Raw genomic sequence first — 55,810 nt, 5'->3', positions numbered from 1 at the left:
GAGGCGCAGTTCACGGTGGCCGGCACGGTTCCGGAGAACGGCTCCAAGATCGCGGTGACGACCCTGGAGGGCAAGAAGTCCGGTTTCACGGGCAAGGTCTGGGTCTGGGTCCCGCCGGAGTACAAGGACCCGAAGTACGCCAAGAGCGGCTTCCCGGTGATGGTCGCGCTGCCCGGCGGCGCCGGCTATCCGACGAACTACTGGATGGGCACCGACCTCAAACTGGAGGCGAGCATCTCCCAGTGGTCCAAGGAGGGCAAGAGCCTCCCGTTCATCCTCGCGATGCCGGTCCTCAACCCCCACCCGGACACCGGCGGCCTGTACTGGGACGCCAGCGACATCCCCGGCCAGCCGAAGATGGGCACCTGGCTGACGGAGGACGTCCCCGACCTCATCAAGGCCAACTTCCGTACGGTCAAGTCGCGTGACGGCTGGGCCTTCATGGGCTCGTCGACCGGCGGCTTCGCGGGCCTCAAGAGCGTGCTGCAGAAGCCCGGCCAGTTCAAGGCCGTCATCGCCTCCGGCCCCGACATCGTCCCCGACTCCCGGCTGTGGAACGGGCACGACAAGGAGAAGGCGGAGAACAACCCCAACCTGCTGGCCCAGAAGCTGATCGCGGCGAAGAGCCCGGACGTCTATCTCGCCTTCCAGGTGGGCACCGTGGGCTCCGACGCCCAGGCCAGACCGAAGATCGAGGAGTTCATCTCCAAGTACGGCAAGGGCCCGGTCAAAACGAAGCTCAGCGTCATCCAGGGCGGCGGCCACAACGCCAAGACGTATGTGCCGAACATGGCCAACGGCGGGCTCATCCAGTGGATCAGCGAGCACATGCAGGGCCCCGAACCCTCCTCCTGACCCGCCCCCGCGTCCTTCGGACGCAGGAACGCGACGGGACACCGCCCGGCGGCCCCGCGATCGGGCCCGCCGGGAACTACCGTTCATCGGGCAGGTCGTGGATCCACGCCGTCGGCGCGTGGGCGCAGTACGAACGAAGGAGCGGGCGTGGGGAATTCAGCGGTCGGCGCGGACGGGAGCCCAGGGACCGACAGTGAGGAGCCCGAAGGACCGCGCCGCTCCGGCCCCGGCAAGCACCGCTCCTTCTGGCGCGAGCTGCCGATCCTCATCGTGGTCGCGCTGGTGCTCGCGCTGCTCATCAAGACGTTCCTGGTGCAGGCGTTCTCCATCCCGTCCGAGTCCATGCAGAACGCGCTCCAGCCCGGGGACCGCGTCCTGGTCGACAAGCTGACCCCGTGGTTCGGCGCCAAGCCCGCGCGCGGTGAGGTCGTCGTCTTCCACGACCCGGACAACTGGCTTGCCGGGCAGCCGACTTCGAACCCGAACGTCGTCCAGAAGGTCCTGTCGTTCGTCGGGGTCATGCCCTCGGCCAACGAGCAGGATCTGATCAAGCGGGTCATCGGGGTCGCCGGGGACACCGTGGAGTGCAAGGGCACCGGCCCCCTGACGGTCAACGGCAAGCCGCTGACCGAGCCGTACGTCTTTCCCGGGAACACGCCGTGCAGCGTCGACCCGAGGGGCGGCCAGTTCAAGGTGACCGTCCCCCAGGGCAAGATGTGGGTGATGGGCGACCACCGGCAGGACTCGGAGGACTCCCGCTACCACCAGGCGGACAAGAACCACGGGTTCGTGCCGGTCGACGAGGCCGTGGGCCGCGCCTTCGTGGTGGCCTGGCCCCTCTCGCGCTGGTCGACCCTGCCCGTCCCGGACACCTTCGACCAGCACGGCATCAACACCAGGGCGGCCGCCGCCCCGGGCGCGCTCTCCCTGGCGGGCGCGGTGCCCGTGGTGCTGTGGCGGCGCGGGCGCAGGTCCTCGCCCACCGGCTGAAGGCCGGGGCGCGCGGCCGCGCCACCGGCTGACGGTCAGCGGCCCGGCAGGGTGGACGGCGCGGCGGATCCCCGGGGTGTCCCGGCACGCTCCGGCGTTTGTGTGACGGGTCCCGCGGGCCGCCGCGACGGGGTCGGTGACGGCCCCCCGCCCGGCACCTTCGAGCGGTCGGCCGAGGGCGTACGGCCGGGCGCCGGCGGAGGCGACGGCATCGGGGCGGGCGACTCGGAGGACGCGGGCGTCGGCGGGGGCTGCACGGGTCCCGGCGTCGCGGCCGGGAGCGGAGGCGGTGCCTCGGGGGCGGGGGCCAGCGTGAACCAGCCGATCGCCACGGCGGCGGCGGTGGCGAGCCCGGCCAGCGGAAGGACGAACCGGCGCCGGCGCAGCCCCGCCAGCGGGGCGCGGCGCAGATGGGGTCCCGGCGGGTCGGCGGGGCGCAGATCCACGACGGCGATGGTGTCCGCGCGGGCGGCGAGCGCATCGCGCAGCCGTCGCTCGACCGGACGCTCGGGGCCGTCGGGCCCGCTCCAGTGGCCGCTCATGCCCGTGCCTCCAGGATCTTCTCCAGCGAGTCGAGGGCCCGGCTCGCGATGGACTTCACCGAACCCCGGCTGATGCCGAGGGTGGTCGCGATCTCGGCCTCCGTGAGGTCGCTCCAGTACCGCAGGACCAGCACCTCGCGCCGACGCACCGTCAACTGGCCCAGTGCGGCGAGGACTTCGCGGTGTTCCTCGTCGAGGACGACGCGCTCCTCGGCGGAGGGCGCGTCGGGTTCGTGCGGCGGGGTGTAGCCACGGGCGGTACGGCGGCGGCGCAGCACCGAGCGCGAGGCGTTGACGACGGCGGTGCGCAGATAGGCGAGCGCGTTGTCGATCTCGTCGATGCGGTCGCCGTGGCGCCGGTAGAGGGCAGTGAACGCGTCCTGCACCACGTCCTCGGCCGTGGCCCGGTCGTCGACGAGCATCACGGCCAGACGCACCATCTTGAGGCGGTGTGCGTGGTAGAGCTCGCTGACGGTCGGCGGCGCGGCCCCGGGATCGCGGGCGTCCGTGAACGTGCCCGCCCGCCCGGGCGCCGCCCCCTGCGCGCGGGGAGCGCGCGGTGCGGCGCGGCCCCGCCGCAGCAGTCCGCGCCACCAGGGCGCGAGCGCGTGCGGGGCGAAGGGGGCCGGGTGGAGAGCGGCGGTGTGCTCCATCAGATCCTCGGTTGCGCGGGCGTGCCCCGCCCCCCTTGCGCGGGGGCGGGGCCGTGGGTGCCTCGGTGCTCAGTTCTGGTGGCGTCGCCGGACGGCGACGACGGTGCCGGCGCCCGCGAGGATCAGCGCGCCCGCTCCGACGCCCATCACCGTGTTGGTGGTGGTGGACGCACCAGTATGCGCGAGCTCCTTCTGGTCCGAGGGCGCGGGGGCGGCGGCGGGCCCGCCGGGAACCGCGCTCGGCCCGGCCTGCCCGGCGGACGGGGGCACGGGCGCGGGCTGCTCGGCCACGGGTCCGGCCGGCGCCGCGCTCGCCTCGGGCCGCGCGGTCGGCGGCTCGGTCGGCCGCTTGCTCTCCCCCGCCCGCTTGACCGGCGAGGAGGGCGCGGCGCTCGGCTCGGCCGCCGAGGCGGGGGCCGCGCGCTTGGGCTGGGGGGCCGGGGTGTCGGCGTACGCGGTACCCGCGAACACGGGGGCGGCGAGGGCGAGGAGCAGGCCGGTCGCCGCCGCGGTCCCGGCGAGCGGGCGGCGGACGGGACGGGCGGGACGGTGCTGGGGGACGGTCACGTTGTGCTTCTCCACGGTCGGCGGGGCGGCGCGGAAATCGCGCCTTCACCCCTGACGACGTGCGGCGGCACCCCGGGTTGCCGCCGCTCCGGAAAAACTTCCGGGGCGGCGGCTCGGTGTGCCGCGGGATTCAGCAGGTCCCCTCGTCCTGCCAGACTCCCCACTCCCCCGTGGTCCCGGGCTCCTCGTTCTGGGTCCACCACTTGGCCTTCCACTTGTGCCCGTTGTGGGAGACCTCGTTGCCCTGGGTGTACACGGCGCCCGAACTCCAGGCCGTCACCGCGCAGGTGCCGCCGCCGGGCGAGGAGGGCGGCGGGGACGACGGCGGCGGCGAGTTGGGCGGGGTCGCTCCGGCGAACCTCACCGAGTACTTGGCGAAGTCCCAGGCCGCCTGCGGGACGCTGCTGCACACGCCCGACGTGGTGCCGTTGTTGTCGGGCGGGGTGCACTGGCGGTCGCGGTTGAGGGACCAGAAGGTGAAGCGCGCCATGCCGTGGCTCGTCGCGTAGTCGAGCACGGTCTGGAAGTCGGCCTGCGAGAAGTACTCGCCGGAGTCGCTGCGCCCGTTCATGCCGGAGAAGCCCTCGTGGGCGTAGGCGGTCGCGGCGGACCAGCCGAAGGTCGACTGGAGTACGGAGTTGAAGTTGGTCAGGGCGCTGGTCTGGGCGGCGGCCCCGCTGAACCCGCCGTCGAACGGCATGATCGAGAAGTTGTCCGGCACGAAGCCCTGCGCCTTGGCCTCGTTCAGCATCTGCTTGCCGAACCAGCCGGTGCCGTCGGCGGTCCCGGCGGTGGTCACCGACACGTACAGGCCGGGGTTGTTCTGCTGGAGGATCTTGGCGGCACCTATCTCGTGCGAGATGGCGGCGGTGTTCTCGTACTCCGGCTCCTCCAGGTCGAAGTCGATCGCCTTGAGCTGGTACTTGGTGATGACCTGCTGGTACGCGGCGGCGGTGGAGGCGGCGTCCGGACAGTTCTGGCCGAGCTTGGTGCCGCCGTATCCGCCGACGGAGGCCGAGACGTCTCCGCCCTTGGCGCGGATCGAGCTGATGATCCCGGCGACCGCGGTGTCGGAGGACACCGGGGCGGTGCCGCCCCAGGTCGGGCTGCAGCCACCGCCGTTGGGGGCGAGGACGAAGGCGAGCTGGAAGGCCTTGAGCCCGGTCGCGTCCATGATGGCGGAGGTGTCGGGCGGGTTGTTGTCGAGGGGCATCAGATAGGGCGCGGCGGCGTACCAGCGGCTGCCGAGCCCGGCCGCGTCGGCGGTCGCGCCCGAGGCCTGGCCGGCGACGGCGGCGGTGAGTCCGGCCGCGGCGAGTGCGGCGCTGGCGGCGCCGCACAGGAGAGCACGCAATGGCTTCATGTCGGGGTCTCCTGGGGGTGGGAGGGGCTCCCAGAATTGGGCGGTGGCCGGAACACGTCAACGACTTGGACTAGACCATTGCTCTTCCTTGAACAAAGGGCGCGCGCCCGGTGAACAGAACCGCCCCGCCGGGTGCCTTCGACCGGTGAACGGAACCGCCCGCCCGGGTGCCTCCCGTGTAGGCCGGACGGCACAAGCCGACCTGCGTGATGTCCGTTCTGTTCCTACGGTGACTGAATGGTCATCAGATCCGGTTTCCGTTCCATGGCAGCACTCACCGCCACTGCCGCCATCGGTCTGTGCTGCCTCGCCCCGACCCCGGACAGCTCCGCCTCCGCGCCCGCGCAGGGCCCGGGAGCGGGCCAGCAGGTCAGTCTCCGGCCGGGCGCCCCCGCTCTTCCGGGTGATGTGTCCGCCCTGTCGTACGTGGTCGCGGACGCCCGTACCGGCAAGGTCCTCGCCGCCCGGGACGCCCACCGCAAGCTGCCCCCGGCCAGCACCCTCAAGACGCTGTTCGCGGTCACCGCGCTGCCGCATCTGCACGCCGAGGACCGGCACACGGTCTCCGAGCAGGACCTGGCCGGAATCGGCCCGGGCAGCAGTCTGGTGGGGGTCGAGCCCGGGCACACCTACCAGGTGTCCGACCTGTGGCGCGGCGTCTTCCTCAGCTCGGGCAACGACGCGGTGCACGTGCTCGCCTCCCTGAACGGCGGCTGGGAGGAGACCGCGGTCCAGATGCAGGCCCAGGCCCGGCGGCTCGGCGCCCTGGACACCGAGGTCGTCTCGCCCGACGGCTACGACAGCCCGGGCCAGGTCTCCTCGGCGTTCGACCTGGCGGTGTTCGGCCGGGCGGGCCTGGCCCGCCCGGACTTCGCCGAGTACTGCTCGACCGCCTCCGCACAGTTCCCCGGCGGGGGCGGCTCGTACGGGATCATGAACACCAACCGGCTGCTTTCGGGCACCGACGGGGTGTCCCGCTACCCGGGGATCGTCGGGGTCAAGAACGGCTATACGACCCACGCCGGCAACACCCTGATCGCGGCCGCGAAGCAGGGCGACCGCACCTTGCTGGTGACCGTCATGAACCCCCAGGCCGGCGGCGGCTTCGCGGTCTACGACGAGGCCCGCACCCTGCTCGACTGGGGGTTCGCAGCCTGGGACCACGTCGACGCGGTGGGCTCCCTCGAACCCGTACGGGCCAAGTCGCCCCAGCGCCAGGCGCAGATCGCCCATGTCGCGGCCGTCAAGCCCGACGCCGCCGAGGAGGACGACGAGCCGGGCTGGACGCTGACGAGTTCGGCGGCCGCGGGCCTCGCGGTCGCCGGAACCCTGTTCCTGGTGGTCCGGCGCCGCCGCGTGGTCCGCGAGCGCGCCGAGCGGAGGCACCCCACGGAGTGAGCCCTCGCCGCGTTCCGGCCGACGGAGCGCGGCGGGGCCGTCGGTGCGGCGCGCCCCGGCCGGTGCGGCGCGCGGCCGGGCGGGCGGGGTGCGCCCGGTGGGCACGCGCACGCCCGGACGTCGGGAATCGGAATCTGACCAGTCCTCAATCCGGCCTAAGATTCCCAGAATTCAGACTCCGGTTGCCTGGAAATCGACCTGCCGTGCGCCATCATGCCTTTCTTTTGGCCGACCTTGGCCGACTCGGCGACCTGGGCACCCGCGCTACCGCCTGCACCGATGCGGCTTCGCTGAGTCACTTCGTGTGACCGGATGTGCCCGCCGTGGTGCGCGGGACCCTCCTCCGCAGGACAGACTCCTGTTCGTTCTTCGGAAACCAACCCCAGGAGTGTTCGAAATGCGGAAGATCGCAGCAGTCAGCGCCGTCGCCGTCGCCTTACTGGCCAACGGGTTCCTCGGCACCGGACTCGGCAGCGCGGCAGCCGCCCCGGCCCCGGCCGAGGCCATGAAGCCGATGAGCCTGTACCCGCCGTCCGCGCTCGTGATCAGCATCGAGCCCGGCACCGGCGACGAGGGGGCCTCCGTCCAGCGCGCCGTCACCCTCAGCTGCGCCCCGACGCCCACCGGAACCCACCCCGCGCCGGCCGCCGCGTGCGCCGAACTCAAGGGTGTGCGGGGCGACTTCACCGCCCTCGTCGCGAGCGGCGCCCCACGTCTGTGTACGCAGCTGTGGCAGCCGGTCACCGTGCGGGCGGACGGCGTCTGGAACGGCAAGCGCGTCAGCCACGTGCAGACCTACGCCAACTCCTGCCTGAAGGCGGCCGGTTCCGAGGCCGTGTTCAACTTCTAGCCGACCGACACCGGGGTGTTCCCAACTCCCCGTCTCCGATGCCAGGTTGACCCCGTCGACACCTACACGGGCATCATCTGCGGCCGGTTCGGCCGCAGGGGGTGACAGCAGGAATCCAACTCGTGTTACTTGACATGTCTTCGTCGATTCACCCGACGATGGCACCGTCCTGACGGAGAGTCACCCCCCACTAGGAGGACCCGTGTCGGATCCCCGGCCCAGCCGGTTCACGCCCCGGCCGCGCACCACTCTGCTCGGCGCGCTCGCCGCCTGCCTCGCCCTCGCCACGGCGGGTGCTGGCGGCAGCGCATCCGCGGCGGGGCCCGAAACCCTCCCGCTGTCGGGAGCCACCGTCTCCGGGCTGCACAACACCTACGACCCGGCGGCCTTCCCCTATCTGGCTCAGGCCCTGGACTCCGGCACCTCGATGATCGAGCTCGACGTCTGGGACGACTTCATCACCAAGGAGTGGAAGGTCAGCCACTCCAATCCCCTGGGCAACGGCAACAACTGCGTCAACGCCAGCACCCCCGCCCAGCTCTACACGGGCGGCGCGAACAAGAACTTGGAGAGCTGCCTGGACGACGTCCGGGTCTGGCTCGGCGCGCACCCCGGCCATCCGCCGCTCGTCATCAAGCTGGAGATGAAGGCGGGCTTCCAGGCCACCTACGGCATGAGCCCCGCCAAGCTGGACCAGGCGATCAGCGATCACCTGGGCTCGGCGGTCTTCCGCCCCGCGGACCTGCTCGCCAAGCCCGGCGGCGGACAGTACGCCACCCTCGACGAGGCCGCGGGCGCCGGCAACTGGCCGACCCGCCAGGCGCTCGCGGGCAAGGTGATGCTCGAAGTGATTCCGGGCACGGTCGAGGAGGGCAACCCCACCGACAGCCTGTGGACGGACGTCGAGTACGCGCGCCATCTGCGCGACCTGGCGGCGGCGGGACGCGCCGGGCAGGCCCAGGTCTTCCCCGCCGTCCACAACGCCCAGGCGGGCGACCCCCGTTCACGCTATGGCGATGCCTCGATCCGTCCGTGGTTCGTCGTCTTCGACGGGGACGCGGCGACGTATCTGGGCGGCACGATCGACACCGCCTGGTACGACACCCACCACTATTTCCTCGTCATGACCGACGCGCAGAACGTCTCGCCGGCCCTTGACGACAAGAACCCCTCACCGGCGGACGCGCAGGCGCGCGTGGCCCGGCTCGCCGCGGCTCACGCGAGCGTCGCCTCGAACGACTGGACCTCGCTTCCCCAGGTGCAGTCGCTGGCGCTGCCGCGCGGCGTGGGGTAGTCCGGCTCCGCCGGACGGAGCGGCGGCCACCCGGCTCGCACGGCAGGAGAGCCGGGGCAGGGCCGCCGTTCCACTCCACGGGCCCGGCTCCGCGCGACCGGCCCTCGGCCGGGGAAGCCCGGCCGATGAACACCCGCCCCGCCGGGGCCGGTTCAGGCCACTGGCCGAAGCGCGGTGTGCGATTCCGGACAGGTTCCACACGTGAGCGCAGACACATCCCCCGCAGCACGGCAACAAGATTTTCACAAACTTGGCATATGCCAGGGAGAATCTTCACGCTGGGCGCCCAAGTAACGGGTGTTCAGCAAGATCCTCCTTGTTGAACACTGCACTTCGAATCGCGACATGTCCGCATAGCGGCCAACCCTCCACTCCCCACTTCTTGCCACGCCACCGCGACCGGTAGGGATGGATGTGCACCGGTTCGCCGGGCATCCCGGCCGTGACCAGGCCGGTCGAATGCCTCCCGGCCGACCCGCGCGTCAACTCGCCGCGAAACACTGGGGATTTCCATGTCGCAACCGTCACGACTGTCCCGGCCCACCCGCCGCCAGGCCATCGGCGTCACCGCCGGCACCCTCGCCGGGCTCGCCCTGGCAGGCAGCGCCCACGCCGCCGCACCGAGCGGCCACAGCAGCGCCCACGACGGGCACGAGGCGCCCGAGGCCTTCGACGAGGCGTTCCAGGGGCGCCGGATACAGGGGGCGCCCGCCGCCGGGCACACGCACCACGGCGGTGGCTACGCCGTACGCATAGACGGCCAGGAACTGCATGTGATGCGGAACGCCGACGGCACCTGGATCAGCGTCGTGAACCACTACGAGCCGTTCGCCACGCCCCGCGCGGTCGCCCGCGCCGCCGTGGTCGAACTCCAGGGCGCGTCCCTGGTCCCGCTCGCCTGATCCGGACACGACCCGCCGTCCCGTCCCCACCTCACGCCCAACCAGGAGCACAGCCATGGCCGTTCGCAAGAACCAGGCGGACCTCACCGCCACCGAGAAGCGCCGCCTCGTCGACGCGCTGCTTCAGCTCAAGCGCGGCGGAAGGTACGACACCTTCGTCAGCACGCACAACGCGTTCATCATGAGCGACACCGACACGGGCGACCGGGTCGGCCACCGTTCGCCGTCCTTCCTGCCCTGGCACCGCAGATTCCTCATCGAGTTCGAGCAGGCCCTGCAGTCGGTCGACCCGTCGGTCACCCTGCCGTACTGGGACTGGACCGTCGACCGCACCCCGACGTCCTCGCTGTGGGCGGCCGACTTCCTCGGCGGCACCGGGCGCAGCCGGGACGGCCAGGTGATGGACGGTCCCTTCGCGCAGAGCGCGGGCGGCTGGCCCCTCAACGTCCGGGTGGACGGCCGCACTTATCTGCGCCGGGCCCTCGGCGCCTCGGTCGCCCAGCTGCCGACCCGCGCCGAGGTCGACAGCGTCCTCGCCATGACGACGTACGACATGGCGCCGTGGAACAGCGCGTCCGACGGCTTCCGCAACCATCTGGAGGGCTGGCGCGGGGTCAATCTGCACAACCGCGTCCACGTGTGGGTGGGCGGCCAGATGGCGACGGGGGCCTCGCCCAACGACCCGGTGTTCTGGATGCACCACGCGTTCGTGGACAAGCTCTGGTCGCAGTGGCAGGCCAAGCACCCGGGCTCGGCCTACCTGCCGACGGCCGGCACGCGGGACGTGGTGGATCTGCACGACACGATGCGGCCGTGGAACAACGTGACCCCGGCGGACATGCTGGACCACAGGGGTTACTACACGTACGACACCGCGGCCTAGCCGACCCGGCCGCCGGTCGCGCGCTCAGGCCGGCCGGCGGCCCCAGGCGGAGATCATGGGCGAGGTCGCCAGGTCGAGGCGCCCCGCGGCGACGCTCGCCAGATGGCGTTCGATCTCCTCGTCGTCGGCCAGCCCCCTGTCGACGAGCCGGTCCCTGACCTGGCGCACGGTGGCCGCTTCGAGGACCGCGCCGGCCGGCGAGGTGACCGGGAAGTACGCGTCGGCCTCGACGCGTTCCAGGCCCGACTCCCGCAGCAGGCGCGGGAGTTTGCGGCCGTAGGAGAGGTCGGCCCCGCGTTCGGCGAGGAGTTGTCTGAAGGCGCGGCGCAGACGGTTGGCGCGTTCCTGTTCGGGGCCGTACTCGTCCGGGCAGAGCAGCGGCTGGAGCGCGGGGTCGGCGTCCTCGACGAGCAGGACGCCGCCGGGGCGCAGCGCCCCCGCCATCGTGCGCAGGGCCCGGGCCCGGTCGGTGACGTGGACCAGGACCAGGCGCGCGTGGACGAAGTCGAAGGTCTGCGCCGGCGCCTCGTCCTGGCCGACGTCGTGCCGCCGCACCTCGACGTTCGGCGACGGTGTGACGCCGGTCAGCCATCCGGTGTCGAGGTCCGTGGCGAGCACGTACCCCTGGGGGCCGACCCGTTCGGCGAGGCCGGCGGGCACGGAGAGGCCGCCCGCGCCGACCTCCCAGACGCGGTGCCCGGAGGTCAGGCCGAGGGCGTCGAAGTGGCGGAACGTGGAGTCGTCGAAGAGCTCGGCGAGCGCGTCGAAGCGCTCCCCCGCCTCGCTCTGCCGGTTGTCCAGGAGGTATCCGTTGTCCTCGGTCATGGGGATCATGATGGCAGCCTCAGCGGGCCAGCCTGCCGAGCAGCGAGGAGGCCGCGAGGATGCCGAGGGCCGCCGCGAGCAGCAGCACCCCGTAGTCGAGGGCGAGATGGGACGGGGTGCCGAGCAGCAGTCCGCGCAGCGCGTCGACCTGGTAGCTGAGCGGGTTGGCCTTGCTGACGGCCTGGAGCCAGCCCGGCATGATCGACACCGGGTAGAGGGCGCTGGAGCCGAAGAACAGCGGCATCGTGATGGCCTGCCCGATGCCCATCAGGCGGTCCCGGGTCAGCACGATCCCGGCGATCGTCATCGACAGGCAGGAGAAGAAGGCCGAGCCGAGGACGACGGCCGCGGCGACGCCGAGCAGCCGCAGCGGGTTCCAGGTGAGGGCGACGCCGAGCAGGGCGGCGATGACGATCACGACGACCGCCTGGATGAGCGCCTTGACCCCGGCCGCGAAGGCCTTGCCGGTGATGAGGGCGGAGCGCGGTGTCGGGGTGACGAGGAGCTTGGTGAGGATGCCCGAGTCCCGCTCCCAGATGATCATGATGCCGTAGAAGATGGCGATGAACATGGCGGACTGGGCGATGATGCCGGGCGCCAGGTAGTCGATGTACGGGATGCCGCCGGTGGGGATCGCCTTGATGCGGGTGAAGGTCTCGCCGAAGATGAGCAGCCACAGCGCGGGCTGCACGGCCCGGGTGTAGAGCTCGGCGCGGTCGTGCCGGAGCTTTTGCAGTTCGACCATGCACAGGGCGCCGGTCCTGGCCGGCAGCAGCCGCCAGCCGGTGCGGGCCCGTGGCGGGACGAGCAGCAGGTCGAGGGCGCCGGTCCTGTCGCCCCCGTCGGTGCCGAGGGCGTCAGCCGAGGCGGGCTGCGGTGCGGCGGGTGCTGCGGACATCGCGGAAGTCACCTCCCTGGCTGTCGAGCCCACGTCCGGCGACATCGCGGAAGACGTCCTCCAGGGTGGGCTGTGCGTCGTCGGGTCCGGCCGCGCCGCGGCGCTCGCGCAGTTCGGCCTTGAGGCCCTCGGGCGTGCCCAGGGCTCGAATCCTGCCGCGGTGCATGAGCGCGAGGCGGTCGCAGTACTGGTCGGCCTCGTCCATGTGGTGGGTCGTCACGAGCACCGTCATGCCGGTGGCCCGGCGTACCGCGGTGATGTGTTCCCACACGCTGGTGCGGGCTATCGGGTCCAGGCCGATCGTCGGCTCGTCGAGCATCAGCAGCCGGGGCGCGCTCACCAGCGCCTGCGCGAGTTCGAGGCGGCGGATCATGCCGCCCGAGTAGGTCTTGGCCATGCGGTCGGCGGACTCGGTGAGGCCGACGGCGTACAGGGCCTGCTCGACGCGGCGGGCGCGCTCCTTGCGGGGCACGTCGAAGACCCGGGCGAACAGCGCCACGTTCTCGCGTCCGGTCAGCCCGGAGTCGGCCGACAGCTGCTGCGGTACGTAGCCGAGCAGCCGGCGTACCGCCATCCGCTCCTTGGCCGCGTCGTGCCCGAACACCCGGACGCGGCCCGCCGGTACGGGCAGCAGGGTGGTGATGCAGCGGATCGCGGTGGTCTTGCCCGCGCCGTTCGGGCCGAGCAGCCCGAAGACCTCGCCGGGGGCGACGGACAGGTCGAGGCCGTCGACGGCTCTGGTCTGCCCGAAGGCGTACTCCAGGCCGTCGCACCGCACCGCCTCGCCGCCGGTCGTCGCGTCGTCGTCACTCATGACCCCTCCGCTTCCTCGTGCAGGTTCTCGGCGAGCCGGCGCAGTGCGGGCACCGCCGCCGCCAGCGCCGCCCGGTCGGCCGGGTCGAGGCGCGCCACCTGCTCCCGCACGAGGGCCGCGCGGCGGCGCTGCCAGTCGTGCAGCCGGTCGAGGGCGGCGGGGGTCGCGTAGAGCCGGGCCGAGCGGCGGTCGCCCGGGTCGGTCTCGCGCCTCATGTACCCGCTCTTCACCAGCTGGTTGACCAGCGTGGAGACCGAATTGCCCGCCAGATAGAGCTCCTTGGCGGCGGCCGAGACCCCGATGCCGGGCCGGCCGGCGACCAGCCTGAGCAGCTCGATGTGGGCGCCGCGCAGCCGGGGCACGCTCAGCCCGCGGCGCAGTCTTCGTCGCACGAGCCGCTGGACGGCGGCGAGCACGTCGGCGAAGGAGTCGTCGAACGGCGCGGACTCTTCGGCAGCCATGACCCCATTTTATCTCTCACTGAGAGGTAATGACCAGAGGGCGTCGGCACCGGGGCGATCCCGCGCCGAAGGGGCTCGAAGTGTGACGAAACGCGGTGCGGAGTGTGTCGAGCGGCACATGTGGCCCCGCTGTGAGAACGAACGGGCGCCGCATGACATCTTTCCCCGGGGCCCCGCGTGCTCCACGGAACGCCATCGGTATCGGGCAGGGAAACAGGAGCTGAACTCACGTGCCGGCCATCAGTCAGAGGATGCATCTGATCCTGCTCTCCGCGTGGACCGCGCTGTGGTTCGCGGTGGTGGAGCCCAACGGCGGCTTCTCCTGGCACTATCTGCGGGCCGGGGGCGAGCTCATCTACCAGGGCCCCTCCGGGGACGGCACCGGCGGCCTCAACCTCTACGCCCACCACCCCGAACTCCAGATGGGCCCGGTCAGCTTCCTGACCGCGGGCCTGTTCAATCCGTTCCCCGAGCGGACCGGCCAGTTCCTGGCCGCGCTCCTGATGTCGGTGCTCGGCCTGGTCATCGTGGTCATCGCCGGGCGCAGCGCCGCCTGGCACTTCCTGGGAACCGGCACCAACCACCAGCGGCTGCGCCAGCGGGTGCTGATCGCGGGGCTCGCCTTCATCCCCATGTGGATCGAGGTGTCGGTGCGCTTCGGTCACCTCGACGACGTGCTCGCCCTGTTCTTCACCGCGCTCGCGGTGCGTTCGGTGACCCGTGGCAGCCCGGTGGGCACCGGGATCTGGCTGGCGCTCGCGATGGACTCGAAGCCGACCGCGCTGACGTTCGCGGCGCTCCTCTTCGCCCTGCCGCGCCGCCACTGGCTGCGGGCCGGGCTGTGGTGCGCGGCGGTGCTCGCGGTCGCCTGGGCGCCGTTCTTCCTCAGCAATCCCCACTCGATGTCGGCGGCCGGCTTCGCGATACCCAACCAGCCCGCGTCCGCGCTGCGCTGGCTCGGTGTCGCCGATGCCGAGACACCCGGCTGGGACCGGCCGGCGCAGGCCGCGCTCGGCCTGCTGCTCGGCGCGATCGCGGTGTGGCGGGGGCGGTGGGCGGCGGTGGTGCTGCTCGGCGCCAACGCACGGATCGTGCTCGACCCCAGCGTCTACACGTACTACACGGCTTCCGTCCTGCTCGGCACCCTGCTGTGGGACGTCATCGGACAGCGCAGGCTCGTGCCCTGGTGGAGCTGGCTCGCGCTGCTCACCCTGTACGGGAGCGTGTTCGTGGTGCCGGACGACGCGGCGCGGGGGCTGATCCGGCTCGCGTTCGTCCTCGTGTCGACCGTGTACGTACTGCTGTGGCCGCAGCGCGACCGGACCCGCGACCGGCGGCGAAAACAGCGGCCCGCGGCCGTCGGGGCCTGACGCCCGGCACAGGCCGTGCGGTGACGCGCCCCGGGCGCCGGACCGCGTGAGAGGCTGGGCGCGACCGCATCGGCAGACCCCCGAAGAAGGTCCCCCATGACTCGTCAGACGCGTCCGGCCAAGGAGATCATCGCGGCCACGTCCGCGATGCTCGCGCCCGTGGCGGACGACAACCGCCTCCTGCCGCTCGTCGAGGCCGGCACGGCGCCGCTGTCGGCGCTGGCCCGGCTCGCCCTGGAGCAGCGCCACATCATCGCCTCCGACCGGCGCGCCTTCGCGTTCCTCGCCGAACGCTCGGGTCCCGGCACCGCGTGCGCGCGGTTCTTCGGCACGCTCGCCGAGGGCGAGACGCTGGCGCTCGACCGGCTCGGGGCGTACGAGCGCGCCTGCGGGCTCACCCCGGAGGCGATCGGCCAGTACCTTCCGCAGGCGGGCTGCCAGGCCTATCCGGCCTACGTGTCATGGCTGGCCCTGAACGGGGAGCCCCCGAGCGTGGCCCTCGCCCTCACCGCCAACTTCGCGGCCTGGGGCGGCTATTGCGCCCGCACGGCCGCGGCACTGCGCACCCGGTACGGCTTCACCGACGAGGCGTGCGGCTTCTTCGACTTCTTCGCGGGACCGGCCCCCGAGCTGGAACAGCAGGCGGTGGCGGCCGTCGCCACCGGCTCCGACGACGCACACGGCGAGGGCGTCGGCAGCGGAGCGCACTACGGACGACTGCTCCAGACGTACGAGTCGATGTTCTGGAACACGCTCGCGGCCACCGGCGCCCCCTAGGAAGCGTCGGCGGCGGCCGCCCGGCCGACGGCCTCCTCGATGCCGGCCCGGACCGTGTTCAGGACGGCTCGGTTCGCCGTGATCGCCTTGGTCTGCGCCGCCGACACGGGTGCGGCCACTCTCACGATCCTTCGCGATGAGCTCATCGGAGCATTCTCCTTGAAGGCGGCGGGAGTTGACGAGATCGGCCGGACTCGGTCGCGGCCGCGTCGTCACGCCTGTGCCACCTCGGTGGTGGCATCCGTGCCACCACCGATCGGGGGGCTGGCGGGATCGAGTCCGAGGGGCGGGGCGCGGGACGATCCACGTGACCGATTCACCGCAAGGGGAGCGATCCCAACGGGGAGCGAAACACATGCAGTTGATCAGGAAGACGGGCCGCTGGGCCGCCGCCGTAGCGTGCGCGGCGCTCGCCGCCACGGCCCTGCCGGGCGCGGTGGCGAGCGCCGCCGACGGCGCCCCGCCCGTACCCGACCGCTACCGGCACCAGAAGCTCGACTGGCAGCCGTGCGTGGACGGCCGGCTGGAGTGCGCGACGATGGCCGTGCCCCGCGACTGGTACCACCCCGGCGCCGGGCCGAGCCTCGACATCAAGGTGTCCCGGCACCGGGCGGCCGACCCGGCGAAGCGGCGGGGTGTGCTGATGATGGCGGCGGGCGGACCCGGCTCCTCGGGCCTGAAGCGTCCGGCCACCCTGACCGGGCTCAGCCCGAAGCTCGCGGCGGCGTACGACGTCGTCAGCTTCGACCAGCGCGGGGTCGGAGCGAGCACCCAGGTGGTCTGCTCGGGCCAGGACAAGGTCGACGCCTTCTTCACCAGCGGCGACCTGCGGGACCGCTCACCGCGAGCGATCGCCGCCACCTTCGACCGCGCCCGTGACTTCGTGGCGGACTGCGAGCGCGCCTCGGGCGGGCTCCTGCCCTACATCACCAGCGACCAGGCCGTGCACGACATGGACCTGTACCGCTCGCTGCTCGGCGTGGACAAGATCTCCTACTACGGGCCGTCCTACGCCACCGTCCTCGGGTACTACTACGCGACCGAGTTCCCGCGCCGGGTGGAGCGGGTCGTCCTGGACAGCACGGTGGACCTCACCCACGGCTGGGAGGCCTACATGACGGGCCAGCCGCTGAGTTTCCAGCGCAGGTTCGAGCAGGACTTCCTGCCGTGGCTTGCGAAGAACGACGCCACGTACCACCAGGGCCGTACGCCCGCCGACGCCAAGGCGTCCTACGAGCGGCTGCGGGCCGCGCTGCGCGACCGCCCGCTCGATCTCGAAGGGACCCTCGTCACGCCCAACCACCTGGACGCCGCCGCTACGGGTGCGGTGTACAACGCACATCAGGGCTTCGCCCGCTTCGCCGCCCTCATGGGCCTCCTCGAACATCCCGAGGGCGCATCGGAGCAGGCGAAGAAGGACGCCGTCGACCTGGTGCAGCCCATCATGAGCGCCGGTTACTTCGCCGACTTCTTCTCGGTCACCTGCGGCGACACCGCGTGGAGGCGCGACAGCCGCTACTGGGTGGACCGGAGCGCGGAGGCGACCCGCGCCAACCCCCTTGCCGGAGCACGGGAGTTGACGTTCGCCGCGATCTGCGCGAACTGGCCGCAGGTGAAGGCCCCCGTGATCAAGCCGACCGGCAAGGGGCTGCCGCCCGTCCTGATGCTCAACTCGACGCTCGACCCGGCCACTTACTACGAGGGGGCCCTGCGGGTGCACCGCGCGCTCGCGGGCTCGCGCCTGATCACCGTGGCCGACGGCGACCACGGCCAGTTCCAGTCCGGCAACGCGTGCGCGGACGCCTACGTGGAGGACTACCTCCTGGACGGCACGCTCCCGGCGCAGGACAGCGGCTGCCCGGGCGTGCCGCTGCCCGAGCCGGCCGCACGCGGCTGAGTGACCCGGAAGCCCCGGACAGCAACCCGGTCCGGGGCGGGGAACGAGGGGTGCACAAGCGTTTACCCTGGGGGTGAACACCTGTGCACCCCTGTCCGCGTTCCAGCCGTACGGAGAGTCATGCCCCCAGCGATACCCGTGCCCGCCGATCCGCCGCGCCCCCGTTTCTTCGTCGGGGTCCTGGCGTTCTGCGGTGTCGTCGTGGCCGTCATGCAGACGCTGGTGGTGCCGCTGCTCCCGCACGTGCCCGCCCTCACCGGCAGCACGCCGGCCGCGGCGAGCTGGCTGGTCACGGTCACGCTGCTGACCGGGGCGGTCTTCACGCCGGTGCTCGGCCGGGCCGGTGACATGTACGGCAAGCGCCGGCTGCTGCTCGTCTCGCTCGGGGTGCTCACGGCGGGTTCCGTGATGTGCGCGGTGAGCTCCCACATCGGGATCCTGATCGCGGGCCGCGCTCTCCAAGGGGCGGCGCTCGCGGTGATTCCGCTGGGCATCAGCATCATGCGCGACGAGCTGCCGCCCGCGAAGGTCCTGTCGTCGGTGGCCCTGATGAGTTCGACGCTCGGCATCGGCGCGGCCGTGGGGCTGCCGGTCGCGGCGCTCGTCGTCGAGCACTTCGACTGGCACACCATGTTCTGGGCCTCGGCCGCGCTCGGCCTGCTCGACATCGCCCTGGTGCTCTGGGTCGTGCCGGAGTCGCCGCTGCGCTCGCGCGGCCGGTTCGACGCGGTGGGCGCGCTCGGCCTCGCGGCGGCCCTCGTCGCGGTGCTGCTCGCCATCACACAGGGCGCCGACTGGGGCTGGACCTCGCCGCGCACCCTCGCCCTGCTCGGCGCGGCCGTGGTGATCTGGCCGCTGTGGGGCGCGTACGAACTGCGCACCCACGCGCCCCTGGTGGACCTGCGCGTCTCGTCGCGGCCCGCCGTACTGCTCACCAATGTGGCGGCCCTCCTGATCGGCTTCGCCTTCTACGCCAACTCCCTCGTCACCGCGCAGATGGTGCAGGAGCCCAAGGCCACCGGGTACGGGCTCGGCGCGTCCATCGTGGTCAGCGGCCTCTGCCTGCTTCCGGGCGGGCTCGCGATGGTGGCGCTCTCCCCGGTGTCGGCCAAGATCTCGGCGAAGTACGGGCCGAAGGCGGCGCTCGCGCTCGCCGCCGCCGTCATGGCGGTGGGCTACGGGGTGCGCTTCTTCACCAGCCACAGCCTGCCCATGATCATCGCGGGGGCGACGGTGGTGGCCTGCGGTACCGCGATCGCGTACTCGGCGCTGCCCGCCCTGGTGATGCGCGCGGTTCCGGTGAGCGAGACGGGCGCCGCCAACGGGCTCAACACGCTGATGCGCTCGGTCGGCCAGGCCTGCTGCAGCGCGGTGGTCGCCGCGATCCTGGCGAACGTGACCTTCCAGGCCGGCGGCCGCACGGCGCCGACCCTGCACGCCTACCTCCTGGTGTTCCTGATCGCCGCGGGGGCCGCACTCGCCGCGCTCGTCGCCACGCTGTTCCTGCCGGGCCGCACCACGCCGGCCACCGCTACCGTCAAGGCGGACCGCGCCGAGGGCGCGTCGGGACGTACGACGGCCGAGGAGAGCGCATGACGGAGCACCGGCCCACCGCCGACACCGGGACGGGCAGGGACGCGATCCTGCGGGCGGCGCGGCGGGCGTTCACGCTGCGCCCGTACGCGGAGGTCACGATGCGCTCGATCGCCGCCGACGCGGGAGTGAGCGCCTCGCTCATCGTCAAACGGTTCGGCAGCAAGGAGCGGCTGTTCCACACGGTCGCCGACTTCGAGCCGGCCGCCGACGCGCTGTTCGCGGCGCCGCTGGACAGCCTGGGACGGCACCTGGTCCTGACCATGGTGCGGATGCGGCGCGAGGACCAGGGGGATCCGCTGCTTCGAGCGGTGTTCTCGCTGGGCAACATGGACGAACGCACCCTGCTGCGGGAGCGGTTCCGCGAGCAGGTCACGTCCCGGCTGGCTCGTCAACTGCGCGGCGGGGAAAGCGAGTTGAGGGCCGAGTTGATCGCCGGTCTGCTGCTCGGCCTGGGCGCAACCCTCAGCCTGCACCGGCCGGGCGCCGGGGAACGCGCCACGCCCGAGCAGCTGGCGGATCTCTACGCGCCGGCTGTGCAGCGTCTGATCACCGGCTCCGGAGACTGACCGGAACCGGACGTTTCGCTAGTCGTGAAGGGTGACGGCCCCCACCGGGCAGGCCCGGGCGGCCTCGCGGACCAGCGGGTCGCCGGCGCCGTCCTCGCGGCCGGGCAGCAGTTCGCTGAACCCGTCGTCGTCCTGGGTGAAGACGCCGGGGGCGGTCAGCGCGCACTGCCCCGCGCCGATACAGACGTCCTTGTCGATACCGATCCGCATGTGCGGCTCCTTTCCTTCCGTTCCCGTCCCGCTACCAGGCGACGGGGAGTTCGAGCATTCCCTGGATGGTGTCGCCCGGCTTGAACGGGATCTCCTCGGCGGGCACCGCGAGGCGCAGGTCCGGCAACCGCTCGAAGAGGGAGCGCAGCGCGATCTCCATCTCCGCCCGCGCCAGGTTCTGGCCGAGGCACTGGTGGATGCCGAAGCCGAAGGCGACGTGGTGCCGGCTTGAGCGGTGCCAGTCGATCCGGTCGGGCTCCTCGTAGCTGGCGCTGTCCCGGTTGATGACCGACGTCGAGAAGACGACGCCCTCGTCCGCCCGGATGGTCTGCCCGCCGATCTCGATGTCCTCGAGGGCCACCCTGAGCATCCCGTCGGCGATCGACAGGAAGCGCAGCAGTTCCTCGACGGCGGCCGGCATCAGTGCCGCGTCGGAGCGCAGTTCGGTCAGCTGCTCCGGGTGCTGGAGGAGCGTGAAGGTGCCGAGCGAGATCATGTTGGCGGTGGTCTCGTGGCCCGCGACCAGGAGGATGATCGCGAAGTCCACCAGTTCCCGCCGGTCCAGCGTTCCTTCGTTCAGGCGCTGGGCGATCAGCTCGTCGAGGAGCCCGTCACCGGGCTGCTCCTGTTTGCGGTCGATGAGCCGGCCGAAGTAGTCCTCAAGGGCGTCACGGGCCGCCTCGATGTCGGCGGGCTCCGGCCCGCGCAGCAGCTTGCGGGACTGGCCCTCGAAGAACTCGTGGTCCTCGTAGGGCACGCCGAGCAGGGCGCAGATCACCATGGAGGGCACCGGAAGCGCGAAGGCGCTGACCAGGTCGACCGGTGAGCCCTGCGCGACCATCCGGTCGAGGAGGCGGTCCACGGTCTCCTGGATCTGCGGCCGCAGCGAGGCGGTGCGCTTGAGCGTGAAGCTGGGGATCAGCATCCGGCGCTGGGTGGCGTGCTCGGGATCGTCGACGCCCAGCAGCGCGATGCGGCGCCGGGTGACCCCGGCGAACCGGGCCGTCGGCAACGGGAAGGCCTCGTTCTCCCGGTCCGTGGAAAGCCGGGAGTCGGCCAGCAGGGCGCGCGCCTCGGCGAGCCCGGTGACCATCCACACGGTCCGGCCGTCGTAGAGACGGACGCGGGCGAGCGGGCGCTCGTCGCGGAGCGGCTGATAGGCGGTGGGCGGGTGGTAGGGGCAGCTGCGGTCCTGCGGGAATTCGATGCTGCCGGTGTCGGTGGCGGTGTGGTCCGTGGTGACGCTGGTGTTGCTGCCTGACATGTAGACCTCGCAAGCGAAGGGATCCGTCTTGCCGATCCCCACTACATGCCTCAGGCACCTATGACGTCTACACGTTCTTCGGCCGATTCCATGCGTTCGGCCGAGCGCACGCGGGGGCCCGGTGCGGGGGTGACCGGGAGGCGGGGCTAGCGTGTGGGCGGCCCGCCGTACGTCGCGGGCCGGTGAGGAGATGGGCCCGGATGTCCGGTATGACGCTGAGCGAGGCGGCGGGGAGCCTGCCCGAGCTGACGACGGGGCGGCTGCTCTCGGTATGGCGGCCCGACGTGGCGGCGCTGCTCCTGATCGTCGTCCTGGGCGGCCTCTACGCCTGGGGCGTGGTCCGGCTGCGCCGCAGGGGCGAGCACTGGCCGCTGCCGCGCGCCTTGGCCTTCGCGCTCCTCGGCCTCGGCACGCTGGCCGTCGCCACGATGTCGGCGCTCGCGGTGTACGACACCGAGCTGTTCTGGCCGGCCGCCGTACAGAACGTCCTGCTCGACCTGATCGCGCCGCTCGGCCTCGCGCTCGGCGACCCCCTGCGGCTCGGCGTCCTCGCGCTGCCCGAGCGCGGCGCGGGGCGCCTCAGGGCCGCGATGAGCGGGCGCCTGGTGCGCTTCCTCACCTTTCCGCTCGTCAGTACCGTCCTGGTGCTCGCGTCCGAGCTCTGCATCTACTTCACCCCGTACTTCGAGAGCGCCCTGCGCCACGGCCCGCTGCACGAGCTGATGTATCTCCAACTGCTGCTCGCCGGGAGCCTGTTCGTGCTGCCGGTGCTCACCCGCGAGGAGGCGCTGCCCGCCTGGTGCAGCCACCCGGTGCGGGCCGCGCTCGTCTTCCTTGACGGGCTCATCGACGCGGTGCCCGGCATCGTCGTGATGACCCACGGCACCCTCATCGCGGGCGCCTGGTACCTGCACCACGCGCCCGCCTGGGCACCCGACGTCCAGCGCGACCAGCAGCTGGGCGGCGGCGCGATGGTCTCCATCGCCGAGCTGGTGTCGCTGCCGTTCCTGCTCGCGATCCTGGTGCAGTGGTCACGCGCCGACCGCGCCCAGCGCGTGGTGCTCGACCGCCGTCTGGACGCGGAACTGACTCCGGCCGCCCCCGTGCGGGGGCGGCCGGAGGACACGGAACTCGTGCGGCCCTGGTGGGAGACCGACGGCGGGACGGTCGGGCAGCGGATGCGCCCGCAGCGGCCCGGCGACTGAGTGATCAGTGCCGGTCGCGGCGCCTGCGCAGCCGGCTCACGATGAACCAGATCACGAACACGATCAGCGCGATGAAGAGGATCACGATGATCAGCAGGAAGATCCCGAGCTTCTTGAAGAAGCCGCCCTTCTTCTTGGTCTTCTTGGCCTTCTTCGACGCGGTGACCACGGGCTTGTCCGCGACGGTGCGCACCGACGTCTGGGCCTGCTGACCCAACTCGCTCGCGGCGGCGGCCTGTTGGGCGGAGCCGGCCGTCGAGGACACCACCATGGTGCGCGGTGCGGCCTCGGCCGTCACCGGGCCCGCGACGAGCGCGGTGCCGAGCACCAGGGTGAGCAGCACGGCCACCCGGCGCAGCCGTCCGGTCCCGCGCACGGTCGTGGAGTGCGGTTCGTTCATGCTTGTCATCCCCCAAGGACGCTCGGTGCGGCGGGCCGCCGCACACTGTCTGTATCTGTACCCGTCAGGCAACCCGTACCCCGGGACCGGGAGTTACACCTCACCGGTGCGCCGCGACGCCCGCCGTGGTCTCCACCTCGATGAGCGAGGCGCTGTGCCGCTCGGCCTCGAAGGCCGCGTGCCCGCCCCGCAGGCCGAACAGGCGCTTGGCGAGCAGGATGTAGAGGACCGCGAGGATGTTGATCGTCAGCGTCACGATCTTCACCCAGCTGATCTTCTCCGTGAGTTCGTAGATCTCCAGCGGCAGGAACATCGCCGTGGCGACGACCGTGAGGTACTCGGCCCAGCGCTTCGCCCGCCACAGGCCGACGCCCTCGACGATCTCGATCAGCGCGTACACGAGCAGCGCCACCGCGACGACGAGCAGGGTGGAGTGCTTGTAGTCGAAGGTCTTCTGGATGGTGCCGACGACCGGCGAGTGGTCCAGGTCGTAGTGGAAGTGGCGGAAGACCGGCCGGAGCACGTCGAGGTACTCGTCGAAGAACCGGCGCACCGCGTCCTGGCTGTTGCTGAACTTCCACACCGCGATCGCCACGAGCACGATGAACAGACCGCGCACGGCCCGCTCGACGGCCAGGAAGCGCAGGATGAACAGATCGCGCAGCACCTTGCCGCGCGGCACGAGCGGCGCCTCGTCGGCGGGCCCGGAGGCGCCCGGCTCGCCCAGGGCGAAGTCGCCGCAGCGCAGGCAGCGCCAGGCCTCGCCCAGACCGGTCTCGGCGCGCAGCCGCTCGCGCAGCACGGCCTCCTGCGGCGCGTACGTCACATGGCCGCGGCGCGCGCAGGTGCGCCGGTCCCAGTCGATCTTCATGCTCTTCCTCCCGTGAGGCCCGCGCGGCGGACCGGTGTGCTCACAGGGACCGTAGTGGACTCTTGTCGTGGACGTGCCACGGGGTCGGGTCCGGTGCGGGGCGCGCCCGCGCCGCTCGTGCCGGATCCGGATCTTCTTTCCGGGTCCGTGCCGTCGCGGCAGGTCCGTACGTACTGAGAGGGCGAGAATGCGCTGATGAGTTCCGCGATCACGACACCAATCGCCGACCGGTCCGACCAGCGCTTCCTGCTGGTGCTCTCGGCGGCGTCCGGGGCCACCGACGCCTTCGCCTTCCTCTGTCTGGGGAAGGTGTTCGCCGGGGTGATGACCGGCAATCTCGTCCTGGTGGGCGCGTCGGTGGGCGCCGGGGACCGCGACGCGGTGCCGCGCGCCGTGATCGCCCTGGCCGGCTACGCGCTGGGAGCGGCCGGCGCGTCCCTGGCCGCCGCGCGCCTCGCGCCGCGCCTGCTGCTCACCATCCAGACCGCGCTGCTCGCCCTCGCCGGGGCCGGCTGGGGCCTCGGGTCCGGACGCTCGACCGGCACGCAGCTGGCGCTGCTGTTCGCGGCGGCCCTCGCGATGGGGGTGCAGGCGCGGGCCTGGGGCACCCCCACCACCTATTTCACGGGTACGTTCACGAACCTCGCGGGCCGGCTCGCCAGGCGCGAGGCGGAGCACGCCGACCGCTGGGTGGCGGGGCGGCTCGCGGCCGTCGTGGCGGGCGCGGCCCTCACCTCTCTGCTGGTGTGGTGCTGCTCCCCCGCGGCCGGCGCGGCCGGGGTCGCGCTGTGTGCGGCCGCTTTCGCGCTGCCGGTCCGCGGCTGAGTCCGCAGCGCATATGCCCCGCGCCCGGCACCGCTCGCGCGGGGCGAAAACGGTCGCCTTTGGCATATGTCAGAAGCACCACCGTATCGAGTGTTGCCAAATCCCTTACGGGGCATCGCTCCCTGTGCAACCCTCGTAACCGGTCCACTCCACCAGACCTGGCACTGCCGCGGCCGCATCGGAGAACGTCATGCCGTCCCATCTGTTCGCGGACCGTCCCGCTCCCCAACCGCCCGAGCGGGGCACGGTCGACGCACTGATCACGCAGACCCGTAGGCTGCGCGGCGGCGTGGACGCGGTGCGCCGCGACGCGCTCGTGGACGAGGACGACGCGCAGGTCCGCTGGCAGCGCGCGCTGTGTGATCTGGCGGTCCATCAACTCGACGACCTGGGCTCGCACTTGGACCAGTTGCGCGACGGGCTGACCGCCGAGGAGGAGGACGCGGCGGCGCTCGCCGTGGAGGACGCGTTCGCCGAGGGCCAGGAGCCCGCCACCCTGCTCAGCCGGGTCGGCAGCGCCGAGTGGAACCTCTTGACCGACGCCGTGAGCTGGTCCGAGGAGCTGTTCCAGATCTTCGGCCGCTCCGCCGCGAGCGGCGGCATGTCGCTCGACGAACTGCCCACCATCGTGGTCGACGACGACCAGGCCCTGCTCACCACGATGGTGACCGGCGCTCTGGTGGACGGCAGGCCGATCGACGGGGAGTTCAGGATCGTCCGGCCCGACGGCGGGATCCGCACGCTCCACATGATGGGCGAGCCGGTGCTCGACGCCGACGGCTGCACCGCCTCGATGTGGGCCGTCCTGCGCGATGTGAGCGAGCTGCGGCGCAGTCAGCGCGCGGTTCGGGAGAGCCACGACCGCCTCCAGCGCCGACGCCACATCGCCCAGACCGAACACCGGCTCGCGGTGGAGCTCCAGGAGGCGGTGCTGCCACCGTGGCGCGGCTCCCTGCGGCTCCCCCAGGGCGGGCCGGCCGCGCTCGACATCGCCGCGCACTACCTGCCGTCCTCCTCCAGCGCCCTCATCGGCGGCGACTGGTACGACGCGCTCGAACTCCCCGACGGGGCCTCGTTATTGACCGTCGGCGACCTCACCGGCCATGGCGTGACGGCGACCGGCGCCATGGCGATGCTGCTCGGCGCGCTGCGCGGGATGGCCGTCGCGGGCATCGGCCCCGGCCCCCTGATGGGCCACCTCAACCAGCTCCTGGAGACGACCGTGCAGCCCGCCCTGGGCAGCGCGGTCTGCTGTCGGTACGAGCCCGCCGAGCGCAGGCTCATCTGGTCCCAGGCCGGCCACCCCGCCCCGCTGCTCTTCCGCGACGGGACGGGACGCGCCCTCGGCGCACCGGACGGGGTGCTGCTCGGCGCCACACACGGAGCCGCCTACGGCCAGGCCGAGGTCACCCTCGACCCGGGCGACCTGCTCGTCCTCGGCACCGCCGGACTGACCCGGCGGAACGCGTCCGACGACAGCGAGCAGCGCCGGCTGCTCGCGCTCGCGCCCCTCTTCGACGGTGGCCGTACAGCCCAGGACTGCGTACGGATGATCGTCGAGGAGTTCGGCGAGCACGAGCGCGAGGACGACGCCTGCGTGCTCGTGGCCCGCATCGGGTCCTGACACACAGGCCTTCCGACCCACAGGCGGCCGTGAACGGCCCTGGATACCGGGGGGTTGTACGTCTCCGGCGTACAACCCCCTTCTAGATGTCCGCGACCCGGCTCCGCTTCAACGGGGCCTGGGGCAGCGCCAGTTGGATCTCCTCCCGAAGATCCTGGATCTTGCCGTGGCTCGCGTACTGGTTGGTGAGCCGGTACATCTCGCGCAGCCGGTCCCAGGTGCGGTGCGAGGAGGTCTCCCCCATCGACACCAGCGCCAGGCGGGCGTAGCGGTCGGCCTGTTCGGGGTCGTCCGCGATGAAACAGGCCGAGGCGAGCGAGATGTAGTCGAAGATCTTAGAGCGCTGACGGCCGCCCACGCGCAGCTCCAGGGCCTGCTTGGCATGGTGCTGGGCGATGGTGGCCGCGGCCGGGTCGTGCTCGGCGAGCGTCCGGAAGGCCAGCGCCTCCATGCCGTGCAGATCCGCCTCGTCGAACATCTGCATCCAACTGGGCGGCGGCACATCGCCCTTGTCGGAGACGAAGAGCTCCTCCGCCTCGCCGAGGGTGCGGCGCATCGCCTGGCCGCGCCCCATGGACGCCTGGGCCCATGCCTCGATGGTGTGCAGCATCGCCCGGGTGCGCGGCAGAGTCTCCTCGCCCGAGCCGGACTTGGCGAGCTTCATGAGGTCGAGGGCTTCGCCGGGGCGGCCCAGGTGGACCATCTGGCGGGCGGCCCGCGAGAGGGCTTCGCCGGCGCGCGGGCGGTCGCCGCCCTCGCGGGCCGCGTGGGCGGCGATGACGAAGTACTTCTGCGCGGTCGGTTCCAGACCGATGTCGTGCGACATCCAGCCCGCCAGGACGGCGAGGTTGGCGGCGACGCCCCACAGGCGGCGCTGGAGATGGTCGGGGTGGCGGTAGGCGAGCATGCCGCCCACCTCGTTGAGCTGGCCCACCACCGCCTTGCGCTGGAGCCCGCCGCCCCGGGAGGCGTCCCAGGCACGGAACACTTCGACCGAGCGCTCCAGGGCGTCGATCTCCTGCGACCCGATGGGAGCGGCCTCATAGCGGTCGAACCCGGCGGGATCGGCGTACAGGGGGTCGTTGAGGCGGGGGGCGTCGGCCGAGAGTACGGGGTCGGTGTGCAGCCAGTCGTGCATGGCGCTGCTGAGTACTGAGCCGGTGGCGAGCGCGGCGCCCGCGCCCACCAGACCGCGTCGGTTGAGCATGAGGTCCATTCCCGTGAATTCGGTGAGGACCGCTGCCGTCCGTTCGGGCGCCCACGGAAGGCCGTCCGGATTCTTGATGTTCCTGACGTCGTTCCGCTTTCCAGCGCGCCCGTGCCGGTCGAACCCGAGGTCCTCGATGGTCACGACACGGCCGAGCCGCTCGGTGAACAGCGCCGCCAGCACCCTGGGCACCGGATCGCGCGGGGTCTCCCCCATGTCGATCCAACGCCGCACCCGTGAGGTGTCGGTGGCCAGTTGGGGGTGGCCCATGGCCGCCGCCTGCCGGTTCACCATTCTCGCGAGTTCGCCCTTGGACCATCCGGCGAGGCCGAACAGGTCGTTCAGGCGGGTGTTGGGTTGTCCGCTCACGTCAAGCCCCCAGGTTCTCGGCTGAGTTGACAGTAATCCCCTGTCAGATGCGGCGCGACTATTCGCCAGGGTTCGCCAGGGCACGCCAGATGGTGTGCCACCCGCGGCCGGGTGTCAGGTAAGAGAGCGCCACCCCGACCCGGGGGCCGGACCTCATTCCCCAGGGTGCGGCTCGGCCACCGGGACGGGTAGCGCACGCAACTTGTCGGCACACGAAGGGATCTGTCACCCCCATGTACACAGCATCGTCCTCCGTGTCCACGCCGCCCCGGCCGCACCGTCCGCTGGGAGCGGGAGGCGGACCGTACCTCGACCCGACCCACGCCGGCCCGGCGTACGGTGCGGGCCGGATGCCGCGCCGGCCGGGGGCGGCCTCACAGCCGCTCAGCGGAAGAATCGACCTCTCCGGCCCCCAGGGCGCGCAGCTGCGCATCGCGATCGCCTCGGTGCAGCGGATCTGCCCGGAGTTCAACCCGGTGCAGGTGCTGCGGCACAGCGGACGCTCCGTGCTGATCGTCGGCACGACAGGACGCACCACGGCCGTCGCCAAGTGTTTACTGGACCATTCGCCCGCCTGGGCCGAGCGGTTCCGGCACGAAATAGCTGCCTACCGCGCGTTCGTCCGGCACCGCCCACCGGTGCGGGTGCCGCGGCTGATCGCCGCCGATCCCGACAACTGCACCCTGGTGATCGAGCGGATGCCCGGCCGGGCGGCGGCCCTGACCCGACACCCGGTCGAGGCTCCCCCGCGCGCCGACGTGCGGGCCGCCCTCGGGGCGATCAAGGCGGTCAACGACTGGCGGCCGCCCGCCGAGATGTTCGGCAGGCCCCTGGACTACGCGCCCCGGATCGCGCGGTACCACGAGCTCGGCCTGTTCACCGACCGGGATCTGAGCGACCTTCAGAAACTGGTGCACGGTCTGGCCCTCTCGGGCCGGGTGGACTGGCAGTTCTCGCACGGTGACGCGCTCCTGTCCAACATCCTCCTCTCACCGGCAGGTCCGGTCCTGGTCGACTGGGAGCACGCGGGCTGGTACCTGCCCGGGTACGACCTGGCGACGCTGTGGGCGGTCCTGGGCAACGCCCCGATGGAGCGCCGGCAGATCAGCTCGGCCGCCCAGGCGGCGGGCCCCGCGGCCCGGGACGCGTTCCTGGTGAACCTGATGCTCGTACTGACCCGGGAGATCCGGACGTACGAGACGGCGGTGCAACGCACCATGCGGGATGCGGCACCGTCGAGCCCGGCACCGAGCGCCCCGGGGGTGCTGTCCGCCGGGGAGCAGCAGCGGCTGCTGCTGCGCAGGCTGCACGACGACTGCGCCCTGGCGCGGCGGGCGGTGCGGGCGGCGGTCGGCACGCGCTGACGGCCGGGCAGGGGGGAAGCGGGCCGCGCGTCCAGTGCCGACACACTGGGCGCGCGGCCCGCTGCCATACCCTCGGCCGGGTCCCCGGCAGGGCCCTAGCGAACGCGCACGACGTCGACGTCGGAGGCCTTGACGAAGGCGATCCGGTGGCCGGTCTGGACCGTCACATAGCGGGTGCTGCCCGGGAAGTACGTGTGGTCGTAGGGGTACGACGAGTCGATGGTGGGGGCGTAGTAGTAGCCCGTCGGCGTCGGTTCGCCGCCGGGGTAGGACTGGCCGGCCTTGATGGTGTAGGCGAGGGGGCTGCTCACGCGCGGCGCCGTGAAGTCCCCGGGGTAGTCACCGGCCGAGGGGTAGGCGGTCCCGTAGACGGGGATGTCGGTCCGGCCCGGCTTGGGGCGTACGACGTATCCGGCGGTCGCGGTGGTGGTGCGGGTGTGGGCGGGGCTCTGGAACCAGGCCTCCTGTCCGTACCACCAGATCGCGGTCCAGCCGGGTTTGCGCTCGGCGACCACGGCCTGCTGGGTGGCGCTGATCTTGCTGCCCCAGTCGCTCGCGCAGTTGGTCCCGCTCTGGCCCGGCGGGTGGAGGCCGGGGTCGGCGAACAGCGGCGCCGAGGTGGACGGCTGGGTGTACAGCGGGACCGCGCTGGAGGGCTGGGCGGGCAGATCGACGTTCTTCTCGCAGTCGCGGAAGGCCTGGACGTTCTGCTTGAACACCGGGTTCACGGTGACCAGTTGGCCGCCGGGGCGGCCGGTGGGCTCGGTGGGGCGGCCGAGCAGACCCATGAAGTGGTTCCAGTCCCAGTACGGTCCCGGGTCCCAGTGCATGGCGGCGGTGCCGCCGGCCGTGGTGGGCGGCACGTTGTCGTGGCCGAGGATGTGCTGGCGGTCCAGCGGGATGTCGTACTTGTCGGCGAGGTAGCGCACCAGGGCCGCCGTCGAGCGGTACATCGCGGGGGTGAACCAGGTGGCGCCCTCGGTGGCGTAGCCCTCCTGCTCGATCCCGATGGAGTCGGAGTTGATGTACCAGTTGCCGGCCTGCCAGGCGACGTCCTTGGTCTTCACCATCTGGGTGACGTGGCCGTCGCCGGACCGTACGACGTAGTGCGCGGAGGCGGCGCGCGCCGGGTCCTGGAAGATCTTCAGGGTGGTCGCGTACGTCTCCTCGGTGTCGTGCAGGACGATGTACTTGATCTTGTTGGTGTTCGGCCGGTCGGAGATGTCGTAGTTGCCGTACGCCTCCTTGTTGGCGGGGTCGCCGGTCTGCTGGTACGCCGCCGGAACCCAGTCGCACTTCAGGACGCGGGGGCATTCGGTGCCGGAGCCCGCCGCGCTCGCCGGGGAGGCGGGGGCCAGGGCGAGGCCCAGGGCGCCGGCCGTCGCCGTCGCGAGCGCGAGTCTGATCCTCTGCTTGGACGTCATGGACAACCCTTCTTGCCGGAAGGTGCGTGGCTCTCTCGCCGCAGTCGCGCGTGGGTGCGCGCGGGACACAGTGCGACCTGGGATGACGGCTCGTCAAGTACCCGTCGGGCGCGCCGACTTGTACCAGTGGACGAGACCTTTGGCGGGGGGCCTGACCTGCTGGTGACGCGACGGCGTCAACAGGCGTGCGGGCAGGCCGGGTTCAGGTCCCGGAACATGAAGCGGCCCGGCACCTCGCGGGGGAGGTGCCGGGCCGTCGGCCGACGCGCGGGGGTGGCGCTCAGTTCTGCTGGAAGAGCTCCGCGGGCAGCGGCTTCAGAAGGGCGTACAGGTCGTCCGTGATCGGCCGGTCCCAGCTGGCGATCGTGACGAGGACGTTGTCGCTGCGGTCGAACTGCACGCAGGAGATGCGGCTTTCGGAGAGCTTGAGGCGGCGCACGATGAGCAGGTTGTCGCCCTGCATGACCGGCATGTCCTCGGTGCCGACGACCTCGATCGGCTCGTCGTTCTCCAGCGCCACCAGGAGCTGGGCGACCTCGAAGGGCACCTGGCCCTCGGCCATCTCGCGGGCCGGGGAGCCCTCCGGCAGATTGCCGATGATCATCGCGGGGCCGCGGCCGCCGAACAGGTCGTAGCGCAGGAACACACCCTGGCAGCTGCCGTCGGGGGCGGGCAGCAGGCCGGCGCCCAGGTTGCCGGGCCAGTCACCCGGGTCCATGGCCAGGACATCGAAGTCCGGGCCAGCGGGAGTGGCGGCGCTGCGGCGGCGGAGGAAGGACATGCCGTCAATGGTACGTGCCCCTGGCGCTCCGGCGGAGCCGGGCCCGAAGGCCTGGGCGGGTCGACACCGGGCGTCCCGCGCGGCCCTGGGCCGGGTGGCGCGGGCGTGGGGCGGGCATGGGGGCCGGCCGGCAGGGCACGGCCCCGGCTCCCGCGCCAGTGACGGCTGGGGGCCGGGGCCGCCTTGCTCGGCTCAGCGGCCGGGGACTCCTCGGCTGCCGGAGCCACGGGACTGGTGGGGCAGCAGCCCCGCGAGCCCGCTGCGGTTGGTCCCGAGCTTGCGGAAGGCGCCGGAGAGCAGCAGTTCCACCGTGCGCTCCTTGGTGCCGAGCTCCTCGGCGATGCGCCGGTTCTCCCAGCCCTGGGCGGCCCGCTCGGCCACGGCCTTCTCCTGCGAGGTCAGCGAGTCCGAGTCGACGGCTCGCAGCTGGAGCGGGCGGAGCCCGGAGGCGGCGAGTTCCTCGCGGGCCCGGGCCGCCAGGGCGTCGGCCCCGCACAGCGCGGCGCTCTCCAGGCCGCGCATCAGCAGGTCGGCCGCGTCCTGGGGCAGCCCGGCGCGGCTGAGCATCGCGCCGTGGTCGACCAGTGCCTGCGCCAGCTCGTAGGCGGCCGGTGACTTTTCGAGCTGCCGGACCGCCTCGGACATGAGGGCCAGGCTGTCGGCTCCGGAGGTCACCTTGGCCGCCGCGTACAGGGCGCGGCCGATGGCGCCCGGGGTGCCGAAGCGCCGGGCGATCTCGACTCCCTCCTGCGCGATCGCGGCGGCCTCGACGGGATCGGTGTAGGCGATCGTCTGCGCGAGGAGCGGGCGCCACGGGCACCACATCGGGTTGCGCATGCCGCGCGGCTCCAGCCTGCGGCCGACCGCGCGCAGCCGTTCCTCGGCGTCGGTGCGCAGGCCCCGGGCGATCAGGAGCTCGCTGTAGACGGTCTCCGAGTCGGGATAGACGACGGCGTTCGGAACGACCTGGCCGTAGTTGTAGGCGTCGGAGAGTTCCTGGGCGTCCTGGACCCGGCCACGGGCGAGCAGGATCTCGATGAGGATGCCGAGCGCGAACCACTGGGCGGGGACCTGGTGGCCCACCCGGTCGGCGATCCGCAGCCCGCTGTGCACCAGGTCCTCGGCCTCGGCGAGCCGGCCGCGGTGGAACTTGATGTAGCCGAGCAGCGTCAGGCCGAAGGACAGGTGGGCGCCGCGCCAGCCCTTGCGTTCGCAGTCGGCGATGCCCTGGTTGAACAGATCGTCGGCGCGGCCGGGCTGATCGCAGTACATGAAGGTGAGCGCGACCAGGACCGGGACCTCGAAGCCCCAGTTGTCGTCGGTCCAGGGAAGGCCGCCCTCCAGGGCCTGCTCGGCGTAGCGCAGTGCGGTCTCGGCGGGTTCGCCGCGCACCATCGAGTCCCAGGCGCGCAGTCCGAGGATGTAGCGCTCGGCCTTGCCGCGCCCGGTGAGGTGGTCGGCGAGCCGGGCCAGGCTGCGCGAACGGGCCGGGGAGTCCTCCTCGTCGGCGCGGAAGGCGTTCCACTGGAACGATTCGGCCTGCATGCGCAGCCGGGTGCGGGCGCTCGTGGAGTTCTTGGCCTCGGCGCCCACGATGGCGGCGGCCTCGCCCATCCGGTCGGTGTGGGCGAGCGCCTGGGCCAGCCGGTAGGTGACGGCTTCGCGCAGCTCCGGGGCGAGTTCGGGCTCTTCGAGGGCCGCCTTGAGGTGATTGACGGTGGTGGCGGGCTCGTTCAGGAGCGCCGAGCAGCCCAGTTCGAAGAGGACTTCGGCGCGCTCCTCCAGGGCGGGAGGTTCGCGCAGGGCGCGGGCCAGACAGCGGCGGGCCGCTTCCGGAGCGCCCGCCCGCAGGTAGTCGCGGGCCGCCGCGCGCAGCTGGCGCACCGCCCACCGGTCGTTCTCGGGGTGCATCTCCAGGATGTGCCGGGCCGCGGAGGTGGCGCCGAGTCCGGCCTCGCTGACGGCGAAGGCGGCCTGGCCGTGCATCGCGACGCGCATGGCGGACGGGATGGCACGGTAGACGGCGGTGCCGACCAGCGGGTGGAAGAAGTCGAGACGCCCGGGGACGTCTCCCTCGGCGGCCAGGATGCGGGCCTCGCGCAGCTTGTCGACGGCGTCGGCCATCTCCTCGGCGCCGAGTCCCGCGACCCCGGCGGCCATCTCGCGGTGGGCGTCGGTGCCGAGCACGGCGACGGCCCAGGTGAGGCGGAACGCGGAGGGGCCGAGCCGCTCAAGGCGCTCGATGAGGCCGTTGCCGCGTACGGCGGAGGCCAGCTCGCGCAGTTCGGAGGCGTTGGCGTACTGCGGTTTGATGCCCCGGTCCCGGATCCTCGCCACGAGTTCGACGGCTTCGTAGGGATTGCCCGCGGTCAGGGCCCAGCATTCGCGCGCGAACAGTTCGTCCCCGCCTTCGCCGAGCACGTTGGTCACCAGGTCGCTGACGGCGGCCGGGCTGAACGGCGACAGGTCCAGCGGGCGCGAGCCGTGCCGGGAGGCGAGCCGGCGGAACTCGGCTGCGTGGCGCGGCAGTTCCTCGGGCCGGTAGGCGACGACGATCAGCAGCGGCAGGTCGGAGGCGCGCAGCGCGAAGGAGGTGAGCCAGGCCAGGGTCTCCTCGTCGGCCCAGTGCGCGTCGTCCACGACCAGGACCACGGGTGCGTACTGGACGGCGAAGCGGGTGACGAGCCAGTCGAGGCCGTCCCGCACGCCCTGCGGGTCGGGCGCCACCCCGCTCTGTCCCGCGACCAGGCCGACCGCCGGTGCGACGATGTCGTACCAACTCCCCAGTATCTTGCGGTGCTCGGCCTCGGTCGACGCGGCGAGCACCGGCTGCACGAGCTGGCGTACGACGTGGAAGGCGACGCCCTCCTCCTGCTCGCTGCCGCGTGCGGCCAGCAGGGTGCAGCCGCGCGCCGCGGCTTTGCGTCGGACTTCGGCCACCAGCGCGGTCTTGCCCAGGCCGGCCGATCCGGCGATGGCGAGCAGGCCGCCGTTGGGCGCGCTCCCCTCACCGGCACGGCCGCACAGATCGGTCAACATGCTGTCGAACAGCAGCAGTTCCTCGTCGCGCTCAAAGAGCATCCGGCGCGTCGCGCCGCCCCGGCCCTTCATCTCCGCCACAGCGGTCCCCTTCTGGCAGTAGCACCGAGCCTACGCCCCGGACACGTACCGTGACATGAATACCCGACTTCCGTCTCCTCCTCGACTGTTTAAGTTGGCTGAATTCAGGGGTGGTTGGGATCGAAATGTCCCGGTGGGGCGCCCAGAAGCGCCTCGCACGCCCCCGGTGCGCTGTCGGACCCCGCCGCCATGCGCTGGCCAGCGGACGCTCTGACCTTGATGATTGAACTACGTATGGAGCACTAAGGAGGCGGTGCCGCATGGGCAGCACTGGCAGCGTCCGGTCGGCCCGGACGCGGACCGGTCTCGTCGACATTCCCTTCACGGCACGAAGGCACCCCCGGGACGCGCTGGCCCGGCGCCACACGCTGGACTGGCTCTACGAGTTCGGCATGCTGGCCGGGGAGCAGGCGACGGCCGAGTACGACGCGATGGGCCTGGAACGTCTGATGGCCTACTTCTATCCGGACGCCTCGGACGCGCATCTCGCCCTGGCGACCGATCTCAACGCCTGGTTCTTCGTCTTCGACGACCAGTTCGACGGACCGCTCGGGAAGCGCCCCGACGTGGTGCTGAGACAGATCGACACCGTGTTACGCACGATGAGCGACGAGCCTCCGGTGCCGGGTGAGGTGACCAACCGGCTGGCCGAAAGTTTTCGTGATCTCTGGCAACGGATCACCGCGGGCACGCCCTTGCTGTGGCAGGACCGCTTCCGGGCGCACTGGCGGCAGTATCTGACGGCGTATCACTGGGAGGCGTTGAACCGCACCCGCAACGGCACGCTCTCGCTGTCCGGGTTCCTGCGCGGCCGCCGGGACTCCATAGGCGTGCAGCCCTGTCTCGACCTGGTGGAGCGCTGCGGCGGCTACACGCTGCCCAGGGAGATCCACGAGGGGGTGCCGCTGGCCGAGATGCGGGAGATCACCGCCGATGTGGTGATCTTCGTCAACGACATGGTGTCCGTGGACAAGGAGCTGGCGGCGGGCGACGTCAACAACAGCGTGATCATCCTGCTCCGGCAGGAGATGTGCACCGTCGAACAGGCCCTGCGCCGCGTGTCCGCCATGGCCAACGCCCGCATCGCGCGCTTCCAGGAACTGACCGTCGAGCTCGGCGCCCAGCTCGACAAGACCGCGCTCCCCCAGCAGGTCCGGGCGAACGTGGACGACTACGTCGACGGGATGCGCGCCCTGATGAGCGGCAACCTGGCGTGGTCCCTGGAGACCGCGCGGTACGGCGAGGCGGGCATCGCCGCCGTCAGTGAGGGCCGCCAGCGGCCCTGGGGCCGGCTCTTCCCCGAGCAGGCCACCGAGGAGCGCGAGGGCGCCTAGGTCCAACGGGGCCGTGCGGCAGGGGTGTTGAGGAGGCGGGCGGCCTTCTCGACACCCCTGTCGCGTCATCCGCACGAGGGCGGGCCGCCCGGCTCGGCGGCCGCCGGGCTTGGCCGTCAGGCGAGGCCGTCAGGTGAGGTCGAACTCACCGTCGCGCGCGTTGATCACGAAGGCCCGCCATTCGGCGGGGCTGAAGATCAGCGACGGGCTGCCGGGGCTGCCGCTGTTGCGCATGGCGATGAAGCCCTCGACGAAGGCGATCTGGACGTCCCCCGCCCCCTGACTGCTCGACTGCCACTCGGCCTCGCTGAGATCGAGCTCCGGCTTGTCCCAGCCGGAACGGGTGTGCCCCGCAAGGGTCTGCAAGGTGTGCTGGGTAGTGCTGGTGTCAGCCACGTCCGTGCTCCTCCCCGGTTCTGTCGTCCGGGGGCCACCCTAGCGATCGCCCGCGGGGACGGACAGGCCACGGAAGGAGTACCGGAGCCCGCCCGCCGCGAACGGACGTCGAACGGGCTTCAGCGGGTGGGCGGTTCGGCGCCGACGAGCCACATCGAGAAGAACTGGGAACCGCCGCCGTAGGCATGGCCGAGCGCCTTGCGGGCCCCCTCCACCTGGTGTTCGCCGGCCAGGCCGCGCACCTGGAGGGCCGCCTCGGCGAAGCGGATCATGCCGGAGGCGCCGATGGGGTTGGTGGACAGGACGCCGCCCGAGGGGTTCACGGGGAGATCGCCGTCGAGTTCCGTCACGCCGGCCTCGGTGAGTTTCCAGCCCTCGCCCTCGGCGGCGAAGCCCAGGTTCTCCAGCCACATCGGCTCGTACCAGGAGAACGGCACGTACATCTCGACGGCGTCGATCTCGCGGCGCGGGTCGGCGATTCCGGCCTGCCGGTACACATCGGCCGCGCAGTCCTTGCCCGCCTGGGGCGAGACGAAGTCCTTGCCCGCGAAGAGGGTGGGCTCGCTGCGCATCGCTCCGCCGTGCACCCAGGCCGCGGGGCGGGGCGAACGAGCCGCGCCCGCACGGTCGGTGAGGATCATCGCGCAGGCCCCGTCGGAGGACGGGCAGGTCTCGGAGTAGCGGATCGGGTCCCACAGCATCGGCGAGGCCTGGACCTTCTCCAGCGTGATGTCGTGCTCGTGCAGATGCGCGTAGGGGTTCTTCAGGGCATTGCGCCGGTCCTTGTACGCGACGAGGGAGCCCACGGTGTCGGGGGCGCCGGTGCGCCGCATGTAGGCCCGTACGTGCGGGGCGAAGAAGCCGCCGGCGCCGGCGAGCAGCGGCTGGGTGAAGGGCACGGGCAGGGACAGGCCCCACATGGCGTTGGACTCGGACTGCTTCTCGAAGGCGAGGGTGAGCACGGTCCGGTGCACCCGGGCGGCGACGAGGTTGGCGGCGACGAGCGCGGTCGATCCGCCGACCGAGCCCGCGGTGTGCACCCGCAGCATGGGCTTGCCGACCGCGCCGAGCGCGTCGGCGAGGTACAGCTCGGGCATCATGACGCCCTCGAAGAAGTCGGGCGCCTTGCCGATGACGACGGCGTCGATGTCGGCCCAGGTCAACTCGGCTTCCTTGAGCGCCCGTTGGGCGGCCTCGCGGACGAGCCCCGCTATCGAGACGTCGTGCCGGGCGGCCACGTGCTTGGTCTGGCCGACACCGACGACGGCCACGGGTTCCTTGCTCATGACTCCCCCTCCAGGACGGCGACCAGGTTCTGCTGCAGGCAGGGGCCGGACGTGGCGTGCGCGAGGGCCCGGTCGGACTCGCCGCGGTGGATGCGGGCGGCGGCCTCGCCGAGCCGGACGAGTCCCGCGGCCATCACGGGGTTCGCGGCGAGCGCGCCGCCGGACGGGTTGACGGCGACGTCGTCGCCGAGCCGCAACGCCTTGCGCAGGACGACCTCCTGCGACGTGAAGGGCGCGTGCAACTCGGCGGTGTCCACCGGCCGTTCGAAGGCTCCGGCCCGCTCGGCGGCGAGCCGGGCGGACGGCGAGTCGGTGAGGTCGCGCACGCCCAGGCCGTGCGCCTCGATGCGGTGGTCCATGCCCCGGATCCAGGCGGGCCGTGCACACAGCTCGCGGGCACGGTCCCCGGCGGCGAGGATCACGGCTGCCGCGCCGTCCCCGATGGGCGGACAGTCCCCGGTACGCAGCGGGCGCACCAGATAGTCGCCCTGCGGGCGTGAACCCCGCACCTGCGCATGGGAGTTGGTGCGCGCGGCATCCCGGCTGCGGGCCGCGACCGAGGCGAGCGCGGGCTCATCGGCGTCGCCGGCGTCGATGAGCGCCTGCGCCTGGAGGGCGGCGAGCGCGATCGAGTCGGGCCACAGCGGCGCCACGTAGTACGGGTCGAGCTGGCGGGTCAGTACGTCGCGCACCTCGCCGGGCGAGGACTTGCCGTAGCCGTAGACGAGCGCGGTGTCGGCCTCGCCGGTGAGGATCTTCACCCAGGCCTCGTAGAGCGCCCAGGCCCCGTCCATCTCGACATGGGACTCGGAGATCGGCGGCCAGGCGCCGACCCCGTCGAGCGCCATGGTGAAGGAGAAGGCGCGCCCCGCGAGGTAGTCGCTGGAGCCGGAGCAGGTGAAGCCGATGTCGCTGGTCTTCAGGCCGGTGGCGTCCAGGACCTGGTGCAGCACCGGCATCAGGAGCTCGACCTCGGAGAGCTCGTCGGTGCGGCGCCGGTGGTCGCTCTGCGCGAAGGCGACGATCGCCACGTCCCGGGCGGGGGGTGTGAGCGCCATCAGATCAGCTCCTTGTACGTCTCGTAGTCGGCGTCGGGTTCACCGGTGGGGCGGTAGTGGTCGGGGTAGCGGCCGCCCTCGCTCCACACCGGCTCGACCCGCAGGCCCATCCGCACCTGGTCGTAGGGGATGCCGCCGATGCGTCCGTGCAGGGCGAGCCCGGCGCCGTCGAGCGCGATGTGCGCGTAGACGTACGGCACTTCGATGTCGAGGTTCTTCGCCTTGATGTTGACGATGCAGTACGTGGTGACGGTCCCGGCGGGCCCGACCTCCACCCGCTCCTCGGTGGCGACCCCGCAGGTGGGGCAGGCGCCACGCGGCGGCACGTACACCTTGCGGCAGGAGGGGCAGCGCTCGCCGACGGTACGGCGGGCGGAGAGGCCGTTGATGTACGCGGACTGCGCGCGTCCGGGGCTGTAGGTGTAGTCGAGCCGTGCGGCCGCGACGATCCCGGTGACAGGGTCCACGAACTTCCCGTCGTGCGGTGCGGGTTGACTCCTGGCCTCGTCCTCTTCACCAGGTTCGAAGCAGGCGATGTCGGTGATGGCGCCGGTCCGTTCGGCGGCCCAGCGGACGCGGACGCGCATGCCGCTGCGCACGGCCTCGGGGCCGGGCGCGTCGAGAGCGTGCAGGAGGGCGGTGTCGGCGCCGTCCAGCTTGACGAGCACCCAGGCGAAGGGCCGGTCGAGGGGCTGGTCACGGCGCGGGGCGGGATTCCAGGCCCAGGTGGTGACGGTGCCGGTGGCACCGACCTCGACCAGGTCGCGGATCTCCTCGGCGGTGACCGGGTCGTACTCGACGGGCGGCACGAGCACGCGCCCGTCGCCGGTGCGCACCCCGAGCACGGTGCGCTCGCGCAGCCCGGTGAGGAAGGCGCTCTGGACCGGCCCGAGGGACCGGGTGAAGGGAAACTCGACGACCAGCGGCGCACGCAGCACCTCGGGTCCGGCAGAGCCAGCCATGAAGAAACTCCTTAAGCCCAGGGCCACCTGTAGCCCGTCATGGGGGTCCCCCTGGCCCTTGAGGCCTTGGGGGAGTTTGAGGACGAGCGCCCTTGAGGCGCGAACGGGGTCCGGGGCACAGCCCCGGGTTTCTCCAGCCCCCGCGGGGCTCAGGCCCGCCGGTAGACGGCCGCCCGCTTCTCGGCGAAGGCCAGCGCCCCCTCCTTCGCGTCCGCCGTGGCGAAGATCGGCCACCCCCGCTCCAGCTCGGCCGCCAGCCCGTCCGCCTCGCTCATGGACGCCGTGTCGTACACGGACGCCTTGACCGCCTCCACGGCCAACGGCCCGCACGCGTTGATCCGCTCCGCGATCTCCAGCGCCGCGTCGAGCGCCGTGCCGTCCGGCACCACCCGCCCGATCAGCCCGATCCGCTCCGCCTCCCGCGCGCTGTACGGCCGCCCCGTGAGCAGCATCTCCAGCGCGTGGGTGCGCGGTATCTGCCGCTGGAGGCGGACGGTCGAGCCCCCGATCGGGAAGAGCCCGCGCTTCACCTCGAAGAGCCCGAACGTCGCCCCGGCCCCCGCGACGCGGATGTCCGTGCCCTGGAGGATCTCGGTGCCGCCGGCCACGCAGTACCCCTCGACCGCGGCGATCACGGGTTTGCGCGGCCGGTGGTGGCGCAGCATCGCCTTCCAGTGCAGATCCGGGTCGGCCTTGAGCCGGTCCCGGTACTGGTCGCCGGCCATGCCCTGCCCCGCGAGGGCCTTGAGGTCCATGCCGGCGCAGAAGTCGCCGCCCGCGCCGGTGAGGACGACCGAGCGGACCGAGTCGTCCGCATCGGCCTCCAGCCAGCCGTCGTAGAGCCCGACCAGCAGCGGAAGCGACAGCGCGTTCTTCGCCTCCGGCCGGTTCAGGGTGAGCACCAAGGTGGCGCCCTCGCGTCGCACCGTGAGGTGTTCCGTACCGCCCATGGCCGTCCTCCCGTCTCAAGACCTAGAACAGGTTGCAGTAGGGGCGGTGTCAGTTCAATAGTTTTCTGACACTCAGTCAGTTTTCTTCTGCGGCACCCCTTCCCAGTTGTGCGCGCCTTTGTTCTGATGACCCCCGAGTTCAGTCGGGGCCGGTGTCAGGAGGAATGGTGGAGTACAACCTTGCCGACCTGTTCGAGTCCGTCGTCGACGTGGTCCCGGACCGCGAAGCGCTCGTGTACATCGACCATCCCGGAACGGGCGCCGAACGCAGGTTGACGTACCGTCAGCTGGACGAGGCCGCGAACCGGCTCGCGCACCATCTGATCGACGCGGGCCTGCGGCCCGGCGAGCACCTGGGACTGCACCTCTACAACGGCATCGAGTACCTGCAGACCGTCCTGGCCGCCCTCAAGGCCCGCCTCGTCCCGGTCAATGTCAACTACCGTTATGTCGAAGAGGAGTTGGTCTACCTCTACCGGGACGCCGATCTCGCGGGGCTGGTCTTCGACGCCGAGTTCACCGAGCGGGTCGCGGGCGCGCTGCCCCGGACCGAGAAGCTCCGGCACCTCGTACGGGTCGGGGACGTCCCGCCCGGGGCACCGGCCCTCGCCGCGACCGCGTTCACCGAGGCGGAGGCGGCGGGCTCGTCCGCGCGGGGCTTCCCGGCACGCTCGGCCGACGACCAGTTCATCATCTACACGGGCGGCACCACCGGTATGCCCAAGGGGGTGATGTGGCGTCAGGAAGACCTGTTCTTCGCGGGGTTGTTCGGCGGCGAACCGGCGGGAGAGCCGGTGAAGCGGCCCGAGGAACTGGCCGAGCGGGTCGCCAAGAGCGGCTCCGGGCTCACCTTCTTCCCCGCTCCCCCGCTCATGCACGGCACGTCGACGCTGACCTCGTTCGTCGCCTTCAACTACGGCCAGCGGGTGGTCATCCACCGCAAGTACGTGCCCGAGGAGGTGCTCCGCACGATCGAGAGGGAGAAGGTCACCAGCGTCTCCCTGGTGGGCGACGCGATGCTGCGGCCCCTCGTCGACGCGCTGCACGGCCCGCTCCGGGGCACCGACATGTCCTCGCTCTTCAGCGTCTCCTCGTCCGGGGCGATCATGTCCGAGACGGTGCGCGACCAGTTGCGGGCGCTGGTGCCCAACGCGCTGATCCTGAACAACTTCGGCTCGTCCGAGTCCGGCTCCAACGGGAAGGCCACGGACGACTCGGGCCCCGAGAAGGGCTTCCGCCTGGAGGTCAACGAGCGTACGCGGGTGGTGGATCCCGCGACGTACGAGCCGGTCGCGGTCGGCGAGGTGGGTCGCCTCGCCCAGCGCGGCCACGTACCGCTGGGCTACTACAACGACCCGGCGAAGACCGCCGAGACCTTCTTCCAGAAGGGCGCCGAGCGCTGGGTGCTCCTCGGGGACATGGCGACCGTGGACGAGGACGGCATCGTCACGGTCCTCGGGCGCGGCTCGCAGTGCATCAACACCGGCGGCGAGAAGGTCTACCCGGAAGAGGTCGAGCAGGCCCTCAAGGCGCATCCGGACGTGTACGACGCCCTGGTGGCCGGGGTGCCCGACGCCAAGTGGGGCAGCCATGTGGCGGCGGTGGTCCAGGTCCGCGACGGCGCGGCCGAGCCGACGCTCGAAGGGATCCAGACCCATTGCCGCACCCGCCTCGCCGGCTACAAGGTGCCGCGGCAGCTGGTGATCGCCCCCAGCATCCAGCGCTCCCCCAGCGGCAAGGCCGACTACCGCTGGGCACGCTCGGTCGCCGCCGAGGCGGACGGCGACTGACCAGCGGCCGAGCACCGCACATCGGCTCAGCCGATGCCGAACTCCCGCAGGGCGGAAAGGAATTGGTCCGGGCGGTCGGTGTGCACGAGGTGGCCCGCGTCGATGGTGACCAGGCGGGCGTCCGGTATGCGCGAGGCCATCCAGGCCAGCTTCTTCTGGTCGATCCGACTGGCCGGGCCGCCCGCGACGACCAGGGTGGGCGTCGCGATCGCGGCGAACCGGCCGCGCCAGGCCGGATCGGGGTCGTTCAGCTGGGCGTTGACGGCCTCGATGACGGGCCAGTCGAAGCCGAGCGGCCCCTCGGGGCGTTCGACCGCGCCGCGCGGCGGGTCCAGCGGGAAGAGCGGCGGGGTCTCCTCCAGGACGAGCCGGCCGAGCAGTCCGGGCGCCTCCTGCGCGAGCAGCGCGGCGGCCGCGCCACCCATCGAGTGGCCCACCAAGTCGGCTCCGGCGAGGCCGAGTTCGGTGATGAAGCCGTGCAGGTCGTCGCGGAACGCCTCGAAGGAGTAGCCGCCCGGCCAGTCGCTGAGGCCATGGCCGCGCAGGTCGAGGGCGTACACCCGGCGGGTGGCCGCGAGCCGTTCGGCGATCGGGTCCCAGTCGCGGCTGTCGCCGCCCCGCCCGTGCACGAGGATCACCGGCGGCGCGGCCTCGGACCCCCGCACCCGGTAGGCGAGCCGGACGCCGTCGACGACGACCGCGTGGACGTCCGGATCGAGGAAGGCCGCGACGGTGCGCGCGAAGGCCTCGGCGTCGTCGGTCCACGGATGGTGTCCGGCGCCCGGCTGGACGGCGAGCTCGGCGGCCGGGAAGAGCGCGGCCAGGTCGGCGGCGCTCTTCGGCGCCGACCCGCCCTCGTGCGCCCCGGTCAGCACCAGCACGGGCGCCGTCAGCTTGGCGAGCGCGGCGGTCGCGACCCCGCTCAGGTCGCCGCCCGGGGCGCGGACGCCGGAGGCGACCAGGGTCAGCGAGGCGACGCGGTCCGGGTGGCGGGCGGCGTAGAGCAGTGCCAGGTCCTCGGAGGCGCAGTCGCCGAGCAGGTCGATCCGGTCGAGGCCGAGGTGAGCGCGCAGGGACTCCACATCGGCCACCTCAAGGCCGCAGCGGTCCGTGTCCGGACCGCCCGGCGCCGTGGCGTCCCCCGCGCCCCGTGGGGCGAGGAGCACCAGCCGGCGGTGCGCCGCGAGGCCGCCCGGCTCGCCGGGGGCGCGGGCGGCACCCACGGGCCCGCCCGGCAGGCAGACCAGCAAGGAGCCCTCGCCCGTCACGCGGTAGGCGAGTTCGGTTCCGTCGTGGCTGGTGAAGGTCGGCATGGGGGCGATCCTCACAGGCCGCCGACGAGCGGGGCAACGGTGTTCGCCGACAGCGCGAACCGCCGCCGCCGACTTGTCCACAGGCCTTGACGGACCCCTCGGGCTGCTGAATTACTGATCCGACACAGATCGACCGAATGATCGGTCGTCCGATTTCGTCGCCCCTGCTCCGGGGGCGGAGCGAGGACGGGAGCGCACCCATGGCACCTGAGCTGGACGAGGGCGAGCGGCTGAGCCGCCCGGCGCTGGAGGCCCTGCAGCTCGACCGGTTGCGTGCCTCGCTGCGTCACGCCTACGACCACGTCGGGTTCTACCGGGACGCCTTCGACAAGGCCGGGGTCCGCCCGGAGGACTGCGCCTCGCTCGCCGATCTGGCCCGCTTCCCCTTCACCGCCAAGTCCGATCTGCGCGACCACTATCCGTTCGGGATGTTCGCGGTCCCCGAGACCGGCATCCGGCGCATCCACGCCTCCAGCGGGACGACGGGCCGCCCGACCGTCGTCGGCTACACCCAGCGGGACCTGGACACCTGGGCGGACGTGGTGGCCCGCTCGATCCGCGCGGCGGGCGGCCGGCCCGGCCACAAGGTCCATGTGGCCTACGGATACGGCCTGTTCACCGGCGGCCTGGGCGCCCACTACGGCGCCGAGCGGCTGGGCTGTACGGTGATTCCCGCCTCCGGCGGCATGACGGCCCGTCAGGTCCAGCTGATCCAGGACTTCCGCCCCGAGATCATCATGGTCACCCCGTCCTACATGCTGACGCTGCTCGACGAGTTCGAGCGCCAGGGCGTCGATCCCCGTACCACCTCGCTCAAGGTGGGCATCTTCGGCGCCGAGCCGTGGACCGAGGAGATGCGCCGCGAGATCGAGGAACGGTTCGCGATCGACGCGGTCGACATCTACGGCCTGTCGGAGGTCATGGGGCCCGGCGTCGCGCAGGAGTGCGTGGAGACCAAGGACGGGCTGCACATCTGGGAGGACCACTTCTATCCGGAAATCGTGGACCCGCTGACCGGCGAGGTGCTGCCGGAGGGCGAGCGCGGCGAGCTGGTCTTCACCTCGCTCACCAAGGAGGCGATGCCGGTGATCCGCTACCGGACACGGGACCTGACCCGGCTGCTGCCCGGCACGGCCCGGGTGTTCCGGCGGATGGAGAAGGTGACCGGGCGCAGCGACGACCTGGTCATCCTGCGCGGGGTGAACCTCTTCCCCACCCAGATCGAGGAGATCGTGCTGCGCACGCCCGGTCTCGCCCCGCACTTCCAGCTGCGCCTGACCCGCCAGGGCCGGCTCGACGCGCTGACGGTGCGGGTGGAGGCCCGGGCGGACACGACACCGGAGCAGCGGGAGGACGCCACCCGCTCGATCGTGGCCGCGGTCAAGGACGGCATCGGCGTCTCCGTGGCGGTGGAGGTCGTCGACCCCGAGACCATCGAGCGCTCGGTGGGCAAGTTCAAGCGCATCGTCGATCTGCGGGGGGAGCGCGGCTGACCCGTCGCCCAGCCCCGTCCGGGTGGAAGGCCGTTCAGGCGAACCGGTCGCGCAGTTCGCGCTTGAGGATCTTCCCGCTCGCGTTGCGCGGCAGCTCGTCCACGAAAACGACCCGCTTGGGGGCCTTGAAGTGGGCGAGCGATTCCCGTGCGTGCGCGATGAGTTGAGCCTCCGTCACCGGTGCGGCCTCCGCGTCGGTCACCGCGTCGCTCCGTACGACGAACGCGGTGACCGCCTCGATCCAGCGCTCGTCGGGCAGCCCCACCACCGCTGCCTCGGCCACCGCCGGATGGGTGTACAGGGCGTCCTCGACCTGGCGCGAGGCGATCAGGACGCCGCCGGAGTTGATGACGTCCTTCACCCGGTCGACGACGGTGAAGTATCCCTCCTCGTCACGGACCGCCAGGTCGCCGGAGTGGAACCACCCGTCGCGGAAGGCGTCCTCGGTCTCGGCCGGCTTGTCCCAGTAGCCCTCGCACAACTGCGGTGAGCGGTAGACCACTTCGCCCGCCGTCCCGTCGGGCACCTCCTTGCCGCCCTCGTCCACGACCTTCGCCTCGACGAACAGCACGGGCCGCCCGCACGAGTCGAGGCGCCCCTCGTGCTCCTCGGGGCCGAGCACCGTGGCCAGCGGTCCGATCTCGCTCTGTCCGAAACAGTTGTAGAACGCGAGCCCCGGCAGCCGCTCGCGCAGCCGCTCAAGGACCGGCACCGGCATGACCGAGGCCCCGTAGTACGCCTTGCGCAGACCGCTCAAGTCGCTGCTGGCGAAGGCAGGATGGGCCGCGAGGGCGATCCACACGGTGGGCGGCGCGAACAGCGAATCGGCGCGGCCCTCGGCCACCAGGCCGAGGATCCGGCCCGGGTCCGGCGCGTCCAGAAGGGTGTTCTCGGCGCCCACCGCGAGATAGGGCAGCAGGAAGACGTGCGTCTGCGCCGAGTGGTAGAGCGGCAGCGCGTGCACGGGCCGGTCCGAGGGGCGCAGATCGAGGGCCGTGATCGCGGAGACGTACTCGTGCACGAGGGCGCGGTGGGTCATCATCGCGCCCTTGGGCAGCGCGGTGGTGCCCGAGGTGTAGAGCAGCTGGACCACATCGTCCCCGTCTCCCCCGGACGCGTACGCGCGCGGCTCGGCCAGGGCCGCGAGCAGCGAGTCCGGGGCGTCGCGCAACGGGCGCACCGCGAAGCCGGCGGGCACCTGGCCGGTGAGCGCCGGGTCGGCGAGCACGAGGGCGGCGCCGGACTGTTCCAGAAGGTATGCCAGGTCGGCTCCGGTGAGGTGCTGGTTGACCGGCACATGGATCATTCCGGCCCGGGCGCAGCCGAGGAACGCGATCAGATAGGCATCCGAGTTGTGGCCGTAGGCGGCGACCCGGTCCCCCTTGTTCAGGCCCCGGTCGGTGAGGAACGCGGCCGCCGTGGAGACGGCCGCGTCCAGTTCGGCGTAGCTCCACGTGCGGTCGGCGTACCGCAGCGCGGTCCGGTGCGGGGTGCGGCGCGCGCTGCGGCGCACGATGCCGTCGACGGTGCTGCTGCGTACCTCGTCCATGGCTGGATCCTGGGCGGCCGGACGGGCGAGGTCAACCTCCCCGGCGGGTCGGCTCGCGGGGTGCGGTGCGGGGGCCGCCGGGTCACAGCGCGCGGTCGTGGCCCTCCCAGTACGGTTCGCGCAGCCGCCGCTTGTAGAGCTTGCCGTTCGGGTCGCGCGGCATCGTCTCGATGAAGTCGACGGTCCTCGGCCGCTTGTACGCGGCCAGTTGTCCCTCGCAGTGGGCGAGGATCGCGGCGGCGAGACCGTCTCCCGGGGCGGAGCCCTCGGCCGCCTCGACGACGGCCTTGACCTCCTCGCCCCAGTCGGCGTGCGGGATGCCGAAGACCGCGGCGTCCGCGACGGCCGGGTGGGTGAGGAGCGCGGCCTCGATCTCGGCGGGGTAGATGTTCACACCGCCCGAAATGATCATGTCGATCTTGCGGTCGCGCAGGAAGAGGTAGCCGTCCTCGTCGAGATAGCCGAGGTCGCCCACGGTGAAGAAGTCGCCGATGCGGTTCTTGCGCGTCTTGGTCTCGTCCTTGTGGTAGCTGAAGCCACCGGTGGACATCTTCATGTAGACCGTGCCGAGCTCTCCCGCCGGCAGCCGCTTGGCGTCGTCGTCGAAGACCGCCAACTCGCTGATGGGCCAGGCCTTTCCGACCGTGCCGGGCTTCTTCAGCCAGTCCTCGGCGGTGGCGAAGGCGCCGCCGCCCTCGCTGGCCGCGTAGTACTCCTCGACGCAGGTTCCCCACCACTCGATCATGGCGCGTTTGACGTGGTCGGGGCAGGGCGCGGCGCCGTGGATGGCGTGCCGCATCGAGGACACGTCGAAGCGTGCCCGCACCTCGGCGGGCAGCGAGAGCAGCCGGTGGAACTGGGTCGGCACCATGTGGGTGTGGGTGCAGGCCTGTTCGTCGATGAGCCGCAGCATCTCCTGCGGCGTCCACTTGTCCATGAGCACGATGCGGTGCCCGATGTGCAGGGAGGCGCCCGCGAACTGGAGGACGGCCGTGTGGTAGAGCGGCGAGCACACCAGGTGGACGTTGTCGTCGAACGGCTTGATGCCGAAGATGCCGAGGAAGCCGCCGAGGTAGGTCTCCTCGGGCAGCTTGCCGGGCAGCGGGCGCCGGATGCCGCGCGGGCGCCCGGTGGTGCCGGAGGTGTAGTTCATCACCCAGCCGAGCGTGCGGTCGGTGGGCACCGACTCGGGCTGTCCGTCCAGGAGTTGGGCGTACGGCGAGAAGCCGGGCACGGCGCCGACGGCGTAGCGGTGGGAGGCGGGCAGCTTTGCCTCGTCGGCCGCGGCTGTGGCCGCCTGCGCGAACCGTTCGTGCGCGATGAGGACCTTGGCCCCGGAGTCGGCGACGATCCAGGCGATCTCGGGGCCGACCAGGTGGTGGTTGACGGGCACGAGGTAGAACCCGGCCTGGGAGGCGGCGAGGTAGGCGGTGAAGAACTCGACCCCGTTGGGCAGCACCACCGCGAACGCGTCGCCGCGTTCCAGGCCCGCGGCCCGCAGTCCGTGGACGAGCTGGTTGACGGCGCCGTGCAGCCGGCCGGCGGTCCACTGTTCGCCGTCCGGGGCGATGAGGACGGGGCGGTCGGGGTCGGCGGTGGCCTGGGCCCAGAATCCGTTGGGCGGCTGGTTCATCGGGCGTCCCTCCCGGCGATGCGGTTGATGCGGTCGACGGCGCGCTCGAAGCCGCGCGTCAGCTCGTCGAAGGTCTCCCGTACTCCGCGTTCGGCGTTCATCTTTCCCACGATCTGCCCGACCGGGGTGCCGAGCAGCGGTTGGACCTCGTACTTCTGGATGCGCGAGACGGCCTCGGCGACGAGCAGGCCCTGGAGCGGCATGGGCAGCGTGCCGGGTCCGGCCGGGTCGTCCCAGGCGTCGGTCCACTCGGTGCGCAGCTGGCGGGCCGGTTTGCCGGTGAGCGCGCGGGAGCGGACCGTGTCGCCGGAGCCGGCCGCGAGGAGCTTGTCCGTCAGGGCACGGGAGTGCAGTTCGGCTTCGGTGGTGGTGAGCCACAGGGAGCCGAGCCAGACGCCCTGGGCGCCGAGCGCGAGCCCGGCGGCGATCTGCTCGCCGCTGCCGATGCCGCCGGCCGCCAGCACGGGCAACGGGCCGACCGCCTCGACGACTTCGGGGACGAGCACCATGGTGGCGATCTCCCCGGTGTGGCCGCCGGCCTCGTAACCCTGGGCCACGACGATGTCGATGCCCGCCTCGGCGTGGTGGCGGGCGTGCCGGGCGCTGCCCGCGAGCGCGGCGACGAGCACGCCCTGGTCGTGGGCGCGCCGCACGACATCGGCGGGCGGCGAGCCGAGGGCGTTGGCGAGCAGCTTGATCGGATAGCCGAAGGCGACGTCGAGCTGGCTGCGGGCCACCTGTTCCATCCAGCCGGTGATGCGCCAGCCCGATGCCTCGCCCTCGGCGAGTTCGGGCACCCCGTGCTTGGCGAGGGTGTCCCGCACGAACTGGCGGTGCCCCTCGGGGATCATGGCCTCGATCTCGGCCTCGCCGACGCCTTCGACCTTCTTGGCGGGCATCACCACGTCGAGGCCGTAGGGCAGTCCGTCGGTGTGCTCCTGCATCCAGTCGAGGTCGCGAGCGAGGTCGTCGGGGGCTGTATAGCGGACCGCGCCGAGCACACCGAATCCGCCGGCCCGGGTGATGGCCGCGGCCACCGCCGGGAACGGCGTGAAGCCGAAGACGGCGTGCTCGACTCCCAGTTTCTTGCTCAGCTCCGTCTGCATGGGGCGCAGGATGCCGCAGCCGGGGCGACGAAGGAAGAGATTTTCTGATGCTGCGTCAGTTTCTTTGCGCCGTGCCGCCGACGGCACGGCGGATCATTGACACGGGCGGCGCCAGGGAAGAAAGTTTCCGATGCATGGCGTGATCACGAAAGATACTTTCACCGCGTCGGGTGGGCGCGGACGAGAAGGGTGCGTGCCGATGGCCGGGGACGTCCGGGGCGTCAGCAGACGACGGCTGGCCGGTGCGGCCATGGCACTGGGAGGCGCGCTGATGACGGGTTCCTCACCGGGTACGGCGGCAGCCACGGGCCGGGGGCGCACGCTGCGGCACGGCTCCGCCGAGCAGGCCGGGCTGCTGCCCGAGCACCTGGACCGCCTCGTGGCGGACGCGGAGACGTTCCTCGGCCCCTCCCCCGACCACCCCTGGTACGCGGGGGCCGTACTGCTCGCGGGGCGCGGCGGCACGGTGGCGCTGCATCACGCGATCGGTGACGCGGTGCGCTACGCGGCCTACGACGAGAAGAGCGACACGGCGGTGGAGCTGCCGCCCGGGCGGCGCATCGCGGCGGCCGACGACACCGTGTACGACCTCGCCTCGCTCTCCAAGCTGTTCACCTCGCTGCTCGCCGTCCAGCAGATCGAGCGGGGCGCGCTGCTCCTGGAGGAGCCCGTCGCCTCCTACCTGCCCGAGTTCGGGGCGGCGGGCAAACAGGCCGTCACCGTACGGCAGTTGCTCACGCACACCTCGGGGTTCCCGGCCTGGATCCCGCTCTACGGGGCTACGACGTACGAGGACAAGCTGCGGCTCATCTGGAACGAGCCGCCGGCGAGCCCGCCGGGCGGCACCTACCTGTACTCCGACCTCAATCTGATCTCGCTCCAGCTGGTCCTGGAGAAGATCACCGGCCGCCCGCTGGACGCACTGCTGCACGACGAGATCACCGCTCCGCTCGGGATGCGCCGCACGCGCTACAACCCGCCCGCGTCCTGGAAGCCGGGGATCGCCGCGACCGAGGACGCCCGCAAGCCCTGGTCCGGCATCGACCGGGGCCTGGTGTGGGGCGAGGTCCACGACGAGAACGCGTACTGCCTCGGCGGGGTCGCGGGCCACGCCGGGGTGTTCTCCTGCGCCTGGGACCTCGCGGTCCTCGCCCGGACGCTCCTGAACCAAGGCGCCTACGGCCGGGCGCGGATCCTGCGCCCCTCCTCCGTCGACCTGCTGTTCAGGGACTTCAACACGGCCTTCCCCGGCCATGAGCACGGCCTGGGCTTCGAGCTCTACCAGCACTGGTACATGGGCGCGATGGCCACGCCGCGCAGCGCGGGGCACACCGGGTTCACCGGCACCAGCGTCGTCATCGACCCCAGCACCGACACCTTCCTGGTGCTGCTCGCCAACTCCGTGCATCCGGTGCGCACTTGGCGCACCGGATCGGCCCCCCGGGTGGCCGCGGGCAATGCCCTCGCCCGGGCGGTCCCGGTACGGACGGAGCACGGCGGCCCGGCCTGGTTCGCGGGCATGGAGCGCGGGACCACCGCCACGCTCACGCTGCCCGAACTCCGCGTCACGGGCGGCCGGGCCCGGCTCGGCTTCTCCCTGTGGTGGGACACCGAGCCGGGCGTGGGCACCCTCGCCCTGGAGTCCTCGACGGACGCGGGGGCGACCTGGCGGCCCGTACCGTTCGCCACCACCCGCCCCGGCGAAGCGCCCCTCGACCGCCCCGACGGTTCGGTGACGGGGTGGTCGGGGCGGGTCTGGCACGAGGCGAGCGCGGACCTGACCCCCTGGCGCGACCGGCCCGTGCGGCTGCGCTGGCGGTACACGACGGGCCCGCTGTACGTCGGCCGCGGGGCGTACGTCGACGCGGTGCGGGTCGTCGACGGCGGCCGGGTCCTGTTCGACGAGACCCGGCCGGCCGACGCCGCCCGGATCGAGGCGGCCGGCTGGACCCGGTCCGCCAACTGACGTGCCTTGAAGTGGAGTTGGCGGGCGGCTCAGCGGCCGAGTACCGCCATCGCCGCGTTGTGACCCGGAATGCCGCTGACCCCGCCGCCGCGTACGGCCCCCGCTCCGCACAGCAGCACGTTCGCGTGGGCCGTCTCGACCCCCCAGCGGCCCGTCGCCCCGTCGCCGTAGGGGAAGGAGAGGGCGCGGTGGAAGATGTTGCCGCCGGGCAGCCGCAGGTCGCGCTCCAGGTCGAGCGGGGTCTTCGCCTCGATGCAGGGGCGGCCGTCGGCGTCCAGGGCCAGGCAGTCGGCGAGCGGCTCGTCGAGGTGGGCGTCGAGCTGGGCGAGGGTCGCGGCGAGGAGCAGCTCGCGCGCCTTGTCGTTGTCCTCGGCGAACAGCCGGGCCGGGGTGTGCAGCCCGAACAGGGTGAGGGTCTGGTAGCCCTGCCCGGCGAGTTCGGGGCCGAGGATCGAGGGGTCGGTCAGGGAGTGGCAGTAGATCTCCGAGGGCGGGGCGCTGGGCAGTTCGCCGCGCGCGGCCTCGGCGTAGGCGGTCGCCAACTGGCCGTATCCCTCGGCGATGTGGAAGGTTCCGGCGAAGGCCTCGCGCGGGTCGACCGCGGTGTCCCGGAGCCGGGGCAGTCGCCTGAGCAGCATGTTGACCTTGAGCTGGGCGCCCTCGGCCGGCTCGGGCGCCGCCTGACCGGTGAGTTCCGCCAGGGCCTGCGGCGAGGCGTTCACCAGGACGTGCCGGGCGGCCACCGCGCCGACGGCCCCGTCCCTGACGTAGTCGACCTCGGCCTCGGCGCCGTCGGTGCGGATCGCGGTCGCCTCGTGTCCGGTGACGATCTCCGCCCCGGCCGCCCGCGCGGCCCCGGCGAGCGCGTCGGTGAGGGCGCCCATGCCGCCGACGGGGACGTCCCAGTCGCCCGTTCCCTGGCCGATCACGTGGTAGAGGAAGCAGCGGTTCTGGGCGAGCGAGGGGTCGTGGGCGTCGGCGAAGGTGCCGATCAGGGCGTCCGTGAGGACGACTCCGCGTACCAGGTCGTCGCTGAAGCGGTCCTCCACGGCGACGCCGATGGGCTCCTCGAAGAGCATCCGCCACGCCGCGTCGTCGGCGACCCGCTCCCGCAGCGCGGCGGCGGTGGGAAGGGGCTCGGTGAGGGTGGGGAAGACCCGTTCGGCGACCCGTCGCGTGGTGTCGTAGAACGCCTGCCAGGCGCTGAACTCGGCGTCGGATCGGGTCAGTTGGCGGAAGGAGGCGGCGGTACGGTCCGTACTGGCGCCGACCAGCAGCCCCCCGGGGCGTCCCTCGCGCAGGGTCGGCGTGTACGAGGACACGGTGCGCTTGCGGACCGCGAAGTCGAGCCCCAGGTCGTCGACGATCTTCTGCGGCAGCAGCGAGACGAGGTAGGAGTAGCGCGAGAGCCGGGCGTCCACCCCCGCGAAGGGGCGCGTGGACACGGCCGCGCCGCCGGTGCGGCCGAGCCGTTCGAGCACCAGGACGGACTTCCCGGCGCGGGCGAGGTAGGCGGCGGCGACCAGGCCGTTGTGGCCACCGCCGACGATGACGGCATCGTAGAAATCACGGGCGAACGCGGTGCGTGCGGGCATGCCCTTTGGTAACACGGCCTGATCCCCCACGGAACCCCACCGGGCGCCGCCAAGGCCCGGCGCCGCCAAGGGCCAGCGCCGCCAAGGGCCAGCGCCGCCAAGGGGCGCGAGGAACTGCGCGAGCAACCACGCACGGCCCGCGGAAAGCAGCGGGAGCCCGGGGCGAAGCCCCGGAGAGGAAGCGGGGCCGGGGGCGAAGCCCCGGAAGGGACGCGGGGCCGGGGGAACAGCGCCCCCGTCAGTGGCGGCCGCTCCGGCGCAGGGCCGCCACCTTGCGGTACAGCTCCACCGCCTCCGGACCCCGGCCCAGCTGCTCCAGGCAGTTCGCCTCGTCGTTGCGGCTGGCCAGAGCGTCGGGGTGGTCGGCGCCGAGGACGCGCTCGCGGGCCTCGGCCACCGTGCGGTAGACGTCGAGCGCCTCCGGCCAGCGGCCCAGCCAGCCGAGGGCCACGGCGACCTCGCGGCGGCTGACCAGGGTGTCGAGGTGCTCGGGGCCAAGGACCCGTACGCGCAGCTCGCACACCTCGCGGGCCTCCTTGAGCGCCTCCTCCCAGCGGGCGAGGCGGCCGAGGTTGACGCCGAGGCCGTGCCGGGCGCGCAGCGTCTCCGGATCCTCGGGACCGTTGACCCGCAGCCGGTCCGCCACCAGCTCGCGGTAGAGCTCAAGGGCTTCCGGGCCGCGCCCGAGCCGACCGAGGCTGATGCCGATCTCGTAGCGGGCCGCCAGGGTGTCGGGGTGGTCACGGCCGAGGGCCGCCGCCCGGCCACGGGCGACCTCACGATAGGTGGCGAGCGCCTCGATCCAGCGCCCCAACAGGCCGAGCGCGTAAGCCACTTCGTACTGGGTGACCAGGGTGTCGGGGTGCCCGGCGCCGAGCACCCTGGCGCGGGCGGCGGCCACGTCCTGCGCCATCGCGCAGGACTCCTCCAGGCGGCCGAGCCTGCTGAGGTTGAAGGCCAGGTTGTGCCGGCAGCGCAGGGTGTCCGGGTCGTCGGGGCCCTGGGTGCGCTCGCGGGCGGCGAGGACCGCCACGTACACCTGGTGTGCCTCGAAGTGGCGGCCGAGACGGCCGAGGACGTACGCGGTCTCCTGGCGCGCGTCGAGGGTCTCGGGGTGGTCGGCGCCGAGCGAGCGGGCCCTGCCCTCGGCGACCCTGCCGAACTCGCGCAGCGCGTCGGCCGCCCGGCCCGTCCGGCTCAGCGTGAAGCCCATTTCGTAGCGGCTGGCGAGGGTGTCGGGGTGGTCGGGACCGAGGAGGTGGGCGCGCTCGGCGGCGACCGCCCGGTGCACCTCACCCGCCTCCGCCCAACGGCCGAGCCGGCCGAGGCTGAGCCCCGCGCTGTGGCGGCTGTCGAGCGCGGCGAGGACCTTGGGCGCCGGGGCGGGCCGCTCCGCCTCCCGTGGCGCGGGGGCGGCCGGTGCCCGGTGCGGGCCGGCGGGCGGCGCGGTCCATTCGCCGGTGAGACCCGCCGTGGGGTCGGGGTCGATGGCCGGGGTGAAGGCGCGGGTCGCCTTGTGGCCGGTGGTCATCCCCTTCGTCCAGGACGGCAGCCGGGGCGCGCGGCGCGGGGTCAGCGGCACGGGGTCGGCGAGCGGTCCCGCCCCGGCCCGGCCCGAGGCAAGCCTGCGCCCCAGCTCCCCCGCGTCGCACGGCCGTTGACCGGGGTCCTTCGCCAGGAGATCGAGGACGGCACGGTCGAGGAAGTCGGGGAGTTCGGCGCGGTGCTCGCGCAGCGGGCGGGGCTCGGTGTCGCGGTGGCCAACGAGCACCGACCAGGCGTCCTCCAGGTTGAACGGCGGCGCCCCGGTGGAGAGTTCGTACAGGACGCACCCGAGCGAGTACAGGTCGCTGCGGTGGTCGACCTCGGTGCCGGCGATCTGCTCCGGCGACATGTAGTGGGGGGTGCCCATGGCGATGCCGGTGCCGGTGAGCCGGCTGGTGAACCCGATGTCGGCGCCGAGCCGCGCGATGCCGAAGTCGCAGATCTTCACCGTGGCGTCGTCGAGGCGCATGATGTTGGCGGGCTTCAAGTCCCGGTGCACGATGCCCTGTTGGTGGGTGTAGGCGAGGGCCGCCGCGACCTGTTCGGCGATGTCGACGACGTCGTCCACCGCCAGCGGCCGCTGCTCGTTGTCGTCGAGGAGCTGGCTGAGGTTGCGCCCGTCGAGCAGTTCCATGACGAGGTAGAGCCCGCCCTCGTACTCCCCGAAGTCATGGACGACGGTGACACCGCGGTGCTGGAGCGCGGCGGCCACCCGGGCCTCGCGCCGGAAGCGTTCCCTGAGCACCCGCGTGAACGACTCCTCGTGGCCCGGGGCCAGGGGTTTGAGCAGCTTGACCGCGACGCGTCGCTCCAGCGATTCGTCGCGGGCCGCCCACACCTCGCCCATGCCGCCGCGCCCGATCAGATCGAGCAGCCGGTAGCGGCCGTGGATCAGCCTGGTGTCCGCCATCTGGTGCCGTCGCCCCCGTCACTGACCATGCGCCCTCCCCGGCCCGTCCAGTATGGCGGCCTGTTCGCGGAGTTTGTACGGTGCGGGGCGGGTCCCGGGCCCGAGCCGTTCGACGGCCCTGAGGATGTGCCGGGGCGGAAGCTGCCAGCGCACCGTCGCGGGGACGCGGCGCAGCAACGTGCCGGCGAACCTCAGGCGGCGGTCCACGGTGGACACGGCGGGGGCGGGGCGGCCGTAGAGCCGATGGGCGTACGGGGGCAGGGAGGCGTAGGAGAGCGCGGCCACGCGCCGCCACACCAGCTCGCGCGCCGGGACCAGGGGCCAGGGGGTGGGCGGACGGCGCAGGAAGTCGTCGACGGCCCGCGCGTCGGCGGTCATCGCGAGCCGGGGCCGTACGGAGTCGAAGTAGGCGGCCAGTTCGGCCACGCTGCCCGGCACGCCCGCCGGGTCGAGCCCCACCAGACGCGCGTCCACGCGGTGTTCGCCGACATAGCGGTCCGCCTGGGCGTCGCCGAGCCGGAAGCCGGAGCGGCGCACGACGCCGAGGTAGCTGTCGATCTCGGCGCAGTGCACCCACAGGAGCAGCTCGGGGTCGTCGATGCCGAACCGTTCGCCGGTGACGGGGTCGTCCGCCTTGAGCAGGGCGTGGATGCGGCGCACCCGCGCGCCCGCCTGCTCGGCCGCGTCCTTGGTGCCGTACGAGAGCGTGCCGACGAAGTTGGCGGTACGCATCAGCCGTCCCCAGGCGTCCTTGCGGAA

Annotated in this window: 49 protein-coding genes (2 of these 49 running past the window's edge); 20 read left to right on the top strand and 29 right to left on the bottom strand. The window is 72.3% G+C overall.

Annotation, left to right across the window (positions count from 1 at the left end; translation table 11 throughout):
* Together ACFYZA_RS02110 and lepB are read left to right on the top strand one after the other, a co-directional pair.
* On the top strand, positions 1–855 hold the 3' portion of the coding sequence (locus tag ACFYZA_RS02110; RefSeq protein WP_382584535.1) for an alpha/beta hydrolase. Its footprint begins 258 nt before the window's first position; the window shows 855 of its 1,113 coding nt (coding positions 259–1,113); its start codon lies beyond the left edge, outside the window; it ends in the stop codon at positions 853–855.
* A gap of 147 nt (positions 856–1,002) precedes the next feature.
* Positions 1,003–1,845, top strand: coding sequence for a signal peptidase I (gene lepB / locus ACFYZA_RS02105; RefSeq protein ID WP_382584537.1), 843 nt, complete (start codon positions 1,003–1,005; stop codon positions 1,843–1,845).
* A 35-nt stretch (positions 1,846–1,880) separates the two neighbouring features.
* Here lepB and ACFYZA_RS02100 read toward each other — a convergent pair whose 3' ends face one another.
* The 4 genes from ACFYZA_RS02100 to ACFYZA_RS02085 form a co-directional block, all read right to left on the bottom strand.
* Positions 1,881–2,387 carry a hypothetical protein gene (locus tag ACFYZA_RS02100; protein ID WP_388486356.1) on the bottom strand — a complete coding sequence of 169 codons (507 nt, stop codon included), beginning with the start codon at positions 2,385–2,387 and terminating at the stop codon, positions 1,881–1,883.
* Positions 2,384–3,040 carry an RNA polymerase sigma factor gene (locus ACFYZA_RS02095; RefSeq protein WP_388486353.1) on the bottom strand — a complete coding sequence of 219 codons (657 nt, stop codon included), beginning with the start codon at positions 3,038–3,040 and terminating at the stop codon, positions 2,384–2,386. Before ACFYZA_RS02095 ends, ACFYZA_RS02100 begins: the two co-directional genes overlap by 4 nt.
* A 69-nt stretch (positions 3,041–3,109) precedes the next feature.
* Positions 3,110–3,607, bottom strand: a complete 498-nt coding sequence (locus ACFYZA_RS02090) for an LPXTG cell wall anchor domain-containing protein (protein ID WP_382584546.1) — start codon at positions 3,605–3,607, stop codon at positions 3,110–3,112.
* A 130-nt stretch (positions 3,608–3,737) separates the two neighbouring features.
* Positions 3,738–4,970, bottom strand: coding sequence for a carbohydrate-binding protein (locus tag ACFYZA_RS02085; RefSeq protein ID WP_388486351.1), 1,233 nt, complete (start codon positions 4,968–4,970; stop codon positions 3,738–3,740).
* Between the two features lie 237 nt (positions 4,971–5,207).
* Here ACFYZA_RS02085 and ACFYZA_RS02080 point away from each other — a divergent pair, with 237 nt between their 5' ends.
* The 5 genes from ACFYZA_RS02080 to ACFYZA_RS02060 all read left to right on the top strand — a co-directional run bounded on the left by ACFYZA_RS02080 (position 5,208) and on the right by ACFYZA_RS02060 (position 10,297).
* Complete coding sequence (locus ACFYZA_RS02080; protein ID WP_382584551.1) at positions 5,208–6,368, top strand: D-alanyl-D-alanine carboxypeptidase family protein; 1,161 nt, start codon at positions 5,208–5,210, stop codon at positions 6,366–6,368.
* A gap of 397 nt (positions 6,369–6,765) precedes the next feature.
* The gene (locus ACFYZA_RS02075) at positions 6,766–7,218 is read left to right on the top strand and encodes a subtilase-type protease inhibitor (protein ID WP_382584554.1); all 453 of its coding nucleotides are present in this window, start codon (positions 6,766–6,768) and stop codon (positions 7,216–7,218) included.
* A 202-nt stretch (positions 7,219–7,420) separates the two neighbouring features.
* A complete protein-coding gene (locus ACFYZA_RS02070) occupies positions 7,421–8,512 on the top strand; it encodes a phosphatidylinositol-specific phospholipase C domain-containing protein (RefSeq protein ID WP_388486348.1) in 1,092 nt (363 codons plus the stop codon).
* Between the two features lie 530 nt (positions 8,513–9,042).
* On the top strand, positions 9,043–9,414 hold the full coding sequence (locus tag ACFYZA_RS02065) for a tyrosinase cofactor (RefSeq protein WP_388487954.1): 372 nt from the start codon (positions 9,043–9,045) through the stop codon (positions 9,412–9,414).
* A gap of 55 nt (positions 9,415–9,469) precedes the next feature.
* Positions 9,470–10,297, top strand: a complete 828-nt coding sequence (locus ACFYZA_RS02060; RefSeq protein WP_382584560.1) for a tyrosinase family protein — start codon at positions 9,470–9,472, stop codon at positions 10,295–10,297.
* A gap of 24 nt (positions 10,298–10,321) precedes the next feature.
* On the opposite strand, the gene ACFYZA_RS02055 is transcribed toward ACFYZA_RS02060, so the two are convergent.
* From ACFYZA_RS02055 to ACFYZA_RS02040, 4 genes are read right to left on the bottom strand one after another with little or no spacing between them, the layout of a single operon-like run.
* Complete coding sequence (locus ACFYZA_RS02055) at positions 10,322–11,122, bottom strand: methyltransferase domain-containing protein (RefSeq protein ID WP_388486347.1); 801 nt, start codon at positions 11,120–11,122, stop codon at positions 10,322–10,324.
* Between the two features lie 19 nt (positions 11,123–11,141).
* On the bottom strand, positions 11,142–12,020 hold the full coding sequence (locus ACFYZA_RS02050; RefSeq protein WP_382584565.1) for an ABC transporter permease: 879 nt from the start codon (positions 12,018–12,020) through the stop codon (positions 11,142–11,144).
* The gene (locus tag ACFYZA_RS02045; protein WP_382584568.1) at positions 11,980–12,834 is read right to left on the bottom strand and encodes an ABC transporter ATP-binding protein; all 855 of its coding nucleotides are present in this window, start codon (positions 12,832–12,834) and stop codon (positions 11,980–11,982) included. Before ACFYZA_RS02045 ends, ACFYZA_RS02050 begins: the two co-directional genes overlap by 41 nt.
* Positions 12,831–13,295, bottom strand: coding sequence for a MarR family winged helix-turn-helix transcriptional regulator (locus tag ACFYZA_RS02040; RefSeq protein WP_382584571.1), 465 nt, complete (start codon positions 13,293–13,295; stop codon positions 12,831–12,833). Before ACFYZA_RS02040 ends, ACFYZA_RS02045 begins: the two co-directional genes overlap by 4 nt.
* Before the next feature lie 251 nt (positions 13,296–13,546).
* On the opposite strand from ACFYZA_RS02040, the gene ACFYZA_RS02035 reads away from it, so the two are divergent.
* Both ACFYZA_RS02035 and ACFYZA_RS02030 read left to right on the top strand, forming a co-directional pair.
* A complete protein-coding gene (locus ACFYZA_RS02035) occupies positions 13,547–14,665 on the top strand; it encodes a hypothetical protein (protein WP_382584666.1) in 1,119 nt (372 codons plus the stop codon).
* Positions 14,666–14,761: 96 nt separating this feature from the next.
* Positions 14,762–15,442, top strand: a complete 681-nt coding sequence (locus ACFYZA_RS02030) for a transcriptional regulator (RefSeq protein ID WP_388486343.1) — start codon at positions 14,762–14,764, stop codon at positions 15,440–15,442.
* On the opposite strand, the gene ACFYZA_RS02025 is transcribed toward ACFYZA_RS02030, so the two are convergent.
* Positions 15,439–15,561 (bottom strand): hypothetical protein, encoded by a 123-nt coding sequence (locus ACFYZA_RS02025; protein ID WP_382584577.1) that lies wholly within the window; start codon positions 15,559–15,561, stop codon positions 15,439–15,441. The genes ACFYZA_RS02030 and ACFYZA_RS02025 overlap by 4 nt on opposite strands.
* Before the next feature lie 236 nt (positions 15,562–15,797).
* Between ACFYZA_RS02025 and ACFYZA_RS02020 the strand changes: the two genes are divergently transcribed.
* The 3 genes from ACFYZA_RS02020 to ACFYZA_RS02010 all read left to right on the top strand — a co-directional run bounded on the left by ACFYZA_RS02020 (position 15,798) and on the right by ACFYZA_RS02010 (position 19,501).
* Positions 15,798–17,339, top strand: coding sequence for an alpha/beta hydrolase (locus tag ACFYZA_RS02020; RefSeq protein WP_388486340.1), 1,542 nt, complete (start codon positions 15,798–15,800; stop codon positions 17,337–17,339).
* A gap of 120 nt (positions 17,340–17,459) precedes the next feature.
* Positions 17,460–18,935 (top strand): MFS transporter, encoded by a 1,476-nt coding sequence (locus ACFYZA_RS02015; protein WP_382584583.1) that lies wholly within the window; start codon positions 17,460–17,462, stop codon positions 18,933–18,935.
* A complete protein-coding gene (locus ACFYZA_RS02010) occupies positions 18,932–19,501 on the top strand; it encodes a TetR family transcriptional regulator (protein ID WP_388486337.1) in 570 nt (189 codons plus the stop codon). The genes ACFYZA_RS02015 and ACFYZA_RS02010 overlap by 4 nt, the downstream gene beginning before the upstream one ends.
* An 18-nt stretch (positions 19,502–19,519) precedes the next feature.
* Here ACFYZA_RS02010 and ACFYZA_RS02005 read toward each other — a convergent pair whose 3' ends face one another.
* Positions 19,520–19,711, bottom strand: a complete 192-nt coding sequence (locus ACFYZA_RS02005; RefSeq protein WP_382584589.1) for a ferredoxin — start codon at positions 19,709–19,711, stop codon at positions 19,520–19,522.
* Between the two features lie 31 nt (positions 19,712–19,742).
* A complete protein-coding gene (locus ACFYZA_RS02000) occupies positions 19,743–20,975 on the bottom strand; it encodes a cytochrome P450 (protein WP_388486334.1) in 1,233 nt (410 codons plus the stop codon).
* Positions 20,976–21,175: 200 nt separating this feature from the next.
* On the opposite strand from ACFYZA_RS02000, the gene ACFYZA_RS01995 reads away from it, so the two are divergent.
* Positions 21,176–22,180, top strand: a complete 1,005-nt coding sequence (locus tag ACFYZA_RS01995; RefSeq protein ID WP_388486332.1) for a cytochrome c oxidase assembly protein — start codon at positions 21,176–21,178, stop codon at positions 22,178–22,180.
* Positions 22,181–22,184: 4 nt separating this feature from the next.
* On the opposite strand, the gene ACFYZA_RS01990 is transcribed toward ACFYZA_RS01995, so the two are convergent.
* Together ACFYZA_RS01990 and ACFYZA_RS01985 are read right to left on the bottom strand one after the other, a co-directional pair.
* On the bottom strand, positions 22,185–22,580 hold the full coding sequence (locus ACFYZA_RS01990; RefSeq protein ID WP_388486329.1) for a hypothetical protein: 396 nt from the start codon (positions 22,578–22,580) through the stop codon (positions 22,185–22,187).
* 100 nt (positions 22,581–22,680) lie between these two features.
* A complete protein-coding gene (locus ACFYZA_RS01985; RefSeq protein WP_382584601.1) occupies positions 22,681–23,451 on the bottom strand; it encodes a DUF2127 domain-containing protein in 771 nt (256 codons plus the stop codon).
* Between the two features lie 195 nt (positions 23,452–23,646).
* On the opposite strand from ACFYZA_RS01985, the gene ACFYZA_RS01980 reads away from it, so the two are divergent.
* Positions 23,647–24,276 carry a DUF1275 family protein gene (locus ACFYZA_RS01980; RefSeq protein WP_388486328.1) on the top strand — a complete coding sequence of 210 codons (630 nt, stop codon included), beginning with the start codon at positions 23,647–23,649 and terminating at the stop codon, positions 24,274–24,276.
* Positions 24,277–24,466: 190 nt separating this feature from the next.
* Positions 24,467–25,900 carry a PP2C family protein-serine/threonine phosphatase gene (locus tag ACFYZA_RS01975; protein WP_388486327.1) on the top strand — a complete coding sequence of 478 codons (1,434 nt, stop codon included), beginning with the start codon at positions 24,467–24,469 and terminating at the stop codon, positions 25,898–25,900.
* An 82-nt stretch (positions 25,901–25,982) separates the two neighbouring features.
* Here the strand turns inward: ACFYZA_RS01975 and ACFYZA_RS01970 are convergent, their stop codons facing one another.
* On the bottom strand, positions 25,983–27,476 hold the full coding sequence (locus ACFYZA_RS01970; RefSeq protein WP_382584610.1) for a hypothetical protein: 1,494 nt from the start codon (positions 27,474–27,476) through the stop codon (positions 25,983–25,985).
* Between the two features lie 233 nt (positions 27,477–27,709).
* On the opposite strand from ACFYZA_RS01970, the gene ACFYZA_RS01965 reads away from it, so the two are divergent.
* Complete coding sequence (locus ACFYZA_RS01965) at positions 27,710–28,840, top strand: aminoglycoside phosphotransferase family protein (protein WP_382584613.1); 1,131 nt, start codon at positions 27,710–27,712, stop codon at positions 28,838–28,840.
* A 95-nt stretch (positions 28,841–28,935) separates the two neighbouring features.
* On the opposite strand, the gene ACFYZA_RS01960 is transcribed toward ACFYZA_RS01965, so the two are convergent.
* The 3 genes from ACFYZA_RS01960 to ACFYZA_RS01950 all read right to left on the bottom strand — a co-directional run bounded on the left by ACFYZA_RS01960 (position 28,936) and on the right by ACFYZA_RS01950 (position 34,156).
* Entirely contained in the window at positions 28,936–30,264 is a 1,329-nt protein-coding gene (locus ACFYZA_RS01960) for an N-acetylmuramoyl-L-alanine amidase (protein WP_382587489.1), read from the bottom strand.
* 280 nt (positions 30,265–30,544) lie between these two features.
* Positions 30,545–31,045, bottom strand: a complete 501-nt coding sequence (locus ACFYZA_RS01955) for a hypothetical protein (RefSeq protein WP_382587492.1) — start codon at positions 31,043–31,045, stop codon at positions 30,545–30,547.
* A 192-nt stretch (positions 31,046–31,237) separates the two neighbouring features.
* Positions 31,238–34,156, bottom strand: a complete 2,919-nt coding sequence (locus ACFYZA_RS01950) for an ATP-binding protein (protein ID WP_388487952.1) — start codon at positions 34,154–34,156, stop codon at positions 31,238–31,240.
* Positions 34,157–34,425: 269 nt separating this feature from the next.
* Between ACFYZA_RS01950 and ACFYZA_RS01945 the strand changes: the two genes are divergently transcribed.
* A complete protein-coding gene (locus ACFYZA_RS01945) occupies positions 34,426–35,499 on the top strand; it encodes an isoafricanol synthase (protein ID WP_382587497.1) in 1,074 nt (357 codons plus the stop codon).
* A gap of 129 nt (positions 35,500–35,628) precedes the next feature.
* Here the strand turns inward: ACFYZA_RS01945 and ACFYZA_RS01940 are convergent, their stop codons facing one another.
* The 5 genes from ACFYZA_RS01940 to ACFYZA_RS01920 all read right to left on the bottom strand — a co-directional run bounded on the left by ACFYZA_RS01940 (position 35,629) and on the right by ACFYZA_RS01920 (position 40,151).
* Positions 35,629–35,895, bottom strand: a complete 267-nt coding sequence (locus ACFYZA_RS01940) for a DUF397 domain-containing protein (RefSeq protein ID WP_388486322.1) — start codon at positions 35,893–35,895, stop codon at positions 35,629–35,631.
* Between the two features lie 119 nt (positions 35,896–36,014).
* On the bottom strand, positions 36,015–37,181 hold the full coding sequence (locus ACFYZA_RS01935; protein ID WP_388486320.1) for a thiolase domain-containing protein: 1,167 nt from the start codon (positions 37,179–37,181) through the stop codon (positions 36,015–36,017).
* On the bottom strand, positions 37,178–38,239 hold the full coding sequence (locus ACFYZA_RS01930; RefSeq protein WP_388486318.1) for a thiolase domain-containing protein: 1,062 nt from the start codon (positions 38,237–38,239) through the stop codon (positions 37,178–37,180). The genes ACFYZA_RS01935 and ACFYZA_RS01930 overlap by 4 nt, the downstream gene beginning before the upstream one ends.
* Entirely contained in the window at positions 38,239–39,201 is a 963-nt protein-coding gene (locus ACFYZA_RS01925) for a Zn-ribbon domain-containing OB-fold protein (RefSeq protein WP_388486316.1), read from the bottom strand. The genes ACFYZA_RS01930 and ACFYZA_RS01925 overlap by 1 nt, the downstream gene beginning before the upstream one ends.
* 149 nt (positions 39,202–39,350) lie before the next feature.
* A complete protein-coding gene (locus ACFYZA_RS01920) occupies positions 39,351–40,151 on the bottom strand; it encodes a crotonase/enoyl-CoA hydratase family protein (RefSeq protein ID WP_382587512.1) in 801 nt (266 codons plus the stop codon).
* Between the two features lie 167 nt (positions 40,152–40,318).
* On the opposite strand from ACFYZA_RS01920, the gene ACFYZA_RS01915 reads away from it, so the two are divergent.
* Positions 40,319–41,941, top strand: a complete 1,623-nt coding sequence (locus ACFYZA_RS01915) for an acyl-CoA synthetase (RefSeq protein WP_382587516.1) — start codon at positions 40,319–40,321, stop codon at positions 41,939–41,941.
* A gap of 26 nt (positions 41,942–41,967) precedes the next feature.
* Here ACFYZA_RS01915 and ACFYZA_RS01910 read toward each other — a convergent pair whose 3' ends face one another.
* A complete protein-coding gene (locus tag ACFYZA_RS01910; RefSeq protein WP_388486313.1) occupies positions 41,968–43,254 on the bottom strand; it encodes an alpha/beta fold hydrolase in 1,287 nt (428 codons plus the stop codon).
* A 200-nt stretch (positions 43,255–43,454) separates the two neighbouring features.
* On the opposite strand from ACFYZA_RS01910, the gene paaK reads away from it, so the two are divergent.
* On the top strand, positions 43,455–44,747 hold the full coding sequence (gene paaK / locus ACFYZA_RS01905) for a phenylacetate--CoA ligase PaaK (protein WP_388486310.1): 1,293 nt from the start codon (positions 43,455–43,457) through the stop codon (positions 44,745–44,747).
* Between the two features lie 34 nt (positions 44,748–44,781).
* On the opposite strand, the gene ACFYZA_RS01900 is transcribed toward paaK, so the two are convergent.
* The 3 genes from ACFYZA_RS01900 to ACFYZA_RS01890 form a co-directional block, all read right to left on the bottom strand.
* Positions 44,782–46,296: an acyl-CoA synthetase gene (locus ACFYZA_RS01900; RefSeq protein WP_388486308.1), complete on the bottom strand. Its 1,515-nt coding sequence runs from the start codon at positions 46,294–46,296 to the stop codon at positions 44,782–44,784.
* 82 nt (positions 46,297–46,378) lie between these two features.
* The gene (locus ACFYZA_RS01895; RefSeq protein ID WP_388486305.1) at positions 46,379–47,929 is read right to left on the bottom strand and encodes an acyl-CoA synthetase; all 1,551 of its coding nucleotides are present in this window, start codon (positions 47,927–47,929) and stop codon (positions 46,379–46,381) included.
* Positions 47,926–49,035 carry a nitronate monooxygenase gene (locus ACFYZA_RS01890; protein WP_382587531.1) on the bottom strand — a complete coding sequence of 370 codons (1,110 nt, stop codon included), beginning with the start codon at positions 49,033–49,035 and terminating at the stop codon, positions 47,926–47,928. The genes ACFYZA_RS01895 and ACFYZA_RS01890 overlap by 4 nt, the downstream gene beginning before the upstream one ends.
* Positions 49,036–49,234: 199 nt before the next feature.
* Between ACFYZA_RS01890 and ACFYZA_RS01885 the strand changes: the two genes are divergently transcribed.
* Positions 49,235–51,001 (top strand): serine hydrolase, encoded by a 1,767-nt coding sequence (locus ACFYZA_RS01885; protein WP_388486303.1) that lies wholly within the window; start codon positions 49,235–49,237, stop codon positions 50,999–51,001.
* Between the two features lie 29 nt (positions 51,002–51,030).
* Here ACFYZA_RS01885 and ACFYZA_RS01880 read toward each other — a convergent pair whose 3' ends face one another.
* From ACFYZA_RS01880 to ACFYZA_RS01870, 3 genes are all read right to left on the bottom strand, one after another.
* Complete coding sequence (locus ACFYZA_RS01880; protein WP_388486301.1) at positions 51,031–52,596, bottom strand: phytoene desaturase family protein; 1,566 nt, start codon at positions 52,594–52,596, stop codon at positions 51,031–51,033.
* A 238-nt stretch (positions 52,597–52,834) separates the two neighbouring features.
* Positions 52,835–55,051, bottom strand: coding sequence for a tetratricopeptide repeat protein (locus ACFYZA_RS01875; RefSeq protein ID WP_388486298.1), 2,217 nt, complete (start codon positions 55,049–55,051; stop codon positions 52,835–52,837).
* Positions 55,052–55,069: 18 nt separating this feature from the next.
* Positions 55,070–55,810, bottom strand: the 3' portion of a protein-coding gene (locus ACFYZA_RS01870; protein WP_388486296.1) for an oxygenase MpaB family protein. It continues 150 nt past the right edge of the window; 741 of the gene's 891 nt are visible here — the last part of the coding sequence; its start codon lies off the right edge, out of view; its stop codon occupies positions 55,070–55,072.

It is taken from the genome of Streptomyces sp. NPDC001828 (genome assembly GCF_042892175.1).
Classification (GTDB): Bacteria; Actinomycetota; Actinomycetes; order Streptomycetales; family Streptomycetaceae; genus Streptomyces.
This window is presented reverse-complemented; position numbering and strand designations above follow the sequence as displayed.

Bases quoted from the DNA above. Each gene is read 5' to 3' on its own strand.
- ACFYZA_RS01955 (WP_382587492.1), bottom strand. From the start codon at position 31,045: ATGTCCTTCCTCCGCCGCCGCAGCGCCGCCACTCCCGCTGGCCCGGAC.
- ACFYZA_RS02100 (WP_388486356.1), bottom strand. From the start codon at position 2,387: ATGAGCGGCCACTGGAGCGGGCCCGACGGCCCCGAGCGTCCGGTCGAG.
- ACFYZA_RS02075 (WP_382584554.1), top strand. From the start codon at position 6,766: ATGCGGAAGATCGCAGCAGTCAGCGCCGTCGCCGTCGCCTTACTGGCC.
- paaK (WP_388486310.1), top strand. From the start codon at position 43,455: ATGGCACCTGAGCTGGACGAGGGCGAGCGGCTGAGCCGCCCGGCGCTG.
- ACFYZA_RS01880 (WP_388486301.1), bottom strand. From the start codon at position 52,596: ATGCCCGCACGCACCGCGTTCGCCCGTGATTTCTACGATGCCGTCATC.
- ACFYZA_RS02030 (WP_388486343.1), top strand. From the start codon at position 14,762: ATGACTCGTCAGACGCGTCCGGCCAAGGAGATCATCGCGGCCACGTCC.
- ACFYZA_RS01885 (WP_388486303.1), top strand. From the start codon at position 49,235: ATGGCCGGGGACGTCCGGGGCGTCAGCAGACGACGGCTGGCCGGTGCG.
- ACFYZA_RS02010 (WP_388486337.1), top strand. From the start codon at position 18,932: ATGACGGAGCACCGGCCCACCGCCGACACCGGGACGGGCAGGGACGCG.
- ACFYZA_RS02045 (WP_382584568.1), bottom strand. From the start codon at position 12,834: ATGAGTGACGACGACGCGACGACCGGCGGCGAGGCGGTGCGGTGCGAC.
- ACFYZA_RS02095 (WP_388486353.1), bottom strand. From the start codon at position 3,040: ATGGAGCACACCGCCGCTCTCCACCCGGCCCCCTTCGCCCCGCACGCG.
- ACFYZA_RS01935 (WP_388486320.1), bottom strand. From the start codon at position 37,181: ATGAGCAAGGAACCCGTGGCCGTCGTCGGTGTCGGCCAGACCAAGCAC.
- ACFYZA_RS01990 (WP_388486329.1), bottom strand. From the start codon at position 22,580: ATGAACGAACCGCACTCCACGACCGTGCGCGGGACCGGACGGCTGCGC.
- ACFYZA_RS01960 (WP_382587489.1), bottom strand. From the start codon at position 30,264: ATGACGTCCAAGCAGAGGATCAGACTCGCGCTCGCGACGGCGACGGCC.
- ACFYZA_RS01920 (WP_382587512.1), bottom strand. From the start codon at position 40,151: ATGGGCGGTACGGAACACCTCACGGTGCGACGCGAGGGCGCCACCTTG.
- ACFYZA_RS02020 (WP_388486340.1), top strand. From the start codon at position 15,798: ATGCAGTTGATCAGGAAGACGGGCCGCTGGGCCGCCGCCGTAGCGTGC.
- ACFYZA_RS02080 (WP_382584551.1), top strand. From the start codon at position 5,208: ATGGTCATCAGATCCGGTTTCCGTTCCATGGCAGCACTCACCGCCACT.
- ACFYZA_RS02055 (WP_388486347.1), bottom strand. From the start codon at position 11,122: ATGACCGAGGACAACGGATACCTCCTGGACAACCGGCAGAGCGAGGCG.
- ACFYZA_RS01950 (WP_388487952.1), bottom strand. From the start codon at position 34,156: ATGAAGGGCCGGGGCGGCGCGACGCGCCGGATGCTCTTTGAGCGCGAC.
- ACFYZA_RS01900 (WP_388486308.1), bottom strand. From the start codon at position 46,296: ATGGACGAGGTACGCAGCAGCACCGTCGACGGCATCGTGCGCCGCAGC.
- ACFYZA_RS01925 (WP_388486316.1), bottom strand. From the start codon at position 39,201: ATGGCTGGCTCTGCCGGACCCGAGGTGCTGCGTGCGCCGCTGGTCGTC.
- ACFYZA_RS02000 (WP_388486334.1), bottom strand. From the start codon at position 20,975: ATGTCAGGCAGCAACACCAGCGTCACCACGGACCACACCGCCACCGAC.
- ACFYZA_RS01975 (WP_388486327.1), top strand. From the start codon at position 24,467: ATGCCGTCCCATCTGTTCGCGGACCGTCCCGCTCCCCAACCGCCCGAG.
- ACFYZA_RS01995 (WP_388486332.1), top strand. From the start codon at position 21,176: ATGTCCGGTATGACGCTGAGCGAGGCGGCGGGGAGCCTGCCCGAGCTG.
- ACFYZA_RS01875 (WP_388486298.1), bottom strand. From the start codon at position 55,051: ATGGCGGACACCAGGCTGATCCACGGCCGCTACCGGCTGCTCGATCTG.
- ACFYZA_RS01980 (WP_388486328.1), top strand. From the start codon at position 23,647: ATGAGTTCCGCGATCACGACACCAATCGCCGACCGGTCCGACCAGCGC.
- ACFYZA_RS02015 (WP_382584583.1), top strand. From the start codon at position 17,460: ATGCCCCCAGCGATACCCGTGCCCGCCGATCCGCCGCGCCCCCGTTTC.
- ACFYZA_RS02035 (WP_382584666.1), top strand. From the start codon at position 13,547: ATGCATCTGATCCTGCTCTCCGCGTGGACCGCGCTGTGGTTCGCGGTG.
- ACFYZA_RS01985 (WP_382584601.1), bottom strand. From the start codon at position 23,451: ATGAAGATCGACTGGGACCGGCGCACCTGCGCGCGCCGCGGCCATGTG.
- ACFYZA_RS02050 (WP_382584565.1), bottom strand. From the start codon at position 12,020: ATGTCCGCAGCACCCGCCGCACCGCAGCCCGCCTCGGCTGACGCCCTC.
- ACFYZA_RS01945 (WP_382587497.1), top strand. From the start codon at position 34,426: ATGGGCAGCACTGGCAGCGTCCGGTCGGCCCGGACGCGGACCGGTCTC.
- ACFYZA_RS01910 (WP_388486313.1), bottom strand. From the start codon at position 43,254: ATGCCGACCTTCACCAGCCACGACGGAACCGAACTCGCCTACCGCGTG.
- ACFYZA_RS01895 (WP_388486305.1), bottom strand. From the start codon at position 47,929: ATGAACCAGCCGCCCAACGGATTCTGGGCCCAGGCCACCGCCGACCCC.
- ACFYZA_RS02040 (WP_382584571.1), bottom strand. From the start codon at position 13,295: ATGGCTGCCGAAGAGTCCGCGCCGTTCGACGACTCCTTCGCCGACGTG.
- ACFYZA_RS01890 (WP_382587531.1), bottom strand. From the start codon at position 49,035: ATGCAGACGGAGCTGAGCAAGAAACTGGGAGTCGAGCACGCCGTCTTC.
- ACFYZA_RS01930 (WP_388486318.1), bottom strand. From the start codon at position 38,239: ATGGCGCTCACACCCCCCGCCCGGGACGTGGCGATCGTCGCCTTCGCG.
- ACFYZA_RS01965 (WP_382584613.1), top strand. From the start codon at position 27,710: ATGTACACAGCATCGTCCTCCGTGTCCACGCCGCCCCGGCCGCACCGT.
- ACFYZA_RS02005 (WP_382584589.1), bottom strand. From the start codon at position 19,711: ATGCGGATCGGTATCGACAAGGACGTCTGTATCGGCGCGGGGCAGTGC.
- ACFYZA_RS02060 (WP_382584560.1), top strand. From the start codon at position 9,470: ATGGCCGTTCGCAAGAACCAGGCGGACCTCACCGCCACCGAGAAGCGC.
- ACFYZA_RS02085 (WP_388486351.1), bottom strand. From the start codon at position 4,970: ATGAAGCCATTGCGTGCTCTCCTGTGCGGCGCCGCCAGCGCCGCACTC.